At 47.0% G+C, this 57,671-nt stretch carries 58 protein-coding genes and 1 pseudogene (1 of these 59 running past the window's edge); 45 read left to right on the forward strand and 14 right to left on the reverse strand.

From position 1 onward, the window contains the following. Positions 1 to 282: 282 nt before the first annotated feature. The 7 genes from KNO98_RS10195 to dnaA form a co-directional block, all read right to left on the reverse strand. Positions 283 to 1,272, reverse strand: a complete 990-nt coding sequence (locus KNO98_RS10195) for an HD-GYP domain-containing protein (RefSeq protein ID WP_026824747.1) — start codon at positions 1,270 to 1,272, stop codon at positions 283 to 285. Between the two features lie 61 nt (positions 1,273 to 1,333). Beyond that, the gene (gyrA, locus tag KNO98_RS10200) at positions 1,334 to 3,901 is read right to left on the reverse strand and encodes a DNA gyrase subunit A (RefSeq protein ID WP_026824746.1); all 2,568 of its coding nucleotides are present in this window, start codon (positions 3,899 to 3,901) and stop codon (positions 1,334 to 1,336) included. A 22-nt stretch (positions 3,902 to 3,923) separates the two neighbouring features. Continuing rightward, positions 3,924 to 5,852: a DNA topoisomerase (ATP-hydrolyzing) subunit B gene (gene gyrB, locus KNO98_RS10205; RefSeq protein ID WP_214700766.1), complete on the reverse strand. Its 1,929-nt coding sequence runs from the start codon at positions 5,850 to 5,852 to the stop codon at positions 3,924 to 3,926. A 49-nt stretch (positions 5,853 to 5,901) separates the two neighbouring features. Then, positions 5,902 to 7,020: a DNA replication/repair protein RecF gene (gene recF, locus KNO98_RS10210; RefSeq protein ID WP_026824744.1), complete on the reverse strand. Its 1,119-nt coding sequence runs from the start codon at positions 7,018 to 7,020 to the stop codon at positions 5,902 to 5,904. 1 nt (position 7,021) lies between these two features. Continuing rightward, the gene (gene yaaA / locus KNO98_RS10215) at positions 7,022 to 7,237 is read right to left on the reverse strand and encodes a S4 domain-containing protein YaaA (RefSeq protein ID WP_015880213.1); all 216 of its coding nucleotides are present in this window, start codon (positions 7,235 to 7,237) and stop codon (positions 7,022 to 7,024) included. 126 nt (positions 7,238 to 7,363) lie between these two features. After that, complete coding sequence (dnaN, locus tag KNO98_RS10220; RefSeq protein WP_026824743.1) at positions 7,364 to 8,503, reverse strand: DNA polymerase III subunit beta; 1,140 nt, start codon at positions 8,501 to 8,503, stop codon at positions 7,364 to 7,366. 197 nt (positions 8,504 to 8,700) lie between these two features. Continuing rightward, positions 8,701 to 10,077, reverse strand: coding sequence for a chromosomal replication initiator protein DnaA (gene dnaA, locus KNO98_RS10225; protein WP_026824742.1), 1,377 nt, complete (start codon positions 10,075 to 10,077; stop codon positions 8,701 to 8,703). Between the two features lie 763 nt (positions 10,078 to 10,840). Here dnaA and rpmH point away from each other — a divergent pair. From rpmH to KNO98_RS10245, 4 genes are all read left to right on the forward strand, one after another. Next, positions 10,841 to 10,975: a 50S ribosomal protein L34 gene (rpmH, locus tag KNO98_RS10230; protein ID WP_015880216.1), complete on the forward strand. Its 135-nt coding sequence runs from the start codon at positions 10,841 to 10,843 to the stop codon at positions 10,973 to 10,975. A gap of 154 nt (positions 10,976 to 11,129) precedes the next feature. After that, the gene (rnpA, locus tag KNO98_RS10235; RefSeq protein ID WP_214700767.1) at positions 11,130 to 11,474 is read left to right on the forward strand and encodes a ribonuclease P protein component; all 345 of its coding nucleotides are present in this window, start codon (positions 11,130 to 11,132) and stop codon (positions 11,472 to 11,474) included. Positions 11,475 to 11,579: 105 nt separating this feature from the next. Beyond that, the gene (gene yidC / locus KNO98_RS10240; RefSeq protein ID WP_214700768.1) at positions 11,580 to 12,440 is read left to right on the forward strand and encodes a membrane protein insertase YidC; all 861 of its coding nucleotides are present in this window, start codon (positions 11,580 to 11,582) and stop codon (positions 12,438 to 12,440) included. A gap of 106 nt (positions 12,441 to 12,546) precedes the next feature. Next, positions 12,547 to 13,092, forward strand: coding sequence for an HdeD family acid-resistance protein (locus KNO98_RS10245; protein WP_214700769.1), 546 nt, complete (start codon positions 12,547 to 12,549; stop codon positions 13,090 to 13,092). A gap of 13 nt (positions 13,093 to 13,105) precedes the next feature. Here the strand turns inward: KNO98_RS10245 and KNO98_RS10250 are convergent, their stop codons facing one another. Beyond that, positions 13,106 to 13,864, reverse strand: a complete 759-nt coding sequence (locus tag KNO98_RS10250) for a nucleotidyltransferase domain-containing protein (RefSeq protein ID WP_214700770.1) — start codon at positions 13,862 to 13,864, stop codon at positions 13,106 to 13,108. A gap of 170 nt (positions 13,865 to 14,034) precedes the next feature. On the opposite strand from KNO98_RS10250, the gene mnmE reads away from it, so the two are divergent. The 5 genes from mnmE (at position 14,035) to KNO98_RS10275 (ending at position 19,822) form a co-directional block, all read left to right on the forward strand. After that, positions 14,035 to 15,414 (forward strand): tRNA uridine-5-carboxymethylaminomethyl(34) synthesis GTPase MnmE, encoded by a 1,380-nt coding sequence (mnmE, locus tag KNO98_RS10255; RefSeq protein WP_214700771.1) that lies wholly within the window; start codon positions 14,035 to 14,037, stop codon positions 15,412 to 15,414. A gap of 15 nt (positions 15,415 to 15,429) precedes the next feature. Then, entirely contained in the window at positions 15,430 to 17,316 is a 1,887-nt protein-coding gene (gene mnmG / locus KNO98_RS10260; RefSeq protein ID WP_026824736.1) for a tRNA uridine-5-carboxymethylaminomethyl(34) synthesis enzyme MnmG, read from the forward strand. A gap of 4 nt (positions 17,317 to 17,320) precedes the next feature. Further along, entirely contained in the window at positions 17,321 to 18,037 is a 717-nt protein-coding gene (gene rsmG / locus KNO98_RS10265) for a 16S rRNA (guanine(527)-N(7))-methyltransferase RsmG (protein WP_026824735.1), read from the forward strand. 81 nt (positions 18,038 to 18,118) lie between these two features. Next, the gene (gene noc / locus KNO98_RS10270; protein ID WP_015880224.1) at positions 18,119 to 19,003 is read left to right on the forward strand and encodes a nucleoid occlusion protein; all 885 of its coding nucleotides are present in this window, start codon (positions 18,119 to 18,121) and stop codon (positions 19,001 to 19,003) included. A 36-nt stretch (positions 19,004 to 19,039) separates the two neighbouring features. After that, positions 19,040 to 19,822 (forward strand): ParB/RepB/Spo0J family partition protein, encoded by a 783-nt coding sequence (locus KNO98_RS10275; RefSeq protein ID WP_026824734.1) that lies wholly within the window; start codon positions 19,040 to 19,042, stop codon positions 19,820 to 19,822. Here the strand turns inward: KNO98_RS10275 and yyaC are convergent. After that, positions 19,795 to 20,421 (reverse strand): spore protease YyaC, encoded by a 627-nt coding sequence (yyaC, locus tag KNO98_RS10280; RefSeq protein ID WP_026824733.1) that lies wholly within the window; start codon positions 20,419 to 20,421, stop codon positions 19,795 to 19,797. The two genes, KNO98_RS10275 and yyaC, sit on opposite strands and share 28 nt — an antisense overlap. 170 nt (positions 20,422 to 20,591) lie before the next feature. Here yyaC and KNO98_RS10285 point away from each other — a divergent pair, with 170 nt between their 5' ends. From KNO98_RS10285 to KNO98_RS10390, 22 genes are all read left to right on the forward strand, one after another. Then, positions 20,592 to 21,533, forward strand: coding sequence for a mechanosensitive ion channel family protein (locus KNO98_RS10285; protein WP_051545930.1), 942 nt, complete (start codon positions 20,592 to 20,594; stop codon positions 21,531 to 21,533). After that, complete coding sequence (locus KNO98_RS10290; protein ID WP_026824731.1) at positions 21,523 to 21,726, forward strand: DUF951 domain-containing protein; 204 nt, start codon at positions 21,523 to 21,525, stop codon at positions 21,724 to 21,726. The genes KNO98_RS10285 and KNO98_RS10290 overlap by 11 nt, the downstream gene beginning before the upstream one ends. 153 nt (positions 21,727 to 21,879) lie before the next feature. After that, positions 21,880 to 22,980: a redox-regulated ATPase YchF gene (gene ychF, locus KNO98_RS10295; RefSeq protein WP_026824730.1), complete on the forward strand. Its 1,101-nt coding sequence runs from the start codon at positions 21,880 to 21,882 to the stop codon at positions 22,978 to 22,980. 130 nt (positions 22,981 to 23,110) lie between these two features. Next, positions 23,111 to 23,398: a 30S ribosomal protein S6 gene (gene rpsF, locus KNO98_RS10300; protein ID WP_026824729.1), complete on the forward strand. Its 288-nt coding sequence runs from the start codon at positions 23,111 to 23,113 to the stop codon at positions 23,396 to 23,398. Between the two features lie 37 nt (positions 23,399 to 23,435). After that, positions 23,436 to 23,951: a single-stranded DNA-binding protein gene (ssb, locus tag KNO98_RS10305; protein WP_026824728.1), complete on the forward strand. Its 516-nt coding sequence runs from the start codon at positions 23,436 to 23,438 to the stop codon at positions 23,949 to 23,951. 43 nt (positions 23,952 to 23,994) lie between these two features. Continuing rightward, positions 23,995 to 24,225 carry a 30S ribosomal protein S18 gene (gene rpsR, locus KNO98_RS10310; RefSeq protein ID WP_015880232.1) on the forward strand — a complete coding sequence of 77 codons (231 nt, stop codon included), beginning with the start codon at positions 23,995 to 23,997 and terminating at the stop codon, positions 24,223 to 24,225. 151 nt (positions 24,226 to 24,376) lie between these two features. Continuing rightward, entirely contained in the window at positions 24,377 to 26,368 is a 1,992-nt protein-coding gene (locus KNO98_RS10315; protein ID WP_026824727.1) for a DHH family phosphoesterase, read from the forward strand. After that, the gene (gene rplI, locus KNO98_RS10320; RefSeq protein ID WP_214700773.1) at positions 26,365 to 26,808 is read left to right on the forward strand and encodes a 50S ribosomal protein L9; all 444 of its coding nucleotides are present in this window, start codon (positions 26,365 to 26,367) and stop codon (positions 26,806 to 26,808) included. Before KNO98_RS10315 ends, rplI begins: the two co-directional genes overlap by 4 nt. A 17-nt stretch (positions 26,809 to 26,825) precedes the next feature. Then, on the forward strand, positions 26,826 to 28,178 hold the full coding sequence (gene dnaB, locus KNO98_RS10325) for a replicative DNA helicase (protein ID WP_026824725.1): 1,353 nt from the start codon (positions 26,826 to 26,828) through the stop codon (positions 28,176 to 28,178). A gap of 158 nt (positions 28,179 to 28,336) precedes the next feature. Then, positions 28,337 to 29,626: an adenylosuccinate synthase gene (locus tag KNO98_RS10330; RefSeq protein ID WP_026824724.1), complete on the forward strand. Its 1,290-nt coding sequence runs from the start codon at positions 28,337 to 28,339 to the stop codon at positions 29,624 to 29,626. Positions 29,627 to 29,746: 120 nt separating this feature from the next. After that, positions 29,747 to 30,457 (forward strand): response regulator YycF, encoded by a 711-nt coding sequence (gene yycF, locus KNO98_RS10335; RefSeq protein WP_026824723.1) that lies wholly within the window; start codon positions 29,747 to 29,749, stop codon positions 30,455 to 30,457. Positions 30,458 to 30,460: 3 nt separating this feature from the next. Then, positions 30,461 to 32,302, forward strand: a complete 1,842-nt coding sequence (walK, locus tag KNO98_RS10340) for a cell wall metabolism sensor histidine kinase WalK (RefSeq protein WP_026824722.1) — start codon at positions 30,461 to 30,463, stop codon at positions 32,300 to 32,302. Further along, positions 32,302 to 33,684, forward strand: coding sequence for a two-component system activity regulator YycH (gene yycH / locus KNO98_RS10345; protein ID WP_214700774.1), 1,383 nt, complete (start codon positions 32,302 to 32,304; stop codon positions 33,682 to 33,684). The genes walK and yycH overlap by 1 nt, the downstream gene beginning before the upstream one ends. Further along, the gene (locus KNO98_RS10350; protein WP_214700776.1) at positions 33,671 to 34,495 is read left to right on the forward strand and encodes a two-component system regulatory protein YycI; all 825 of its coding nucleotides are present in this window, start codon (positions 33,671 to 33,673) and stop codon (positions 34,493 to 34,495) included. The genes yycH and KNO98_RS10350 overlap by 14 nt, the downstream gene beginning before the upstream one ends. Positions 34,496 to 34,508: 13 nt before the next feature. Then, positions 34,509 to 35,300 carry an MBL fold metallo-hydrolase gene (locus tag KNO98_RS10355; protein ID WP_214700777.1) on the forward strand — a complete coding sequence of 264 codons (792 nt, stop codon included), beginning with the start codon at positions 34,509 to 34,511 and terminating at the stop codon, positions 35,298 to 35,300. 51 nt (positions 35,301 to 35,351) lie between these two features. Continuing rightward, a complete protein-coding gene (locus tag KNO98_RS10360) occupies positions 35,352 to 36,617 on the forward strand; it encodes a S1C family serine protease (RefSeq protein ID WP_214700778.1) in 1,266 nt (421 codons plus the stop codon). Positions 36,618 to 36,654: 37 nt separating this feature from the next. Further along, entirely contained in the window at positions 36,655 to 36,816 is a 162-nt protein-coding gene (locus tag KNO98_RS10365; protein ID WP_015880243.1) for a CxxH/CxxC protein, read from the forward strand. 83 nt (positions 36,817 to 36,899) lie between these two features. Then, positions 36,900 to 37,379, forward strand: a complete 480-nt coding sequence (rlmH, locus tag KNO98_RS10370; RefSeq protein WP_074034007.1) for a 23S rRNA (pseudouridine(1915)-N(3))-methyltransferase RlmH — start codon at positions 36,900 to 36,902, stop codon at positions 37,377 to 37,379. A gap of 76 nt (positions 37,380 to 37,455) precedes the next feature. Beyond that, on the forward strand, positions 37,456 to 38,220 hold the full coding sequence (locus KNO98_RS10375) for a PD-(D/E)XK nuclease family protein (protein ID WP_214700779.1): 765 nt from the start codon (positions 37,456 to 37,458) through the stop codon (positions 38,218 to 38,220). Further along, entirely contained in the window at positions 38,186 to 38,395 is a 210-nt protein-coding gene (locus KNO98_RS10380) for a hypothetical protein (protein WP_214700780.1), read from the forward strand. The genes KNO98_RS10375 and KNO98_RS10380 overlap by 35 nt, the downstream gene beginning before the upstream one ends. A gap of 251 nt (positions 38,396 to 38,646) precedes the next feature. Beyond that, positions 38,647 to 38,844: a helix-turn-helix transcriptional regulator gene (locus tag KNO98_RS10385; protein WP_214700989.1), complete on the forward strand. Its 198-nt coding sequence runs from the start codon at positions 38,647 to 38,649 to the stop codon at positions 38,842 to 38,844. 3 nt (positions 38,845 to 38,847) lie between these two features. After that, a complete protein-coding gene (locus tag KNO98_RS10390; RefSeq protein ID WP_214700781.1) occupies positions 38,848 to 39,252 on the forward strand; it encodes a DUF2178 domain-containing protein in 405 nt (134 codons plus the stop codon). Between the two features lie 43 nt (positions 39,253 to 39,295). Here KNO98_RS10390 and KNO98_RS10395 read toward each other — a convergent pair whose 3' ends face one another. Beyond that, positions 39,296 to 39,937, reverse strand: coding sequence for a hypothetical protein (locus KNO98_RS10395; protein WP_214700783.1), 642 nt, complete (start codon positions 39,935 to 39,937; stop codon positions 39,296 to 39,298). A gap of 431 nt (positions 39,938 to 40,368) precedes the next feature. On the opposite strand from KNO98_RS10395, the gene KNO98_RS10400 reads away from it, so the two are divergent. From KNO98_RS10400 to KNO98_RS10415, 4 genes are read left to right on the forward strand one after another with little or no spacing between them, the layout of a single operon-like run. Beyond that, on the forward strand, positions 40,369 to 40,614 hold the full coding sequence (locus KNO98_RS10400) for an acyl carrier protein (RefSeq protein ID WP_214700785.1): 246 nt from the start codon (positions 40,369 to 40,371) through the stop codon (positions 40,612 to 40,614). Then, a complete protein-coding gene (locus tag KNO98_RS10405) occupies positions 40,611 to 42,017 on the forward strand; it encodes an AMP-binding protein (protein WP_214700786.1) in 1,407 nt (468 codons plus the stop codon). Before KNO98_RS10400 ends, KNO98_RS10405 begins: the two co-directional genes overlap by 4 nt. Before the next feature lie 49 nt (positions 42,018 to 42,066). Next, positions 42,067 to 43,518, forward strand: a complete 1,452-nt coding sequence (locus KNO98_RS10410) for an MBOAT family O-acyltransferase (protein ID WP_214700787.1) — start codon at positions 42,067 to 42,069, stop codon at positions 43,516 to 43,518. Positions 43,519 to 43,539: 21 nt separating this feature from the next. Continuing rightward, a complete protein-coding gene (locus tag KNO98_RS10415) occupies positions 43,540 to 44,454 on the forward strand; it encodes a hypothetical protein (RefSeq protein ID WP_214700788.1) in 915 nt (304 codons plus the stop codon). 8 nt (positions 44,455 to 44,462) lie between these two features. Here the strand turns inward: KNO98_RS10415 and KNO98_RS10420 are convergent, their stop codons facing one another. Next, a complete protein-coding gene (locus KNO98_RS10420) occupies positions 44,463 to 44,720 on the reverse strand; it encodes a hypothetical protein (protein WP_214700789.1) in 258 nt (85 codons plus the stop codon). A 72-nt stretch (positions 44,721 to 44,792) separates the two neighbouring features. On the opposite strand from KNO98_RS10420, the gene KNO98_RS10425 reads away from it, so the two are divergent. The 3 genes from KNO98_RS10425 to KNO98_RS10435 all read left to right on the forward strand — a co-directional run bounded on the left by KNO98_RS10425 (position 44,793) and on the right by KNO98_RS10435 (position 47,127). Next, entirely contained in the window at positions 44,793 to 45,269 is a 477-nt protein-coding gene (locus KNO98_RS10425) for a peptide-methionine (S)-S-oxide reductase (protein WP_214700990.1), read from the forward strand. A gap of 236 nt (positions 45,270 to 45,505) precedes the next feature. Then, the gene (locus KNO98_RS10430; RefSeq protein WP_026824708.1) at positions 45,506 to 46,699 is read left to right on the forward strand and encodes a DUF4317 domain-containing protein; all 1,194 of its coding nucleotides are present in this window, start codon (positions 45,506 to 45,508) and stop codon (positions 46,697 to 46,699) included. A 14-nt stretch (positions 46,700 to 46,713) separates the two neighbouring features. Then, the gene (locus KNO98_RS10435; RefSeq protein WP_214700790.1) at positions 46,714 to 47,127 is read left to right on the forward strand and encodes a hypothetical protein; all 414 of its coding nucleotides are present in this window, start codon (positions 46,714 to 46,716) and stop codon (positions 47,125 to 47,127) included. 201 nt (positions 47,128 to 47,328) lie between these two features. Here the strand turns inward: KNO98_RS10435 and KNO98_RS10440 are convergent, their stop codons facing one another. Further along, positions 47,329 to 48,774 carry a DEAD/DEAH box helicase gene (locus KNO98_RS10440; protein WP_214700792.1) on the reverse strand — a complete coding sequence of 482 codons (1,446 nt, stop codon included), beginning with the start codon at positions 48,772 to 48,774 and terminating at the stop codon, positions 47,329 to 47,331. A 109-nt stretch (positions 48,775 to 48,883) separates the two neighbouring features. Beyond that, positions 48,884 to 49,255: a hypothetical protein gene (locus KNO98_RS10445; RefSeq protein ID WP_214700793.1), complete on the reverse strand. Its 372-nt coding sequence runs from the start codon at positions 49,253 to 49,255 to the stop codon at positions 48,884 to 48,886. A gap of 120 nt (positions 49,256 to 49,375) precedes the next feature. Here KNO98_RS10445 and KNO98_RS10450 point away from each other — a divergent pair, with 120 nt between their 5' ends. The 7 genes and pseudogenes from KNO98_RS10450 to KNO98_RS10475 all read left to right on the forward strand — a co-directional run bounded on the left by KNO98_RS10450 (position 49,376) and on the right by KNO98_RS10475 (position 55,915). Continuing rightward, positions 49,376 to 50,449, forward strand: a complete 1,074-nt coding sequence (locus tag KNO98_RS10450; protein ID WP_214700794.1) for an alpha/beta hydrolase — start codon at positions 49,376 to 49,378, stop codon at positions 50,447 to 50,449. Beyond that, the gene (locus KNO98_RS10455; protein ID WP_214700795.1) at positions 50,446 to 53,217 is read left to right on the forward strand and encodes a glycoside hydrolase family 3 protein; all 2,772 of its coding nucleotides are present in this window, start codon (positions 50,446 to 50,448) and stop codon (positions 53,215 to 53,217) included. Before KNO98_RS10450 ends, KNO98_RS10455 begins: the two co-directional genes overlap by 4 nt. A 245-nt stretch (positions 53,218 to 53,462) precedes the next feature. Beyond that, a complete protein-coding gene (locus KNO98_RS10460; RefSeq protein ID WP_214700796.1) occupies positions 53,463 to 53,729 on the forward strand; it encodes a CD3324 family protein in 267 nt (88 codons plus the stop codon). A gap of 121 nt (positions 53,730 to 53,850) precedes the next feature. After that, the gene (locus KNO98_RS10465) at positions 53,851 to 54,501 is read left to right on the forward strand and encodes a FusB/FusC family EF-G-binding protein (protein WP_214700797.1); all 651 of its coding nucleotides are present in this window, start codon (positions 53,851 to 53,853) and stop codon (positions 54,499 to 54,501) included. A 125-nt stretch (positions 54,502 to 54,626) separates the two neighbouring features. After that, positions 54,627 to 54,767: pseudogene (locus KNO98_RS14715) on the forward strand (nucleosidase); the annotation flags it as partial. 97 nt (positions 54,768 to 54,864) lie between these two features. Continuing rightward, positions 54,865 to 55,359, forward strand: coding sequence for an LURP-one-related/scramblase family protein (locus KNO98_RS10470; RefSeq protein ID WP_214700798.1), 495 nt, complete (start codon positions 54,865 to 54,867; stop codon positions 55,357 to 55,359). Positions 55,360 to 55,372: 13 nt separating this feature from the next. Continuing rightward, entirely contained in the window at positions 55,373 to 55,915 is a 543-nt protein-coding gene (locus tag KNO98_RS10475; RefSeq protein WP_214700800.1) for an NUDIX hydrolase, read from the forward strand. A gap of 124 nt (positions 55,916 to 56,039) precedes the next feature. Here KNO98_RS10475 and mprF read toward each other — a convergent pair whose 3' ends face one another. Next, on the reverse strand, positions 56,040 to 57,671 hold the 3' portion of the coding sequence (gene mprF / locus KNO98_RS10480; RefSeq protein WP_214700802.1) for a bifunctional lysylphosphatidylglycerol flippase/synthetase MprF. 864 nt of this gene lie beyond the right edge of the window; only the last 1,632 of its 2,496 coding nucleotides appear in the window; the start codon falls outside the window, past its right edge; its stop codon occupies positions 56,040 to 56,042.

The following is a 57,671-nucleotide window of genomic DNA, read 5'->3' on the forward strand; positions in this document are numbered from 1 at the left end:
CATGTATTAGGCACGCCGCCAGCGTTCGTCCTGAGCCAGGATCAAACTCTCCAAAGAATTTGATATAGCTCTTAAATTGACGAAGCTTGTGCTTCATTCAAAAATTGTAAAACTTATTTTTGCCTCATCGTTCAGTTTTCAAAGTTCGTCTGCCGCTCTTAGCGACTCATTTATAGTAACACCTGTATTTATATCCGTCAACTATAAAAATAAAGTTTTTTGAAAAAGAATAAATAAAGACAATTCCCATCTATTTTTATGAAAGGAATCGTCAGTTTCTTCTTATTGGAACGCTACAATCCGAACTTCATTCAAACGGGATAAATCATATTCTTTTTGACTCGTATCTTCTATGACGATAGGTTGATCGATACAAGTCGTATATGCATGAATCTTCCCACGCACCCCGCTACTTAATAAAACGGATCGACCAATCTCATAAAATCCTAGTAAGGTAGCAAGAAGCGACAGCGCTTCTTCATCATATGCTTTGTTCTGACACATATAAAAATATGCTTCTTCTGGAGAGAGTGGTTTTCGAAACGTTCTTTGGGCCGTTAACTGACAAAAACGGTCCGCTACAATAAATAGAGGAGAAGCTGGATTTAGTTCGCGCTCTGTTAGACGTTTCGGAAACCCAGATCCATCTAGTCGTTCATGATGTTCTTCGACTAATTGATATACGCGTCCTCGTAACGTTTGAGTGCTTGGCAACATCGCTGCTGAGACAAGCGGATGTTGATACAAAAGTTCCCGCTCCATTTTTGTGAAATAACGCATATGAGACCATTTCCGAATTTTAGCATAACTTGCATCCGCAAAATAAGAAGCGAGTCCATAATCAAATTGAAGTTGATGCTCATCACCTCGATACTTCGATAAGGCATGAGAAACGAGAGCTCGATAAATTGCATGATAAATAACATGGTTCTTTCGTAAGGGCTGATCTGTAAAGAAATGAACAACTGCTGACAACGGTACTTCTTGACGAAAGAGTTGATGAATGAATTCTAGAGCCTCATAAGGATTAGGGGCAATCCGTTCTTCCCATTGATTGTAATGCTTTTCATATTGAAGCACCTGGCCATATAAAATATCCTTTTCTTTTGAAGTGAGGGTCGTTCGTTCTACAGGCGCGACATCGATCTCTTCGATTTTTAAGAAACGGAGTAAACGAAGGTGTTCATTCGTTAAGTGAATTCCGGCCTCTAAGGAAGAAACTGGTGACAATAAAGTCATGCCAACATGTACAGTAGATAAGTTCAAACGCACGCGAATCCCTCCTATATATAGAAAAAAGGTCGAACGGAAAAACACCGCTCGACCTCTCGTCTTACTCATTCACATTCGACGATTCGTCAGGTTCAGGTGCTTCATCCTCAAACCCATTCTCCAAATCGACTGCTAATTCCTCTTCTAATTCATCTTTTTTCAGTTTAGCGATAGTCGCTAAACGATCGCCTTCTTCAATGTTCATCACTTTTACACCACGTGTGCTTCGACCCATCTGAGAAATCGTTTGCGAATCGATACGAATCGCGACTCCATGTTCTGTCATCAACATAATGTCATCATCTTCATCTACGACACGCATACCAACGACTGTCCCACGGTCTGTCTTGATTCCAATGATTCCGGAACCACCACGACCTTGTGTGCGGAATTGCTCCATGGCCGTACGTTTTCCGTATCCTTTTTCCGTGATGATCAAGACATCTTGTGTTGTTCGAACGATTTCCATTGAAACGACCAAATCGTCTTCTTTCTTTAAACGAATCGCACGTACCCCTCGTGCCGTACGTCCCATCGAGCGAACTTCTCCTTCGAGTGGGAAGCGAATCGACATTCCTTGACGTGTGACAATCAACATCTCATCGTCACTCTTCGCAAGACGGACCGTGACGAGTTCGTCTGTCTCATTCAAGCTAATTGCGCGGAGACCGTTTTTGTTGATTCGAGCGTATGCCGAGAGTGGGGAACGTTTGACCAAGCCCTCTTTTGTGATAAACACAAGAGACAACTGCTCATCTGCCACTTCTTCTGATTCATCCTCTGCCTCTTCTACTACCGTTTGGTTAGCCAAGTAACTGTTGAAATCGACCGGAATCATTGTTTCGACTTTTTCACCCTTGTCGATTTGAAGCAAGTTAATGATTGGCATTCCTTTCGCGGTACGGCTCATCTCAGGAATTTCGTATCCTTTGAGACGGAAGACGCGTCCAAAGTTCGTAAAGAACAGGATGGTATCGTGTGTCGATGCTGAAAGCAAGCGAAGGACGAAATCTTCATCGTTCGTTCCCATTCCTTGTTTTCCACGTCCTCCGCGGCGCTGTGTCCGATAAGAATCCGATGGAATCGATTTGATATAGCCTTCACTCGTGAGCGTGATCATCATGTCACGAACCGGAATCAAATCCTCATCCTCAAGCTCGACGATATCTGTACGAATCACTGTACGCCGTGCATCGCCATATCGTTCTTTGATTTCAAGCAGTTCGTTGCGGATGATATCGAGGAGCAACTCCTCATCTCCAAGAATCGCACGAAGTTCTTCAATCAACGCTTTCACTTCACGATATTCGCCTTCAATCTTCTCACGTTCCAATCCAGTCAAGCGTTGGAGGCGCATATCTAAGATTGCTTGCGTCTGTTCAGTCGAAAGTCCAAAACGGGCAATCAACTTTTCACGAGCCTCGTCACCTGTACGCGTACTACGGATGATGGCGATAACTTCATCCAAGTGATCCAAGGCAACACGAAGACCCTCTAAAATGTGAGCACGTGCTTCCGCTTTGTCCAAATCGAATTGCGTACGACGACGTACGACCTCTTTTTGGTGTTCGATGTAGTAATAAATCGCTTGTTTGATGTTCAACGTTTTTGGACGACCGCCTACAAGGGCGAGCATGTTGACCCCGAACGTCGTTTGCATCGGTGTTTGTTTGTATAAATTGTTTAAGATGACACTCGCATTCGCGTCGCGGCGAACCTCAATGACGATTCGCATCCCGTTCCGGTCCGATTCATCTCGTAAGTCTGTGATGCCCTCAATCTTTTTATCGCGGACCAAATCGGCAATCTTTTCAACGAGACGTGCTTTGTTGACTTGGTAAGGAATCTCGTGCACGAGAATACGCTCACGGCCATTTTTCAACGTCTCGATTTCGGCTTTCGCACGCATCGTAATCGACCCACGTCCGGTTTCATACGCACGACGAATTCCGCTACGTCCCAAAATCTCTCCCGCTGTCGGGAAGTCAGGACCTGGGATGTGTTGCATCAATTCAGCAATCGTAATGTCTGGATTGTGAGAAAGGGCCAAGACGCCATCGATGACTTCGTTCAAGTTATGTGGTGGAACGTTTGTCGCCATCCCAACGGCAATCCCGCTCGTTCCGTTCACAAGGAAGTTTGGGAATCGAGCCGGGAGTACGACCGGTTCTTTTTCTTCCCCATCGAAGTTCGGTTGATAATCGATTGTGTTTTTTCCGATGTCTCGTACGAGTTCCATCGCAATTTTAGACATCCGTGCCTCGGTATAACGCATCGCAGCGGCTGAATCACCATCGACTGAACCAAAGTTCCCGTGACCGTCGACTAATTCATAACGATAACTGAAATCTTGAGCCATACGGACCATTGTCTCGTAAACGGCTGAATCACCGTGAGGGTGGTACTTACCGATTACATCCCCGACGACGCGCGCCGACTTTTTATGTGGCTTGTCCGCACGAATCCCAAGTTCGTTCATCGCATATAAAATACGACGGTGAACCGGCTTCAATCCATCTCGCACGTCCGGAAGGGCACGTGATACGATGACACTCATCGCATAGTCCATGAATGACGTCCGCATCTCTTGGCTAATATTTATATCCTTGATATTTTCTTGTTCTGCCATTCGTTATTGCCTACCCTTCTTATTAAATATCGAGGTTCTTCACGTAATGGGCGTGAGATTGAATAAAGTCACGGCGTGGCTCGACGTTGTCCCCCATGAGTGTTTCGAAGATTTCATCCGCTTCAATCGCATCTTGAAGATCGACACGGAGCATCGAACGCGTTTCTGGGTTCATTGTCGTATTCCATAACTGCTCAGGGTCCATTTCTCCAAGACCCTTGTAACGTTGAACGCTATAACGTGCATTTTCAGGAAGTTGTGCAATCGTAGCTTGCAACTCACGCTCGTTTTGAACGTAGGTTGTTTCTTTACCATGCTTCACACCATAGAGCGGTGGTTGTGCGATATAAACATATCCACTTTCAACGAGTGGGCGCATATAACGATAGAAGAACGTCAACAATAGCGTCCGAATGTGTGCACCATCGACATCGGCATCGGTCATGATAATCAATTTGTGATAGCGCGCTTTTGATAAATCGAACTCGTCCGCAATCCCTGTTCCAAGAGCCGTGATGATCGTCCGGACTTCTTGGTTGGCCAAAATCTTATCAAGACGTGCTTTCTCGACGTTGATGATTTTACCTCTAATCGGCAAAATCGCTTGGAAGTGACGGTCACGTCCAGACTTCGCTGAACCACCCGCCGAGTCACCCTCGACGATGTACAATTCAGACTTCGATGCGTCTTTTGAAGAACAGTCGGCCAATTTCCCTGGCAATGAACTGACTTCGAGTATTCCTTTACGACGCGTCATCTCTCGTGCCCGCTTCGCTGCAAGGCGTGCGCGTGCCGCCATCAAACCTTTATCGACAATGAGACGACCGACCGATGGGTTCTCGAGCAGGAATTGTTCGAACGTATCGCTGAACAACGTGTCCGTTGCCGTCCGTGCATCGGCATTCCCGAGTTTAGTTTTCGTTTGCCCTTCAAATTGAGGAGAAGGGTGTTTGACCGAGACGATCGCCGTCAATCCTTCACGGACATCGTCTCCGGAAAGACTACCATCGGCTTCTTTCATCAATCCGAACCGTTTCGCATAATCGTTGATGGAACGTGTGAGGGCTGTTTTAAATCCAGTCTCGTGTGTTCCCCCCTCATGCGTCGGAATATTGTTCGTGAACGAATAGATGTTACTAGCAAAACCTTCGTTGTACTGAAGTGCAATTTCCACTTCGATTCCATCTTTTGTACCGTGTACATACACGGGTTCTTCATGAATCGAAGCTTTCGAACGGTTCAAGTGCTCAACGTAAGATTTGATTCCACCCTCATAGTGATAATTACGCTCGATCGTCTCATCACTACGATCATCTTTTGCAACGATTCGTAGTCCCTTATTCAAAAAGGCAAGCTCACGTAGACGTGTCGCCAACAGATCAAAGTCATACTCGAGAGTTTCTTGGAAGATGTCCCCGTCTGGGAAGAAGCGGACAGTCGTCCCTGTCGTATCTGTCGTCCCGACGATCTCGAGTTCACCCTGTGGAACACCTCGCTTAAACGCTTGGTAATACACATTTCCATCGCGACGAACGAACACTTCAAGCTTTGTCGATAAGGCGTTAACAACCGACGCCCCGACACCGTGAAGACCTCCAGATACTTTATATCCGCCACCGCCGAACTTACCACCCGCATGCAACACTGTGAATATAACTTCAACGGCAGGTCTACCTGTTTTCTTTTGAACGTCGACTGGAATTCCGCGCCCATTATCTTCGACAACAATCGAGTTTCCTGGCTCAATCGTCACTGTGATTGTGTCACAGTAACCTGCAAGCGCCTCATCGATGGAGTTATCGACAATTTCCCATACTAAATGGTGGAGACCGCGAGAGCTTGTGGAACCGATATACATCCCTGGACGTTTACGAACAGCTTCTAAGCCTTCAAGGACTTGAATCTGATCGGCGCCGTACGCTTGCAATTCTTTTTCATTTTCATTACTCATCGGTTATTTTCACCTACTATACATGTTTTGGTGTTCCTTTTTGACACGATCACATTGACTCTATTTCAACTTCACCTTGTTTCACGTGAAACACTTTGGCTTGTTGAATCGTTTCATGTGCAATCCCATCAATGTTTGTTGTTGTCAAAATTGTTTGTACTTTCCGTCCCATCGTATCAAGGAGATGGGTTTGGCGATGATCGTCAAGCTCAGATAACACATCGTCTAATAACAACAGAGGATACTCGCCTACTTCTTCATGAATCAACTCAATTTCAGCTAGCTTCAATGACAAGGCCGCCGTTCGTTGCTGACCTTGTGAACCGAACGTTTGAACATTTCGATTGTTGACGTACAATTCAAAATCGTCGCGATGTGGACCAAACAAGGTCACACCTCTTCGTCGTTCGTTCTCTCTTATTTTATCAAACTTTTGACGATACGTTTCAAACATCTGTTCTTTTGAGAAGCGTTCTTTTTGGAACGTATCCGAAACGTATTGAATTGTCAGTGTTTCCAGTTCTCTCGTAATCCCAGAATGAATCGGATTAGCCCATTTTTCGAGTTGGTCGATGAAATGATAGCGTCTCATCACGATTTTCACAGCGAGTTCAATCAATTGATCCGTTAACACCTCGAGTAACGTCTCATCGCCACCTTTTGCAGATAACTGCTTCAACAAGGCGTTTCGCTGTTTCAGCGTCTTCAAGTATTGATTGAGTTCATGTAAGTACACCGGACTGACCTGACCGATTTCCATATCTAAAAATCGCCGTCTCCCTTGTGGACTGCCTTTCACGATGGCTAAGTCTTCAGGCGCGAACAAGACGACGTTAAATGCGCCGACATAGTCACTGAGACGACGTTGTTCTAAATGATTGAGCTTTGCTTTCTTTCCTTTAGGAGAAAATGAGAGACTTTGTACTGCTTCACCAGTACGTTTATGAATCCGTCCTTCGATACTCGCAGCGTCAGCTTCCCATCCGATTAATTCACGGTCTTGTGTCGTCCGATGCGATTTCGCCAGCGCAAGTACGTAAATCGATTCGAGAAGATTCGTTTTCCCTTGGGCATTCTCACCAATTAGAACATTTGTCTGTTCTGAAAAATCTAGCTCGAGGGTTTCGTAGTTGCGATAGTTTTGCAATCGGATCGACTTTAAGTACACGTCAATTTCCCTCGATTTGATATTCCCCGAAGCCTTCGACTTCGATTGTATCTCCATCTCTTAATTTACGGCCACGGCGTTGATCTTGCTCACCGTTTACTTTAATCATGACATCCTCTAAAAAGAACTTCGCTTGTCCCCCACTCGAGATGATGTCTGCTAATTTTAAAAATTGTCCGAGTGTCACATACTCGGTTGTAATCGACACTTTTTCCATGTCGTCACTCCCTTTCCCATATGCTGATCTGAAAAAATCGCCATACATATTAGTTTATCGAAAATCGTCGAATAAGGCAAAAAGAGGGATGATAAGGTAAGACACCTCATCATCCCTATCCGCAGCTTACGATGTGCGGACTGGCAAAATCAGTTGAAGAACGCTATCTTGTTCAACCGGTCGTAAAATGAACGGTCGCATCGAACCAGTGAACTGGATTTCGATTTCAGATGCATCGAGTGCCCGAAGTGCGTCCATCACGAATTTTGAGTTAAAGGAAATTTTTAGTTCTTCCCCTTCAAGCGATAAAATACTGACACGTTCAGACACTTTCCCGACTTCTGGTGAGTGTGAAGACACTTCAACTGCTGTTGTATCTTCCGCTACAAATTTAATGACGTTGTTGCGGTCTGCACGTGCCAAGAGTGAAGCACGATCAATGGCTTGTAAGAATTCTTTCGCGTTCATGCGTACCGCAGTACGATATTCTTCTGGAATGAGACGTGACGTATCAGGATACGCACCGTCTAACAAGCGAGAGAAGAATGAGATGTTCTTCATTCGGAACAAAATCTGTTGATCTGTGAGGACGATCTCAATCGGTAATTCTTCGCGGTCGAGTAACTTTGCCAATTCGTTAAGTGAACGACCTGGAACGACGACATTTTGGAACGTTAAATCATTATCCGTCTCAAAGCGGGCACGACGAAGTGCCAATCGGTGACTGTCCGTTGCGACACATGTAAGGAATCCTTTCTCAGCTGAGAAGTTGACTCCAGTTAATACTGGGCGTGTCTCTTGTGATGAAACAGCAAAACTCGTTTGACGAATGATCGTCTTCAAAAGATCGGCCGGTAAGTAGAACCGACGGTCACTTGCAAGTTCCGGTAGACGAGGGTATTCGTCCGGGTCGAGTCCATTCAAGTGAAACTCCGCCTGTCCAGACTCAATTCGAGTCATGAAGTTCGGAGATACTTCGAGGGTGACTTCATTTGTCGGTAACTTCTTCACGATTTCTCCTAAGAAGCGAGCGTTTAAAACGACGCTTCCAGCACGTTGAATTTGAATGAGTTCAATTCCACCCTCTTCGATTGGAATCAAGCGTTCAATCGAAATTTCGGTGTCACTTCCTGTCAGTGTCAAACCGTCCGCATGTGCTTCAAGTTTTAATCCTGTCAAAATTGGAATTGTTGTACGTGAAGCCACAGCTTTTGATACATCTTGTACTGCTTGCATAAATACATCTCGTTGAATCGTTAAATGCATGTGGATAATTCCTCCTAAGGTGAAATGAGTCAATTTCCTAATGATAATAATAGTATTAATTAAGTCATAATAGTAGTAAGGGCTGTGGATACTGGGGATAAGTCCCTTTAAACCTACGTATAAAGCCATTCCGCTTGTGAATAACTTGTGGATAACTAAGGTGGTTTATCCACAGGATATCCACAGAGAATTCTTCATTAGTTAGACAGTGCCTTTTTCAACGTTTGAATCGTCTCTTGCATTTCCACATCGTTTTTCAGGAGTGTACTAATCTTTTCATGGGCATGAATCACAGTCGTATGATCGCGTCCTCCGAACTCCTCCCCGATTTTAGGCAATGAACTCTCCGTCATCTCTCGAGACAGATACATCGCAATCTGGCGTGGAAATGCAAGTGTTTTAGTACGCTTTTTCGAATTTAATTCTTCTACTTGAATGTTGAAGTGTTGACTGACAATTTCTTGAATGTCACGAATGACTATCTTCTTCGCTTCCTGAACGGGCATGATATTATGAAGCGCTTCAGCTGCAACGTCCGGATCAATTGGTCGTCCGACTAGTTTTGCGTAAGCGACGACACGTGTCAATGCCCCTTCTAGCTCACGAATGTTCGTATCGATTTGATTAGCGATATAAAGCATGACTTCATTAGAGATATCAAGACCTTCAGCAGTCGCTTTTTTACGAAGAATCGCAATACGTGTCTCGAGGTCTGGCGGCGTGATATCCGTAATCAGCCCCCATTCGAAACGCGAGCGCAGCCGATCTTCTAATGTTGGAATTTCTTTCGGTGGTCGATCACTTGAAATGACAATTTGTTTTTGATCGTTGTGTAACGCGTTGAAAGTGTGGAAAAACTCTTCCTGAGTCTGCTCTTTCCCTGCTAAGAACTGAATATCATCAATGAGCAGCACATCGATATTCCGATAGCGATTGCGGAACTCACCGGTTTTGTTGTCCCGGATCGAGTTGATAAATTCGTTCGTAAATTTTTCAGAGGAAACATAGGCAATTCGAGCTCCCGGTTTTTGAGCTTTTACGTAATGACCGATTGCATGCATCAAATGCGTCTTCCCAAGTCCGACGCCTCCATAAATGAATAGTGGATTATACGCGCGTGCAGGTGCTTCGGCGACAGCGAGAGATGCTGCATGGGCAAATCGGTTCCCTGAGCCGATGACAAATGTCTCGAAAATGTATTTGTCATTCAGTTGTCCAAGATCCCCTTCCTCTTTTGAAGGTAATGGTAAGGGTTGTTCTTTTGTTTCTGTCACAGCAATTGATTCGTGGGATCCATCAGCTGGAGCATACTTGTGTGCTTGAGATTCTTCAATAAAATGAATTTCAAGTTTGTTATTTGTGATCTCTTCGACTGTATCTTGTAAAAGAGATAGATACTGCCGCTCTAACCATGTAACGATAAAACTAGCAGGTGCCGACACGACGAGTGTCGTTCCCATCAAGGATATTCCTTCGGTTGATTTTAACCACATGTCAAAACTAGCTTTTGGTGTTCGTTCTTCTTCTTCGATTACCGATAAGACATTTCTCCAAATCTCGCGAGCATTCTTCAATAAAAGACCTCCTTTACTCACATGTTAGGTAAAACTTATTCACACGATATACACATACACTATTTTATAGTAGAAACTAGGGTTATCCCCAGAGAACAAAAACTGTGGATAAAGTTATCCACATGGTGTTCATTTTGGGGATAACACTTATCCACAGCCTGTGTATATCTTGGAATCACGAATTGTTCATCCACAAGTTTGTGCACATTCAGTTTAGCAAAATAAAATAGACGTGGCAATGCTTTTTGGCATTTATCCACAGATTAAGAAAAGTATCCACACCCACTTATCCACATGCTGTGTAGTTTGTGGATAACATGTGGATATGTTGTGGATAACGATATATTCGTGCATGAAAGAATAAAAAAGTTATACACAAAAGAGGAAGAAGGAAACTGTAGAAATGTTTTTGTAAAAGAAGAAAACGAAAAAATGAAGAATTTAATTATGAAAAAAGAGGAGTTATTCACATATAAATGTGGATAACTTCGAGTTATTGTGGATAAAATGGCTCAACATCAATATTTATAAAGACCGTTTATAAAATGTGTAAAGGTTGTGTATGAATTTTTCCTCTACTAGCATATGAACTAGATCAATTTCACCTTCAAGTAGAGATTCCAGAACGCTTCATTCGTTGAATTCGAAAACTGCTCGAAAATACATTGACAATTGGTGAAACGATTTATATAATCTTAAAGACTGCCTTAAATGAAACTATAACTTGCTAATAGAGCGTTAATCTTGAGGAGGTGCTGTAACCATGAAACCAACTTTCAATCCTAACAACCGTAAGCGTAAGAAAGTCCACGGATTCCGTGCACGCATGGCGACTAAAAACGGTCGTAACATTCTTGCTGCTCGTCGTCGTAAAGGCCGCAAAGCCTTGACTGTATAATTTCGAATAAAAATTGCCCGGGGATCCTGTCCTCGGGCAATTTTTTAGTTCGTCACAGAAACGTAGCATTTCATCGATTCTCCCTCGTTCAAATGATGCGGATATGATATGATGTTAGTTGACGATTTTTGAAGCGAAGGATGGAGTGAGAATTTTGAAAAAAGAATACCGCCTGCAAAAGAATGAAGAGTTCCAAGCGGTGTTTCGCGAAGGACGCTCCGTGGCCAATCGTCAGTTTGTCGTCTACACGCTCAAAGCGGATCAAGCGCATTTCAGAGTGGGCCTTTCCGTCAGTAAAAAGCTTGGCAATGCTGTGGAACGGAACCGTATGAAACGATTGATGCGTGAGTCGCTTCGCTTGCTCGAACCAAACGTTGCACCAAATGATTATGTCATCATCGCCCGGAAGCCTGCGACTGCATTAACGCAGTCGGAAGTGACCGAGAGTTTGAAACACGTATTCAAACGGTCGAAAGTTTGGCAAAAGCAAGGCCGGTGACCATGACAATCTGAATTTGTTCTCTCATATAATCAGAGTCTTATAAGATTGCCCGATCGACGTGTGCGTTAAAAAAGAATTGATAATGAAAGTGTAGGAGGAACTATGAGCAAAAAGCTAAAATTAGGATTACTCGCTGCCATGACTGCGGTCATCATGCTGATGGCAGGCTGTGTGGATCCGTCTACCATCCAAGCCGAACCAGTTACGGCTGACACAGAAGGTTTCTGGGCGAAGTACTTTGTATGGCCGCTCGCATGGCTTTTGAAGGAAGTTGCTTACTTAGTAGGTGGCCCTTGGCAATACGGGATTTCAATCATCATCGCGACAATCATCGTTCGTTTGTTGATTCTCCCACTCATGATCAAGCAGACGAAGAGTATGGGTGCGATGCAGGTCTTGCAACCAGAAATGCTGAAGCTTCGTGAAAAGTACAGCTCGAAAGACCAAGAAACACAACGTAAACTCCAAGAAGAGATGATGAAACTTTATCAAGAGTATCAAATCAACCCGCTCGCAGGGTGTTTGCCAATCTTGATTCAAATGCCAATTCTCTTCGCGTTCTACGATGCGATTCGTCGTACACCTGAGATTTTTGAGGCGAACTTCTTATGGTTTGACCTCGGTGCTCCGGACCCGACGTTCGTCTTGCCGATCTTAGCGGCAATCTTGACGTTTGCACAACAAAAAATCTCAATGGCGGGTCAAGAACAGAACCCACAATTGAAGATGATGCTCTATATCTTCCCGGTCATGATCTTTATCATGTCAATCAACCTTCCAGCTGCCCTCTCATTGTACTGGGTAGTCGGATATATCATCTCGATCATCGTCACGATGGCAATCATGCTCCCGATGCGTGAGAAGATGAAGGTAGCAGCAGAAGCGAAAATCGCTGCAAAAGAAGCAGAGCGTGCAGCTCTTGCTGAAGAAGAAAAGAAAAACAAAAAGAAAAAGCGTAAATAATCATTAAGCTGGGTGTCTCATGACACTCAGCTTTTTTTTTGTGGGGTTGCGTGTCGATGAGACGGGAATACAGAAAGAAAGGAATAAAAAAAGGAGGTGTAGAAAAATGGAAGCATTCATTCACCGCTTGGAGCGATCGACATTATGGCAAGCTGTCATTTATTTTGTGCTCGGTGTTCTTATTCTGCTGTACCCTCGCTTTTTCTTTGATGTTATGGTGTATGTGATTGCCGGATATTTGGCCATTATGGGTATATGGATGGTTTTTCAAGGCATCCGCAGGCGACAGGAAGGTTTACCACCATCTTTCTTTATGGGGGTCATTTATTTGATATTGGGGGCGGTTGTCTTCTTCTTCGCAGAGACGTTAGCGAGCCTTCTTCCGATTTTAATCGGAGCACTGTTTTTATTTGGTGGAATCATTCGCCTGATTCAAGCGCTTGGATACCGTCAATCGATGGCAGGGCGATGGCTCTGGTTTTTGATTGGAAGTATATTGTGGATTGGTGTCGGGATTCTCATGTTGACGAATCCATTTAGCAGTCTGCTCGTCCTGTTTCAACTGTTCGGTGGAATTCTCATCGCTATTGCTGTGCTAGAACTCGTTCTCTATTTCACGATTCGCTCGACGAAACGGCAAACACGTTACTAAAGAACAAGCCGCCCTATACACGGGGGCGGCTTGTTTCTCGTTGAATCAACTGTTCCATGAACGGTCCGAATACGTCGTAACCGGGTAATGTCGCGAAGAACGGTTGCTCCTCTTTGAGTCGCTCGATGTACATGCGGGCGGCCTTTTCGTGCGAAGCGGGGGTCAATTGGTCATAAAACGAATGTAAATCGATTGTTTGTCGCTGTGCCACATCTTTTAAGCCGAGCGATGCCCGTTCAGGTGTGTGGTGGGTGGCTAACACATATGCGAAATGAACCATCCCTTGCCGAAGCATCTCGGTCGCCCAGATGCCGTTACCTCGATTGCGAGATTTCGTATATTGGAAAAAGAACCAAACGGTATCAAACGCATGATCACTCGTCGACGTTTCTTCTAACTGCAGTGATGTCGTGTGCGAAACGAGCTGATGTTGTGGGTCGTAAAGGATATGGATCGAGTCTTGGTGGTTCAATGTCTCTTTTGTGACGGTGAATAAATCAATGTGAAGAAAATCATCGTATACGACAATGAGTTGTGGGGCGACGATGTGAATCTCATCTTTCAACAAGATTGGGCGATACGCAAGGAGGTGCTCGAGACGTCTTGACAGGAAGGATATCTCTTGGTCAGGCTGAACCATTACATAGAGGTCCACATCGGAATGTTCATCTTCTTCTCCTCGACCGAACGAACCTTTCACAAAGACGGCTTGAACCGCTTCGTCCTGCTTAAGTCGCTCGGTGATAACTTGAATCGCTGTCTGTTGTTTCACATTCATACCCTCTCTTCTATGTAAATATATTCCTTTATTGTACGAAAATAATGGGAAGATTCGCAATGACTTTATTGATGGACGAACGCTTTCGTTCAAGTCGAATATCGTGTATAGTAGGTTCGTTATGCATATGATAGAAGAAGATGTTTAGGTTTGGAGGGAGAAAGATGCTAGAGTTTGACACGATTACAGCGATTTCGACACCGATGGGTGAAGGTGCCATCGGGATTGTCCGATTATCGGGCGATTTGGCGGTCGAAACGGTGAACAATGTGTTTTCTGGAAAAGACTTAACAACAGTCGATTCACATACGATTCATTATGGAACGTTGAAATATCCTGATACGGGCGAGGTCGTCGATGAAGTCATGGTCAGTATTCTGCGCGCACCGAAGACGTTCACACGAGAAGATGTCGTCGAGATCAATTGTCATGGGGGCGTCGTGGCGGTCAATCGTGTCCTTGAGCTCATTCTCGACCAACCCGACATCCGCTTAGCAGAACCAGGCGAGTTCACAAAACGCGCCTTTTTGAATGGTCGTATCGATTTATCTCAAGCAGAAGCGGTCATGGACCTGATTCGAGCGAAGACGGACCGGGCAATGAACGTTGCGATGTCTCAAATGGAAGGACGATTATCACGACTCGTTCGTGAGTTACGCCAACAATTACTCGAGACGATTGCGGCAGTCGAGGTCAACATCGACTATCCGGAATATGATGCAGAAGAGATGACACAGGCCATCGTCGAAGAGAAGGCTGGCGAAGTCAAGCACATCCTTGAGCAGTTGCTTGAGACAGCAAAGCAAGGGAAAATCTTACGTGAAGGTTTGGGCACGGCGATCATCGGGCGACCGAACGTCGGAAAGTCCTCACTCATGAATACGCTTGTTCAAGAGACGAAGGCAATTGTCACAGAAATCGCTGGGACGACGCGTGATACGATTGAGGAATACGTCAATGTGAAAGGCGTTCCGCTCAAATTGATCGACACGGCAGGGATTCGGGAAACGGAAGATATCGTGGAACGAATCGGTGTAGAGAAGTCGAGGAAGGCATTGGAAGCTGCGGACTTGGTCCTTCTCGTCTTGAACGGTCATGAAGGATTGACAGTTGAGGATGAGGCGTTGTTTGAAGCGGTCAAAGACATGAATGCCATCATCATCATCAATAAGACGGACTTGCCACAAAACATGGATTCTTCTAAGCTAGAGAAACTAGCGGCAGGACGTCCGATCGTGGCGACGTCGCTCTTACTAGATGAGGGAATCGATGCGCTTGAAGCGGCCATTGCAAACCTCTTCTTCGCAAAAGGCGTCGAGTCGCAGGATATGACATATATCTCGAACGCTCGACACATTCAGTTAATCAAACGAACGATTGGCCAAATTGATGAGGCGCTCGGCAGTGCCGTCATGAATATGCCGATCGATATGGTCCAAATCGATTTACGTCGTGCGTGGGATACGCTCGGTGAAATCAATGGAGATACCGTACAAGAGAGCTTGATTGACCAGCTCTTTTCACAATTTTGTCTTGGGAAATAATAAGGAGGAACGAATATGGCTTATACGGCAGGCGAATTTGACGTCATCGTCATCGGGGCCGGGCACGCAGGGATCGAAGCGGCACTCGCATCGGCTCGAATGGGTGCGAAAACAGCGATGCTGACGATGAACCCGGACATGGTCGGATTCATGTATTGTAACCCGTCAATCGGTGGACCGGCGAAAGGGATCGTCGTACGTGAAATCGATGCGCTCGGTGGTGAGATGGGTCGTGCGATTGACGCGACATACATTCAAATGAAGATGCTCAACACATCGAAAGGTCCGGCGGTACGTGCGTTACGAGCACAGGCGGACAAATTCCAATACCAAAATCATATGAAGAAAGTGCTAGAAGACGAGCCGAATCTACTTCTTCGTCAGGCACTCGTTGAACGCTTGTTGATTGAGGACGGGGTAGTACGCGGCGTGGTAACGAACACGGGTTCAGAATATCGCGCGAAAGCTGTCATCGTCACAACAGGAACGTTCATGCGTGGTCAAATCATCATCGGTGAATTGGCTTATGAAAGCGGTCCGAACAACCAAATGCCATCGGTCGAGCTGTCGAAACATCTAGAAGAGCTCGGTCTCGACTTGGTTCGATTCAAAACGGGGACACCGCCACGAATCGACGGAAAGACAATCGATTACTCGAAGACGGAGATTCAGCCAGGAGACGAGAATCCATCATTCTTCTCGTACACATCGACGGATTTGAACCCGATCGAACAAATTCCATGCTGGCTCACATACACGAGTGAGCGCACGCATCAGTTGATTGATGAGAACCTCCATCGTTCACCGATGTATTCGGGCGCAATCAAAGGGACGGGACCACGTTATTGCCCATCGATTGAAGATAAGGTCGTTCGATTTAACGATAAACCGCGTCACCAAATCTTCTTGGAGCCAGAAGGTCGCGACACAGAAGAAATTTACGTCCAAGGCTTCTCGACGAGTATGCCAGAAGACGTGCAACATCAAATGCTTCGGACAATCCCAGGTCTTGAAAACTCAGAGATGATGCGTCCGGGTTATGCGATCGAGTACGATGCGGTCGTACCGACTCAACTTTGGCCAACTCTCGAAACAAAAGCAGTCCCAGGTCTCTTCACAGCGGGACAGATCAACGGGACGAGTGGTTACGAAGAAGCGGCCGGACAAGGCATCATGGCGGGAATCAACGCCGCATGCAAAGTGCTCGGTAAAGAGTCTGTCATCTTGGACCGTTCGCAAGCGTATATCGGCGTCTTGATCGATGACCTCGTGACGAAAGGGACGAACGAACCGTATCGTCTACTCACTTCGCGTGCCGAATATCGTCTCTTGTTGCGTCATGACAACGCGGACTTGCGACTCAGCGACATCGGGTATGAGATCGGATTACTTTCAGAAGATCGTCATGCCCACCTCAACGAGAAGCGTGTAGCGATTGAAAAAGAAGTGAAGCGACTTGCGTCACTTGTCGTTAAATCGACACCTGAAGTCAATGCGATGCTCGAATCACTCGGTGCACACCCGCTCAAAGAAGCGACGCATGCCAACATCTTGTTGAAACGTCCGGAAGTATCTTATGAAGCGCTCATGACGGTCGTTCCATCAACAGAAGAATTGTCGTTTGAAGTGAAAGAGCAAGTTGAGATTCAAGTGAAGTATGAAGGCTATATTTCCAAACAGCTTGAACAAGTCGAGAAGATGCGTCGTATGGAAGAAAAACGAATCCCAGAAAACTTGGATTACGATGCAATCGGTGGTCTCGCGACAGAAGCAAAACAAAAACTAAAACAAGTTCGTCCCCTTTCGATCGGACAAGCGTCACGCATCTCAGGCGTAAACCCGGCAGACGTGTCAATCTTGCTCGTCTACATCGAACAAGGACAATACGCAACGGTGGAGTGAAACGATGAACGAATCTCAATTTATTGAAGCGTTACGAGCTGAAGGGTTTGAATTGAATGAGACACAACTCACTCAGTTCAAACGCTACTTCGAAATGCTTGTCGAATGGAACGAAAAAATGAATTTAACAGCCATCACAGATCAGGAAGAAGTGTATTTGAAACACTTTTATGATTCGCTCAGCGCAGCGTTTCACTTCGATTTCACGAAAGTCGAAACGGTATGTGATGTCGGGGCGGGGGCGGGATTCCCGAGTCTTCCTCTTAAAATTTTATTTCCGCACTTACACGTCACAATCATCGATTCATTGAATAAGCGCATCACGTTCTTGAACGAGTTGGCCCTTGCCCTCGGACTTGAGGGTGTCGCTTTCCATCATGGGCGGGCCGAAGAGTTCGGGAAAAATAAAAAGTTCCGTGAACAGTTTGATGTCGTCACAGCGCGTGCGGTTGCCCGCATGACCGTGTTGGCGGAATACTGTTTACCACTCGCGAAAGTAGGCGGAAGCTTCGTCGCGCTTAAAGCGGCCAAGGTTTCTGACGAGATGGCAGATGCCAAAAACGCTTTAGCTGTTCTAGGCGGAAAAGAAAAATCGACACACCAGTTCCTATTGCCAGGAGAGATGAGTGAGCGTAATATCGTAGTTGTAGATAAACTACGAAAAACGCCCGGGAAATATCCGCGTAAAGCGGGGACGCCGGCGAAAGAGCCACTTATCTGATGATGTCGTTTCACGTGAAACAAAAGCAGATTCCAGTGGTGGAGTCTGCTTATTTTTTTACATAAAAAGGGGTGCCCGACGTTGAAGAATAGATTTGCGAAATTGTTCGGTGTGAATCGAAAAGACGAAGTTGCCGTGACTCAGATTGCGGAAGTTCGAGCGGATGACACGGTACAGGAACTCTCGTTATCACGATTACGTCCCAACCGTTACCAACCACGAAAAGTGTTTGAACCGGCTAAAATTGAAGAACTGGCAACGACGATTTCGGAACATGGGCTGCTTCAACCAATCGTGGTCCGAAAGGCAGACGGGGACTGCTATGAAATCATTGCCGGAGAGCGTCGCTTCCGAGCGGTGAAATCTCTCGGTTGGTCAGCAATCCCGGCAATCGTTCGCGATATGGACGATGATACGACAGCCGCACTCGCCCTGATTGAAAACTTGCAGCGTGAGCAGTTGAGCCCGATCGAAGAGGCGGAAGCATACGATCGTTTACTTGCCTTGAACGGCTTGACTCAAGATGCGCTCGCGAAGAGTTTAGGGAAGAGTCAGTCGACGATTGCTAATAAGTTGCGTTTGTTGAAATTACCTGAGGATGTAAAACAGTCGCTTCGCGATCGTCGGATCAATGAACGACATGCGCGTGCACTGCTACCGTTAAAAGAAGAAGGATTACAACTCCAAGTTCTCGCTGAAGTATTGGAGCAAGACTTCAACGTCAAGGAGACGGAAGAGCGAGTCGCCTTTTTGACAACGCCGATCGAGGAAGAAAAGCGTAAGCCAAAAAAACAACGTCGTCGGACGAAGAGTTTTGCGCGCGACACGCGAATCGCCATTAACACGATTCGTGACTCAATCGATTTGATTGGGAAAACAGGGATTGATGTCCAAACTGAAGAAGTAGACGAAGAGGAATTTGTTGAAATTCGAATTCGCATCCCGAAAGCGCGGCCTCAAAAATGAGTCCGTGCTTTTTCATACGATGAAGGAGGTTTGTAGATGGAACGATTAGCCTTAAAATTCATTCGCCCAAACCCGAATCAGCCCCGGAAACAATTTGAGGTGGAAAAACTCGAAGAATTGCGTCAATCGATTGAGCGCTACGGGGTATTACAGCCGATTGTCGTTCGAAAAGCGACTGGATACTATGAAATCATCGCCGGAGAAAGGCGATTTCAGGCTGCGAAACTCGCCGGGCAAGAAGACATTCCCGCTTTAATCGTCACGGCCGACTCGGATCGGGTCATGGAACTAGCTTTGATTGAAAACATACAGCGAGCAGACTTGAACGCGATCGAAGAAGCGGTCGCATATGAACAATTGATGAAGACGCTAGGACTGACGCAACAACAGTTGGCAGACCGTGTCGGGAAAAGTAGAAGCCACGTGACGAACAGCTTACGTTTGCTTCGCTTACCGAGTGCGGTTCAGCACGCGGTCATGGTCGGAGATTTAACGATGGGTCATGCGCGGGCCATTACAGGTGTGAAGTCGGAACAATTGATGGAACAGATCGCAAAACGCGTCATCACCGAGCATTGGACGGTCCGACGCCTTGAGCGTTACTTACAAAAAGAGCGCACAGAAAAAAAGACGCTGAAGCAATCGAACGCCGATATCGAAGCGGTCGAAGCCGTGCTTGCGGAGCGTCTTCAAATGGATGTGTCGATTCGTCCACGCAGAAAAGGGGGCGTGTTGGAACTAAAATACTTTTCACAAGACGACCTCGAACAACTTTTGATGTTGCTGTCCCCTCAAGATTTTGACTCGTCCCGTGACTGACGAAGTCGTGTGATGGCGGCCTCTTCATGATGAAGACGTCCGATGCGTGCATCAAAGTCGACGAACCCGTCTGTAATGAAGCGTGCGAGTTCATAAACGAGATGAAGGCGGGTATTCTGCAAAATCATCATTTCCATGAACCCGCTCACGTTTACGACGGCTTTTATATTATAAGCGCCTACTGCCGGAAGTTCTTTTTGAACACCCGCACCCGGGGCAAGTGGCCCTTCTGAGAAAAAGACATACCCGACACTCGACAAACGACCGAGGCAAGCATCAATGGCAATAATGAGCGGCTGATGAAAGCGTGTTTGAATCTCATGCAACGTTTCCACCAAGTTAAGCGCATGTACGGGCTTGGTTAACGTGCCGTAAACGTGTAAATTCCGGATGTGACGTTCTTCCAAGAACGTCCCGACGAGGGGACCGAGAGAATCACCGGTCGAACGGTCCGAACCGATGCAAACAAGGACGATGGGGCGATGGGCTTCATTGGCCAACTGTTCATGAAGCTGGTCCGCAAGCAGTCTGGATCCACTCCGCTCAGTGTGTTCAATGAAGAAGGAGTATGGTTTATGAGGTTTTAAGCGAAACGGCATGAATCTCATCCTCTCTTCTAAGCTGCCTATTCCTAGTTGCGATGGGGGATTGATCTCGTATTAAACCATTCCCAAAAGTGGAAAACTTCTAAACTTCCGAATGCAGTGTTTGAGAAAAGTCACGAAATGTGTTTTGATGATTTAGAATCTACGACTTTTGAGGTGAAAAGATGGCTTCGCAAAATACAGAAAAAGATTTAAACACGGTTGCGGATGAAACGATTGATAGCGTGAACCGATTCGTGGAATATTTCAAAGATACGGACATGTGGATTGGGCTTGGGATTAAACTCGCCGGTGTGGCGCTCATTATCCTTGGTTTATACATCGCGACAAGAATCTTGACCACGATGGTGGAACGCGTGTTTACGCTCCGAAAAATAAAAGAAAATGACATTGTCGCACAACGACAGAACGAAACGTTATTGAAACTGGCACAAAATACGATTCGTTATGTCATCGGATTGATCATGGTCCTGACGGTGCTTGGGCAATTCGGCGTAAATATTGCCGGGTTGATCGCTTCGGCCGGTGTGGCAGGTCTCGCTATTTCATTTGGTGCCCAAAGTTTGGTGAAAGACGTCATCACCGGTGCGTTCATCATTTTCGAAAACCAGTATAAAAATGGGGATTACGTCAGCTTGAACCAAGAAGTTGAAGGGATCGTCATCGAAGTCGGCATCCGGACGACAAAGTTAAAAGGATTGAACGGACAAGTATCCATTATTCCGAACGGACAGATCATGCAAGTGACGAACTACTCACTTGAAAACAGTGTAGCGGTCGTCGATGTTGGTGTTGCTTATGAAGAAGACATGGAACGCGTTGAATCGGCGATTAAAGAAATCGCAAAAGAAGTTGAGGCAAAATATCATGACCTCTTCATCGAACCGATTACCCTCGCTGGCGTGCAATCGCTCGGGGCTTCAGAGGTCGTCTATCGCTTGATGGCAGAAGTACCACCGACCCAACATTTCACAGCCGGCCGGATTCTTCATAAAGAATTGAAAGCCGGATTCGACAAACGCAATATTGAAATTCCGTACCCACGTACGGTTATGTTACCCCCTAACCCGACTCCTAAAGGAGGAGAAGTAGAAAATGCACAGTAAAACTTATGCGTTGAACGATATTGTGGAAATGAAAAAACCACATGCCTGCAAGACGAATCGCTGGCAAATCACACGTGTAGGGATGGACATTCGCATCAAATGTCAAGGTTGTGGAGCAAGTGTGCTCATGCAACGCCGGGACTTTGATAAGCGATTCAAGAAAGTGCTTGAGCAAGGCAACGCCGCGGAATAAGCGGCGTTTTTCTTTAGGTTATGAACGTGAGTTGCGGTTTAATCGTGGACTATCTATAATTGTGAAGGATGTGACGGTGTGGTGTACTGAATGTACCCACTCCACAGACGGTTTAACATTTCCCGGGAAACACCGGATGAGGAGGAACTATTAGTGGGATTAACAGCAGGAATTGTCGGATTGCCAAACGTCGGGAAATCGACATTGTTTAATGCGATTACACAAGCAGGAGTCGAAGCGGCTAACTATCCGTTCGCGACGATTGACCCGAATGTCGGCGTCGTAGAAGTACCAGATGCACGCCTTGATCGATTGACAGAACTCGTCAAACCAAAAAAGACGGTTCCAACAGCGTTTGAATTTACAGATATCGCCGGAATCGTTAAAGGGGCTTCAAAAGGTGAAGGACTCGGAAACAAGTTCTTAGCGAATATTCGCGAAGTCGATGCAATCTGCCAAGTCGTTCGTTGTTTTGAAGATGAGAACATCACGCACGTCGCGGGTCGTGTCTCACCAATAGACGACATTACGACAATTAACCTTGAATTGATTTTAGCCGACCTCGAGTTAGTTGAAAAACGGATCACACGTGTTCAAAAAATGGTCAAATCAAAAGATAAAGGTGCCGCACAAGAACTTGAGGCACTTGAAATCGTGCAAGCCGTCTTAGAAGAAGAACGTCCTGCCCGTGTCGCAGAGCTCACGGATGACCAATTGGCAATCGTGAAGCACTTCCAACTATTGACGATGAAACCGATGTTGTACGTGGCAAACGTCAGTGAAGAAGAAGTAGCGGATGCGGATGCAAACGAACATGTTCAAGCCGTCCGTGATCACGCGACAACAGAAGGGGCGCAAGTGATTGTCATCTGTGCACGCATCGAAGAAGAAATTTCAGAACTAGAACCTGAAGAACGTCTTGAGTTCTTACAAGATCTCGGCATCGAAGAGTCTGGACTCGATCAATTGATTCGTGCGGCTTATTCGACACTCGGTCTTGCAACGTACTTCACTGCAGGTGAAAAAGAAGTTCGTGCTTGGACGTTCAAACAAGGGATGAAAGCACCACAGTGTGCTGGTGTCATCCACTCAGACTTCGAACGGGGCTTTATTCGTGCCGAAGTCGTCTCATATGACGATCTTTCAACGGCTGGCAATATGACGATGGTAAAAGAACAAGGGAAACTTCGTTCTGAAGGAAAAGAATACGTCTTCCAAGACGGCGATGTTGTCACATTCCGTTTCAACGTATAAGTTGATTTTCGGAAACGTATTGTAAAAGTTAAGTAAGTTTGATAGTATATTATGACGTGAGTAAAACAATTGTTTGCTCCTTGCTCCTGCAATTGGTAGGGGCCGCTAGTCCAAGAGGAGGTGAAAGATAATGCGTAAATACGAACTTCTTTACATTATCCGTCCATCAGTTGATGAGGAAGCGAAGAAAGCTTTAATCGAACGCTTCAACAACGTCATCACTGAAAACGGTGGTACTGTTGAAAAAACAACAGACATGGGTAAACGTCGTCTCGCTTATGAAATCAACAAGATGCGTGAAGGACACTACGTTCTTCTTAACATCGTTGCTGAACCTAAAGCGATCCAAGAAACAGAGCGTCTCATGAAGATCTCTGACGACGTTGTCCGTCAAATGACAACAAAAGACGAGCGTTAATCCTTAACGTTTCGTATCGTGAAAGGGGATCTTGGAGATGATTAACCGAGTTGTGTTAGTTGGTCGATTGACTCGCGATCCGGAAATGCGTTATACGCAGAGCGGAATCGCCGTAACACGCTTTACTCTCGCTTGCGATCGTCCATTTGCTGGGCAGGATGGGAAGCGCGAGACGGACTTTATTGATTGTGTCGTTTGGCGCAAACAAGCAGAGAACGTAGCACAATACTTGAAAAAGGGCAGCATGGCCGGCGTTGACGGTCGCCTTCAAATCAGTAGTTACGAAGGACAAGATGGCCAACGTCGTTACCGGGCAGAAGTAGTCGCCGACAGCGTACGCTTCCTTGAACCACGCGGAGCTTCAGGGCAACGTGAGCAAGCACCATCTGGAGATGTCTTCAGTGGTGGTGAGTCAAGTGGATCAGGATGGGGCGCAGGAGCTGCTTCGACTTCATCTCAGTCCTCAAACCAGTCTTCAAATAAAGGTTTTGATGCAGATCCGTTCTCGGGTGGCAACAAAATTGACTTGTCAGACGATGATTTGCCATTCTAATCATCGTTGACATGAAAAACTAACTTATAAAGGAGGTCTTCACATGGCACGTCGTCCAGGAGGTCGTCGTCGTCGTAAAGTATGTTTCTTTACGTCGAACAACATCACTCATATCGATTATAAAGACGTAGAATTACTCAAACGCTTCGTTTCAGAGCGTGGTAAAATTCTTCCACGTCGTGTGACTGGTACTTCAGCGAAATACCAACGTCCACTTACTGTCGCTATCAAGCGTTCACGTCAAATGGCTTTGCTTCCATACGTTGCAGAGTAATGTTTGACGAACGACTTATCCTTTTGGATAAGTCGTTTTTTTGTATTTCATCTCGTCTGTAAGTGTGTAAGTGAAACCGACGAATATGGTATGATAGAGCAGAAACCTTTACGATTCCATGGGTGAACATTACTCATTTTAGGAGGCATACATGCACAGTGGTGAAGCATTAACATCCGTGAAGAACCAATACGCGCGTCACATGGTTCCATATGTGATTGGAGTCCTTGTCTCGTTAGGATTGGCGTTCTACAATATTGTGGCGGCAATCACCCTGTTTATGGGCACGCTGATTTTCTTCATCTATCAGCAAGTAACAATGCGACGGGAGCGTAAAAATTGGGAACAGTATGTCCTCTCACTCTCTCATCAAATCGAAGAGGTCGGGAAAGAAGCGTTGACGACGATGCCGATTGGAATTTTAGTCTTTGATCAAGACCGGCGCATCAGTTGGTTTAACGAACAATCGCGATTGATCTTCGAACTCGATATGGCGATTGGAGTCCCGCTCGACGCGCTCCATTCTGCATTCGCTGAATTGATTGAAGAGGAAGAGGATGAAGCCACGATTGAAGTAGGCGATCGTGTCTACCGCGTCTACTACAATCAAATACATCAAACCCTTTATTTATTTGACATGACCGAGGAAGCAGAAATTGAGCAAAAGTATGTGCAATCGCAAACAGTCATTGGTATTTTGTACTTGGATAACTATGATGAGATGTCGACTGCGGTGGATGAACAAGTGCGTAGTGAGATCAATCGTCGTGTGACGGTACTTCTCAATCAATGGGCACAGCAGCATCACATCTACATGCGCCGTACAGCGGCGGATCGCTTTTTCCTCGTCATGAACGAGCGAACGTTATCTGAACTTGAAAACAACAGATTCTCAATTTTAGATGAAGTACGTGAAGCGACGAAAGAGCAGAGGATCCCGTTGACGTTATCAATCGGGATTGGATGTGGAGAGACAACGCTAACGGAGCTCGGCAACTTATCTCAGTCAAGTCTAGACCTCGGACTTGGTCGTGGTGGTGACCAGGCTGTTGTCAAACGTCACAACGGAAAAGTACGTTTCTTCGGAGGGAAGACAAACCCGACCGAAAAGCGGACGCGCGTCCGGGCACGTGTCATCTCGAACTCGATGCGTGACTTGATTCGAGAATCGAGTCGTGTTCTCATAATGGGACATAAAAATCCAGATATGGACTCACTCGGGGCGTCCATCGGGATTATGAAATTGGCTGAGTTTGTCGGACGTGAGGCGTATGTCGTGATTCCGTCTGGCGAAACGAGTATCGGAATTCAACGCCTCGTCCAAGAAGTGGAGAACGATGACGCGTTGTATAGCCAGTTCCTAACCGAATATGAAGCACAACCCCTCATTGATGAGCAGACGCTTCTCGTCGTCGTCGATACACACCGTCCATCGCTCGTCATTTCAAAAGATATTCTCTACCGAGCGGAACGAGTCGTCGTCATCGACCATCACCGTCGCGGGGAAGAGTTTATCGAAGATCCGGTCCTCGTTTATATGGAGCCATACGCGTCATCAACATGTGAACTTGTCACGGAGCTGATTGAGTATCAGGCGGGAAGCCGCAAGCTTTCCATTTTGGAAGCGACATCGCTTCTTGCAGGAATCATGGTCGACACGAAAGGATTTACGCTCCGAACAGGCTCGCGTACGTTTGACGCGGCATCTTTCTTACGAATTCAAGGGGCGGATACGGTTCTCGTACAGCATTTTATGCGACAGGACCTCGATGCTTATATCGAGCAGTCTCAGATTTTGAGAAACACCGAAATTTATGCAGGCGGCATGGCGATTGCGGTCGCTTCTGACGATGAGGCGCATCATCAAGTGTTGATTGCCCAATCGGCAGACCAACTGTTAAATATGGAAGGCGTGAAAGCATCATTCGTCATCGCGATTTTACCGGATGGACGAACAGGGATTAGCGCAAGATCCCTCGGTGACGTCAATGTTCAAGTCATCATGGAAATGCTTGATGGTGGTGGACATTTGACGAATGCGGCGACGCAGCTCGAAGTGAGTCGCGAACAAGCGAATGCCATGTTGAAAGAGGCAATTGATCATTATGTAACAGATGAAACTGAAGGAGAGGAATTAGAATGAAAGTCATTTTGAAAGTAGATGTAAAAGGGCAAGGAAAAGCTGGAGAAGTGAAAAATGTGGCAGACGCTTACGCGAAAAATGTCTTGTTCAAGAAAAATTTGGCGGTAGAAGCGACACCTGGGAACCTAAAAGCGTTCGCAGCGAAAGAACGTCGTGCCGAAGAGGCCGCAGAAGAAGAGTTGAACGAAGCGAAACAACTAAAAGAGAAGCTTGAAAAAGAGACGATCGCCGTCACGACGAAAGCAGGGGAAGGCGGTCGCGTGTTCGGGTCAGTCACAAGCAAACAAATCGCGGATGCCCTTAAAACAATGGGCTACAAGATTGATAAGCGTAAAATTGAACTCGAGCACCCAATCAAGGCGCTCGGCTTCACGAAAGTGCCTGTGAAGTTGCACCATGACGTCGTCGCGACGTTGAATGTACATGTACAAGAAGCTTGAAGGTGAGGTAGAGACGGATGAGTGATGCGATTCAAGTCAATACACCACCACATAGCGTGGAAGCGGAGCAAGCCGTCTTAGGGGCAATCATCCTCGATTCGGATCGGTTGATCACGGCCTCAGAACGTGTCGACCCGGACGACTTTTATCGTGTCAGCCACCAACGCATCTTTGAAGCGATGTTAAAGATCAATGACCGGGGCGAACTCGTCGACTTAGTCACACTCAGTTCAGAGTTACAGGCTCAAGGCATTCTAGACGAAATCGGCGGTCTCAACTATTTGGCAGAAGTCGCTGAATCTGTACCGGCCATTGGAAACATCGGCTATTACTTGAACGTCGTCGACCAAAAAGCGGCGCTCCGTCGTTTAATCCGAACGGCGACCAATATCGTGTCAGACGGTTATGAACGCCAAGATGAGGTCGATTCCGTGCTGTCAGATGCCGAACGGAATATTTTAAAAGTATCGCAGCGAAAAGGACAATCGAGTTTCCATCCAATCGGGTCGGTTCTCTCGGATGCATATTCAACGATTGAAAAACTACATCAGTCGAGTGGTGAAATCACTGGAATTGCAACGGGCTTCACCGATTTGGATAAGATGACGGCCGGTTTCCAGCGAAACGATTTGATTATCGTGGCCGCTCGTCCATCTGTCGGGAAAACCGCGTTCGCTTTGAACATCTCGCAAAACGTTGCCGTCCGTACGGGCGAGAACGTCGCCATCTTCAGTTTGGAGATGGGTGCCGAGCAACTCGTTATGCGTATGTTGTGTGCGGAAGGGAACATCGATGCCCAGCGTCTCCGGACCGGTCGTCTCGAAGCAGAAGACTGGGGCCGTCTGTCACTCGCAATGTCGTCGCTTTCGCAAGCAGGCATCTACATCGACGATACGCCGGGTCTCCGTGTCAACGAGATTCGAGCGAAGTGTCGTCGTTTGAAACAGGAGTACGGCCTTGGGATGATTATGATTGACTACTTGCAGCTCATCGTCGGGAACGGGAAACCGGGCGAGAACCGCCAACAAGAAGTATCGGAGATCTCGCGTACGCTCAAAGCGATTGCGCGGGAACTGCAAGTACCGGTTATCGCCTTGTCACAGCTCTCGCGTGGCGTAGAGAGTCGTCAAGACAAGCGACCGATGATGTCGGATATCCGGGAATCGGGAGCGATCGAGCAGGATGCCGATATCGTCGCCTTCCTCTATCGTGATGACTATTACGATAAAGAGAGTGAAGACGCCAATACGATTGAGATCATCATTGCGAAACAACGTAACGGTCCGACCGGTACGGTCAAGCTCTCCTTCCGGAAAGAGTATAACAAGTTCGTCAATATGGAGACACAAGCCTTCGCACCACCGATGTAACGTCGGTGGTGTCTTTTTTTTAATAGGTGATTTAAAAAATAACGAACGAATAGTTACATCTTATATAAAACGTTCGGTATTAGATTGACTTTCTCACTTTTCAAGTGTACACTTACGGATGGTTTGAACAGAACGTTGATTAATAAGGAGGATTCATTATGTCATCAGTAGTCGTAGTGGGAACGCAGTGGGGCGATGAAGGAAAAGGAAAGATCACCGATTTCTTATCGAAACAAGCCGAAGTCGTCGCGCGTTATCAAGGGGGAGACAACGCTGGTCACACGATCGTCTTCAATGATACGAAATATAAACTTCACCTCATTCCGTCTGGGATCTTCTATTCGGACAAAACGTGTGTCATCGGAAACGGAATGGTCGTCAACCCGAAATCACTCGTGACCGAACTCGCTTACTTACATGAGCGCGGTGTGAGCACGGATAACCTTCGAATCTCGAACCGGGCGCACATCATCTTGCCGTATCACCAGCTTCAAGACCGTCTAGAGGAAGACGCAAAAGGTGACGCAAAAGTCGGTACGACGCTCAAAGGAATCGGTCCGGCATACATGGATAAGGCGGCACGTATCGGGCTTCGCATCGCTGACCTTCTTGATAAAGAAGTGTTTGCGGAGAAACTAAAGACCGTGCTTGAGTTGAAAAACCGCATGTTCGTGAAAATGTATGAGGTCGACCCAATCGAGTTTGATGATATCTTTGAAGAGTACTATGCGTATGGCCAACAGTTCGCTAAATACGTGTGTGATACATCGGTCGTCTTAAACGATGCACTCGACGAAGAAAAGAAAGTTCTCTTTGAAGGGGCACAAGGGGTCCTTCTCGATATCGACCACGGAACGTACCCGTTCGTCACATCGTCGAACGCCGCGTCAGGTGGCGTATCGAGCGGTGCCGGAATCGGACCATCGAAGATTCATCACGTGGTCGGTGTCTGTAAAGCATACACGTCACGTGTCGGTGACGGTCCGTTCCCGACAGAACTTGACGATGAGATCGGCCATACGATCCGTGAAGTCGGTAAAGAGTACGGGACGACAACAGGTCGTCCCCGTCGTGTCGGCTGGTTCGACTCGGTTGTCGTACGTCACTCACGTCGTGTCAGTGGAATCACAGATCTTTGCCTCAACTCCATCGATGTATTGACAGGTCTTGAGACGCTCAAGATTTGCACATCGTATGAGTACGAAGGGAAGCATCTTGATGAGTACCCGCCGAACTTCCGCGTCCTCGAGAAGTGTGTACCAGTATACGAAGAACTTCCGGGTTGGACAGAAGACATCACGGGTGTCCGCAACTTCGATGACCTTCCGAAGAATGCACAGCGCTACGTTCGTCGTATCGAAGAATTGACAGGGATTGAGTTGCTGACGTTCTCGGTCGGACCGGCTCGTGAACAGACGGTCATCTTGCGTGATATTTACGAAGCATAAGAAAGGGAGCCATCGGGCTCTCTTTTTCATTTCCACGGAAATGGACCATGCTTTCTAAGCTGTATAAAAAGAGTTACAATGTAGGCATGTACGTTTAATGATAAGAGGAGGACTCACTGAATGGATCGTACGATTTTAGTGGTAGATGACGAACAACCAATCGCAGATATATTGAAGTTTAAACTTGAAAAAGAAGGTTATCAGGTGCATGTCGCTTATGACGGCGAAGAAGCCCTCGTAAAAGTAGAGGAGATTCAACCGGACCTCATCTTACTCGACATCATGCTTCCGCTCAAAGACGGCATGGAAGTATGTCGTGAGGTACGGAAGAAGTATGATATGCCGATCATCATGTTGACGGCGAAAGACTCCGAAATCGATAAAGTACTCGGGTTAGAGCTCGGAGCGGATGACTACGTCACGAAACCGTTCAGCTCACGTGAACTGTTGGCTCGTGTCAAAGCGAATATGCGACGTCACGCGACGGCGCCGGCGCCAGAAGCGAAAGGGGCGAATGCGAACGATATCGCGATCGGCGACTTGACGATTCATCCGGATTCGTACATGGTGACGAAACGGGAAGAGAAAATCGAATTGACGCATCGCGAGTTCGAATTAATTCATTACCTCGCGCAAAACATTGGACAAGTGATGACGCGTGAACACTTGCTCCAAACGGTATGGGGCTATGATTACTTCGGTGACGTACGTACCGTGGATGTTACAGTACGTCGTCTTCGCGAAAAAGTAGAGGATAACCCATCGACGCCGACGTACATCATTACGCGTCGTGGCGTCGGATATTATTTGAAGGCAGGAGAAGAAGACTAAACGATGAAACGGACGAACTTCTTTAAATCAATCCAGTGGAAGCTCGTCGTCATCTATGCGCTGCTCATTCTCGTTGCGATGCAAGTCATCGGCGTGTACTTTGTACGTTCTTTGGAACGACAATACATCAACAACTTCTCGCAGTCACTCGTCGACCGGGCGAACCTACTGAGCTATAACGTCAGTGAGGGAATCGCAGCGAACGAGAGTGACTCGACTACGGACCAGCAGTTGAACCAGTTACTGGATCAGCTGCTGTCTGAATTTACAGAGAGCACGACGCTAGCTGACGACATTCGGGAAGTCCAAATCATCGACACGAACAGTGTCGTGCGGGCGACCTCGAATCAAAATAATCAAAGTCTCGTCGGACAACGGACGGCGAGTACGTTTATCCAGAAGTCATTCGCGACAGGCGGGGCGCAGGAGACGCTCGTCTATGAGGATTCGAATGACCGAATGCGCGTCGTCGCCGTTCCGATTAAATCAGAAGTGGATGGGACGACGACCGGGATGATTTATATCGAGGCATCGATGAAGTCCATCTACAACCAGATGGAACAAGTGACACGTATCCTCGCAACGGGGACGTTGATTGCACTCATCATCACCTCGTTCCTTGGTATTCTCTTATCGCGCACCATCACGCGACCGATTGCCGACATGCGCAGGCAGGCCGTAGAGATGCGGAAAGGGAACTTCTCGCGGAAAGTTAAAGTGTACTCGGATGACGAGGTCGGTCAACTCGCGTATGCGTTCAACGAATTGACAGACGAATTGATGGAAGCAAATGCGACGACGGAAGCGGAACGACGTCGCTTGACGAGTGTCCTTGAGAACATGTCGGACGGGGTGGTCGCGACCGACCGCTCGTTACGCGTCATCTTGATGAACGACCAAGCGCGCGACATGATCGGGGTTGCGGAGGAAGAGGCGATGGGGACGAATTTACAAAGTCTCCTCGCGTTCGAAGAGGAAATCGTTATTCCAGAAGACGGGACGATGCCGACGAAGCTGATTGACCTCAGTACGGATGAAGAATTGTTCCTCGTCCGCGCCTACTTCTCACCGATTCAAAAGCACAGCGGACCGATCACAGGTCTCATCGTCGTCTTGCATGATGTCACGGAACAAGAACAAGTCGAACAAGACCGCCGTGAATTCGTGGCGAACGTCAGTCACGAGTTGCGTACACCGCTCACGACAATGCGCAGCTATTTGGAAGTCCTCGCGGAAGGCGCTTATCAAGACGATGAGTTGGCGCCACGCTTCTTAGAGACGACGCAAAACGAGACGGAGCGGATGATTCGCCTCGTCAACGACTTGTTGCAACTCTCGAAGATGGACAGTAAAGAATACAAGATGCAGAAAGTGAAGTTCGACTTCGTGCAATTCTTTAACGACATCATCGACCGTCACGAGATGACGAAAGGAGAGGCGATTCAATTCCGTCGCAAACTGATGAAGCGTCGTGTCTACGTGCATGCCGACCAAGATAAGATGACCCAAGTCATCGACAATATCATCACGAACGCCATCAAGTTCTCACCAGAAGGCGGGACAATCACGTTCCGGACGATGCTTCGGGCGAAGCGCCTCGTCATCGGGATCAAGGATGAAGGGGTCGGTATTCCGAAGTCGAACTTGAAGAAAATTTTTGAGCGCTTCTACCGTGTCGATAAGGCGCGGGCGCGTAACATCGGTGGAACCGGACTCGGTCTATCGATTGCCAAAGAAGTCGTATCCGCTCACGGGGGCGACATCTGGGCAGAGAGTGAGTTTGGCCGCGGTACGACGATTTACTTCACCATCCCGTTCGATACGATTGTGGAGGTGAATGATTGATGAAACGGTTTACGATTGCAAAGCCGGAACTGTGGAAGTCATTCATTTTGCTCACGTTAATCGTCACGTCGATTGTTCAAACCATCATCTTGTGGGATTACCATCCCACGTATCAGGCCGTCCAATCGGAGACGCAGCTCACGACGGTGGACGAGTCCCTGCAGCGCCGGGCGAATCAGGTCATCATCCCGACTCAAGCGGTCGTACATGACAACAATGCCGTCTTCGCTTCGAAGAATACGTCGAAGCAACTGATGCGCGTCATTCGGGATTCGTTTGAAGCGAGTGAGTTCAAACCACTCGCCGTGAAAAATGTCCCGAGCTTCTATACGGATATCAACGAGGGACTCGAGTTGATCTTACCGGAGGCCTACTATGCGGATACGCTCAGCTATATGTTGCCGGGAACGTATAGTCTGTCTGGGAAAATTCCACAACGGATCCTCATCTATATGGACGAAAATGCGTTCAACATTCGCACCATCATGAGCGACCAATCGATTTGGGAAGGAAAGTTGACGAAAGTCGGAAACGGCGATGTGAACAGTCTCTTCTTGAAAAATTCGAGTCGAACGATGAAGCGGGTGACGTACACCGATGAGCGGGTGAATTACATTCCGGTCATTGGACCTGAGATGAATGAGTTGTTTGCTTACGACGTATCATCGATTCAAATCGATACCCGTCTTGACTGGATGCGGGACACGTTCTTCCCGGGCGACCCGAATGTTCAGGAGGTCGACCCGGCAAGTTCGATTGGAGCCTTGACGAATGGTGTCAGCGTTGGGGAATATGATGCGACCCTGAACGCCAGTCGTTACCGAAACTTGTCTCGGAACAGTACAGAACGTGACACGGCACTCGGATTAGATTCGATTGTAGAATTCGTGAACTTCCACGGTGGATGGGTCGATGAAGCTTCTGAGAATCAAGGGCTCTCACTTCGCTTTGATGCCATCACACCTGCAAATAAAGGTTTTGAAACGACTGTGTTCCGTTTTCATGTGAAAGGGTATCCGGTCTTTAGTCAGCGCGAGGCATTTATCAACAACGATGCCATCGACTTATCCACATTACGTGTGGAAAACGACGGGGCACAGGTCCGGTCGATCACACGTCACCACTTGGAAATCGATCGGCTGATCACGGTCGGTACGACACAGTTGGCTAATGCGAACGAGGTGCTCAGTACCCTCATCAACTCCGGACGGTTTGAGAACGTAACGGAGATTCGAATCGGTTATGAAATCGAATATAACGAAGATACGAGCCGCTACGTGACGTTCTCACCGAACTGGTTCGTGCGTGAGGCGGGGCGTTGGGTCCCATATAATCAAGCAGACGGTTGGACAGAAAGGATGATGTATCGTGGATTGGAGTAAAGCGAAAACAATTTTAATCTTCGCCTTCCTCGCCTTGAACATCTATCTATTGTTCCAATTGTTGACGGAAACGTGGGTGACCGAAGTCGTGACGAATGACAACACGTCGATTGCACAAATTTTAGATCAGCGGAATGTCGATCCGGCAAAATTGCCACGAATGGGTCGCGATGTCGGATATTTGACGGGATCGTCTGAAGAGATGTCCGCCGCGATGATTACAAAGAATCGGGAAGCGCAGCTAGCGACGACGCTCGATAACATGCAACTTGAAGTCGAATTGAAGCAACCTGTGCCACTCGATGCGAAAGATTTACGAACGACCGCTTCGACGTTTGTGGCGGAATATGTTCCATTCGGAGATGAATATGCCTACTGGCGATACGATGAGTCGACGAAACAAATCGCCTTCGTGCAAACGTTCGAGGAGAACAAGATTTTTTCAACACCTGAAGTCGAAGGGGACACGGAAATGTATATCGGTCCGTCCCTCATCCTCATTCAGTTGAACGAGGCATTTGAAGTGACAGATTATAAGCAGCGTCATTTAAAAAACCTGTCGTCGAAAACGCAAGACGACCTCGTGTTGACAGCGAGCGAAGCGATTTCTCAGCTAGCATCCCGGAAGTATTTTCAGCCGAACCAAGAGATGCGAGCCATCAACACCGGGTTTTATAGCTTACCGCTCGATAGCTCGGGCAGTTTGATTATTATGCCTCCGCTCTGGTCGATTGGGATAGATGATCAAGTCTATTTCGTCAATGCGATCGATGGAACGGTAGAGCACGTCGAGTTTGAAAAGAAAGAATGAAAGGAGTGATCGCGTGACTTTACAGTATAGTGTGTTAGCGAGTGGATCGACCGGAAACGCCCTCTATATCGAGACGGAACGGACGAAGCTGCTCGTCGATGCCGGATTGACCGGAAAAGCGATGCAACAACGTATCGAAGCCATCGGTCGGTCGTTTGATGGAATCGATGCACTGCTCGTCACTCATGAGCACTCCGACCACATTAAAGGTGTCGGTATATTAGCACGAAAGTACAACTTACCGATTTATGCGAATGCGAAGACATGGACGGCGATGGAAGCGAACATCGGCAAGATTGATCCCGCCTTGAAGTTTCAAATAGAAGTCGGAGATGTGAAACAGTTCGGAGATATCGAAATCGAGACGTTCAACGTGAGTCATGATGCGGCGGACCCGATGTTTTATCAGTTTGCCCATGACGGGAAACGTCTGGCCCATATTACCGATACGGGTTATGTCTCGGACCGGATGAAAGGGGTCATCCGTGGAGCGGACGACTTCATCTTTGAATCGAATCATGACGTCTCGATGCTGCAGATGGGGCGTTATCCATGGAGCGTCAAACGACGGATTCTTGGCGATTATGGGCACGTCTCGAACGAAGATGCGGCCATCGCGATGAGTGAGGTCATCGGTGACCAGACGAAACGGATCTATTTGGCCCACTTGAGCAAGGACAACAACATGAAGGAGCTCGCGCAAATGAGCGTCTCGCAAACACTCGGTATGCGAGATATCGATTTAAATCGAATCAAATTGTGCGACACGGACCCGACAATCCCCACTTCACTCGTTTCTTTATAAGGAAACTTGGGAAAAGACAGATATCACACTGTCTTGAAGGGGGGACGCGTCGTGAACGAAGAGAGACACCATGAGTATGAACCTCAAGACGTCGAACCTGAAGTACACGAAATAGAAATGAATGAAGAGAAATCGACGTACCCGTCTCGGAGCGAATGGCGACCGAAGCAAGAGGAGCACGTACGCCATAAGCCGAGACCCAATATAAAACCGTTGTTACTCGGAGGGGTTGGCGGATTCTTAGGAGCGGCTTTGTTTTTTGTCATCGTGATGCTCTGGGATTCGCCGACCTCTCGTTTTGTGACGAATGAACTGACGCGGACCGAACAGGCCGTCACCGTCACCGAATCGGACGTCACAACGGCCGTACTCGGCGCGAAGACGTCCGTCGTCAGCATCACCAATATCCAGCGAGCGTTCACCTCGGACTCGCAATGGGAGGCGGGTGCGGGCTCTGGCGTCATCTATAAAGTAGAAGGAAACACGGCCTATATCGTCACGAACTTCCATGTCATCGAAGAAGCGGACGAGGTCAACATTGCCTTCTCCGATGGCCAAATCGCCTCGGCAACCATTTTAGGCGAAGACCCACTCAATGACTTGGCGGTCGCCGAAGTCGAGTTACCGAAAAATATCGAAGCGAAGCCGATCGTACTTGGTGACTCTACCGTCCTACAGGCCGGGGAGACCGTTATGGCGATCGGAAATCCGCTCGGTGTCTTCTCAAACTCGGTCACCCGTGGTATCGTCAGTGGTGTCGAGCGGACGGTGCCGGTCGATACGAACAGCGACGGCTTGATGGATTATAACGCGGAAGTCATCCAGACGGATGCGGCCATCAACCCGGGAAATTCGGGTGGTGCCTTGATCAACATTCGAGGAGAGCTTGTCGGAATCAACTCGATGAAAATCGCCGAGGCGAGCGTAGAAGGGGTCGGATTCTCCATTCCCGTCAACGTGGCGCTACCGGTCATTGACATGTTAGAACGCGACGGTAAGGTGACACGGGCTCAGCTCGGGGTCACGATTCAGGAAGTCATCGCCGTACCTGGTAACATCCGGGAAGAGTATGGAATCTCATTCGACCAGGAAGACGGTGTCTTCGTCGAAGAGGTGACACCGGGTAGTCCGGCCGAGGAAGCAGGACTTCGGGTCGGCGATGTCATCACAAAAATCGGAGACCGGGAGATCAAACGATACGTCGATTTACGCGATGCGCTCTATCGTGATGCGACGGTCGGTGATACGATTACCATTGAGTATTTACGTCGCGGGGAAGCGAGCGAAACCGAGGCGACATTAACTGAAGCAACATAAAGAAGCGGCGACGCTTCTTTTTTAAGGAGGAAAAACTGTGGAAAAAAAAGTATGCAAGGAACATGTTGAAATCGCTTTAGACATCATTGTGGATGAAACAGGGGAGTACCCACTGTTGGAGGAATTATCCACAAGTGAACACGTGACATGTGAGTTCTGTGAAGCCGACGCAACATATATTGTGTCAAGCAAAAACTAATTATCAACATGTGGATTTGTGGATAACTCTGTGGATAACCCTATGGATAACTCCAAAAAAACTGTGGAAAAAGGAAGAATTGGATGAATATTTCAATTATCACGGTCGGCAAACTGAAAGAAAAATATTTAAAGCAAGGAATTGCCGAGTATACAAAACGGCTGTCTGCCTACGCAAAAGTGCAGGAAATCGAGGTCTCAGACGAAAAAGCACCCGAGCATTTGAGTGAAGCAGATATGTTACTAGTAAAACAAAAGGAAGGCGAGCGGATTTTGGCGAAGATATCCCCAGATACGCACGTCATCGCCTTGGCGATTCAAGGAAAGCAGCGGACGAGCGAAGAGTTCGCCCGTGAACTCGATCAACTCGCGACGTACGGAAAGAGTAAAATCGCCTTCGTCATCGGAGGATCGCTTGGTCTGTCGGACGATGTGATGAAACGAGCGGATGATACAATTTCGTTCTCGAAGATGACATTTCCCCATCAACTCATGAAGCTCGTGTTGTGTGAGCAGATTTATCGGGCGTATCGAATCAATCGGAATGAACCGTACCACAAGTGATGAAATGTAAAATGAGTGCTTGAATCAAACCTCAAGCACTCATTATTTTTATACTGTGACGAAGGGGGTAAAGAAAATGGTGTCATCGTATTCGAAAATCTATAACCTGTTACGTCAATCAAACTCTAATCCTTACGAAGATTACTTAACCGAAATCATCGCTCCAATTTTTGAACAACCGGATTTATTGACTCATTTTTTTAAACGGTTTGCGAATGTGGATCTTTCTGAAATAAGTCGTGTGAGGGCATATACACAAAAAACGTACAGTAAACTACATACACACGATACCGACAGTCGACCCGATCTCGTTATCACGTTTAATGAAGGGAACACCTCACACATCGTCTTCATTGAGAACAAGTTAGGTAGCAGTGAAGGGCATCATCAATTGAAACGTTATCGAGAACATCTTGAGCAAAGTGAAGCAGAAGGATTTTCGACATACCTGTTTTATATCATCCAATACTTTGACCCAAAACATGTCGCTTCATCCTCAACCAAGTTCTTTCAATTGCAGTGGTTTCAACTCTACATATGGCTTCAGGAATATAACGAACAAGATTTGTACTACAAACAAGTACTCAAGTATATGGAGGATATTGAATTGAATAAATCAAGAACATTCCTACCTCAAGACGTGTATGCAATTCAAAACTTAGGAAGAACCATTTCGATGTTGGATCAATGTCTGAATAAAAAGACGACGCATACGTTTACGAATTTATTTGGAAAGCAGAAACCATGGGGGAATCGTGCGATTGAACTCCGTGATTACAATCGATACGTCATTCAGAATGATCAAAGTGATTGGAAATATAGGCTGTGGATTCAGTTTTGAACAAGCTGATTACCCAGAAGTATCTGTTTACATAGAGGTTCACCCAAACAGTAAACATAAATCGATTCTGATGGACGCGTTCAAACAATTCGCAGAAATGAATGAAGGATGGATCTATGAAGCGCTAGAAGATCAAAACGACTGGTTTATGTTGTACGCTGGACGGATTTCTTAAGTGCACCAGACCATATAGATGTGATTGAGACATTTTTCATTCAAAAGTTAGGAAAATTGAATGAGAGGAACACCATTCGACGGAATGGTGTTTTTGATTATGTACCACATACAAAAGCGTTGAATCCAAAAGCAGGTTTGACCGACAAAGTTTGTATTAGTAATTGACTTTGGGTTATGAAATCTGGTTGACATCAACCCGAAAGTAAAGTAGACTTTACGTAAAGTTAGCTTTACAAAAGGGGGGGTTACATAGAAAATAACATTAGAAAACTTAGAGAAAAGTATAGCTTGACCCAAGATGAATTAGCAGAAAAATTAAAAGTATCTCGTCAAACAATTATTTCATTGGAAAAAAGTAAGTACAACCCTTCAATTCTATTAGCTTTTAAGATATCAAAAGTGTTCAACTGTAAAATTGAAGATGTTTTTATCTTTGAGGAGGAATAACGAATGTTCAATTATATACTTTCAAATGACACTAAAACAGCTAAAGTGATGGCACTTTTTTCTGGAATGTTTGCCTTAGCCATTGGGTTATATACAAGCTTTGAAGATATCCTAAACTCTACGATTCCCGTTGGAACATTATTAATCGCGATAGGTATTATGCAAATTTGTAATTATTTATTGATTCCGCATATATCTGTTAAGGATGAACGCTCGAAACTAATCAAAGAAAAAGCAATGACAGCAAATTACTATGTTTTTCTTACACTTCTCTTTTCGATTTTGCTAGTTGTCACTTTACCTTCGAGTGATCCAATTTTTACTTTGAAAGAAATCATGATTATGTTAGTCTCCATTTATTTAGTTTCTACGCATATCTTAATGCTTTATTACTCAAAAAAAATATAAGAAGCGAAAGATTTCTTTTCGCTTCTTATATTTTCGGTAAATATTACAGTGGAGTAATATCAAAAGTTCGTGCCCAATAAATTTCTACTAGAATTCCATTTTTTCCTCTATTGTTAACTTCGATGCGTTTGCCTAAAAGTGTGTACCATCCTGCTGTAAGAGCGAATCCCCCACCTACTACAAGCCAAGGTGAGGTAACTACTGCACCTGCACCTAAACCTATAACAGCTGTATCGATTTGATCTTTGTACGCCACTGCTTGCTTTTTAGTAAACTTTCTGTCATATCCCCACCAATGGTTGGTCCATTTTCCATATACAGCAAGTGTTTGAAATCCGATTTCAGAGATTGATAAATCTTCATTTATAACTATTTGCTGTGCATCAACTTGACTATTTAATTCATCAAAATGTTTCTGAAGCTTAGCAAGCTCATAGTTTTCGTAGAATTGTGTCGGTACGTTTTTAAAACCGATATGACCGTTAGAATCTACAAAAACATGTTTTTTAACAGTATCGAGTTGTGTTGATTCACGGTTCTCATTTTCTTTTAATTTTGATGTAGGGATTTCTTGAGTGCTTTGAATTGAAGATGAGTATTTAGTTTGTTCTGCACCAGCATTCAAAGGTAATAATGTCGACACTGCTAAAGTACTTGCTAAAGCTAAAGATGTGTATTTTTTCATACTTGCCCTCCAGGTTATTAAAATTTGAATTCAACCTATTCTAACATTACTATTACTTAAATATTACAAATATGTAAAAAAGAGGAAAAAGCATTATATGAAAAAATATATACAGCCTTTCTTACTATTTTTAGGCTAATCATCAAAGGCGTGATTGACCCCGTCAGCGACCAATCTCGAGAGGCAGTCGGAATACGAGGCAGAACCACTCGACTTACAACTTGAATATGTTTTATCATCTCCTGAGACCGCATCGTAACGATGGGGTCTTTTTCATGCACAAAATCGCTCAACTCCAAGCTTTTCCTCATATGAAGAATTGACCGATTTCGAAAAATTGTGATAGAATCACAAGGCAAATGATTATCATTATCAGTCAATAATAATAGATGAATTCAAACAGTTGGAGTGAACGTGAAAGGATGAATACAATGAGCACGCTTGAAGCATATAACATGGCATTTAAAAACGGATTGGAATTAGAGGACGATGTAGTTCTCGAAGAGATGAAGCTTGGGGAATCGACGGAGTGGGATTCGATTGGACATATGACCCTCATCGCCGAAATCGAGGATGCGTTTGACGTCTATATCGACTCGGATGAAATGACAGAGTTCCATTCGTACAAGTCTGGTATCGCGTTGTTGCAGCGTCTCGGTGTGGACATCCAATCATGACGCTTTTTCAAATACTCGAGCGGTACACCGATCGTGAGGCGGTCTATGCGGACCGCTCTTATTCATACATAGAGATGCTCGAAGTCGGGGATTCGATTTGTGAGGAAGTCGGCGAACGGTCGCTCGTCTTCTGTTTATGTGCGAACAGGGTCGAGTCGCTCTTCGGATATATCGGCTTTCTCCGTGGACGGGTCGTCCCGGTCTTGCTCGATGCAGATATTCCAGTAGACCAATTACAGAAGTTGATGGAACGTTATGAGCCGACCCACGTCTGGGCTCCTGAATCGAGAGAGGACCTGGCACATTCGTTAGAGTCTTTCTATCGATACGGTGACTATGTTCTGTTCGAAACAGGGACAGCCGTTCACCATCAACTCCACGAAGAATTGGCCCTTCTGTTGACGACCTCGGGTAGTACCGGGAGTCCGAAACTTGTACGCCTCACGTATAACAATCTATCAGCTAACGCCACATCGATCATCGACTATCTCGACATCGATCAAACGGATAAACCAATCACGACGCTGCCGATGAACTATTCGTATGGACTCTCCATCATCAACAGTCATCTGTTGAAAGGGGCGACCCTCATCCTGACAGACCGCTCCATCGTTCAAAAGGAGTTTTGGGAGTTGTGTCGTGCCGAGCAGGCGACGACGTTTGGTGGGGTACCGTTTCATTATGAGATGTTGGAACGATTGAAGTTTGAGACGTACGACCTCCCAAGTCTGAAGAAGTTGACGCAAGCGGGTGGCAAGTTGGACCCGAAGCTTGCGCAGCACTTCGCAACGGTATGTGAAGAGAAAGGGATTCAATTTTTCATCATGTACGGTCAGACGGAGGCGACGGCCCGGATGTCGTATTTACCGGATCGGATGCATGCGGAAAAAGCCGGTAGCATCGGAATTGCCATCCCTGGTGGAACGCTCACGCTGCGAGATGAGGCCGGAAATGACATCAATGAGGCGAACGTGACGGGCGAACTAGTATATCAAGGTGACAACGTATCGTTCGGCTACGCGACCTCGTTAGCGGATCTTGCGAAAGGTGACGACAATCAAGGTGTGTTGCGTACAGGTGATATGGCGTATCAGGATGAGGAGGGTTACTTCTTCATCGTCGGTCGTATCAAACGCATGATTAAACTACATGGGAGTCGAATCAGCCTAGACGAAGTCGAGGCGCTTCTTCGAGAGCATGGACATGATTGCGTCTGTGCCGGGGAAGACGACCAGCTATACGTGTATACGTTACAAGATGACGTCGCACGCATTCAAAAAATCATCAAAGAACAAATCAAGGTGAAAGGTGTTCGGGTGATGCAGATTGACGAGATTCCGCGTAATGCGTTCGGAAAGGTTCGTTATGCCGCGTTACCGAAGCGAGAACTTGTGACCACCTGATTGTCAGGAATCGGTACATCATCAAGTTTCATAGCATCAGGTGGTAAATATGACTTTTATTTCGATTGAATTCCTCTTATTTTTAACACTCATCGTTGGAACGTACTATATGGTTCCACATCGATACCGTTGGGTGCTCCTTTTGTTGGCGAGCTATGTCTTTTACGCCACGTTGAGCGTTCAATTCATCCCGCTACTGTTGATCAGTACGGCCTTCACGTACGTCATCGGGATTTTGATTGAGAAGCAGGAAAAGAAAGGGCAGAAGAAACGACTCATGTGGGTCGGTGTCTCGGTTCTCGTATTCTTCCTCGGCTGGTTCAAATATTTTAATTTCGTCAATGACTCGCTCCGTTCGTTCGCCGCATGGAGCGGATTCGATTATGACGTCCCGTATAAAGAGGTCGTCTTACCATTGGCGATTTCCTTTTATACGTTCCAGGCCATCAGTTACGTCGTGGACGTCTCGCGAGGGAAGCAAAAAGCAGAGCGTCATTACGGCTATTTCTCGGTCTATTTTGCCTTCTTCCCGCAACTCGTGGCGGGTCCGATTGAGAGGGCGAAAAAGCTGCTTCCGCAACTGAAGACGGAGCAACATCTCGACTACGACAATATCAGCTATGGGATTCAGCGCATCATTTGGGGATTCTTCAAGAAGACGTTGATCGCTGACCGATTGGCCCCGATTGTCGCAAGTGTGTTCAATAGCCCGGACCCGACTGGTTCGGAGATTGTGCTCGCGACGATGTTGTTCTCGATTCAACTGTTCGCCGACTTCTCGGCATGCAGTGACATCGCCATCGGCTGTGCACGCTTACTCGGGATTCGCTTATCGGAAAACTTCAAGCAGCCACACTTCGCCGTATCGATCGCCGACTTCTGGAACCGCTGGCATATCACGCTTTCGATGTGGCTACGGGATTATATCTTCATGCCACTCGCGAAAGGAAAGAAGAAACGCGAACAGATTTATGGTGCCATCCTTGCGACGTTTTTAGTTAGTGGGATTTGGCACGGAGCCGCATGGAACTTTTTAATCTGGGGACTCATTCATGGAATCTATCGCGTCTTCGGAGACCATACGAAACAGCAACGTGAAAAAATGGCGTCATGGGTCGGATTTGACCGCGTGCCGGCACTGCATCGGTGGTGGAAAATCGCCATCACGTTCCAGCTCGTCTGTTTCTCACGTGTCTTCTTTCAGTCGCACTCGATGGCAGAAGCGTTCTCGCATGCCAAACTGTACGTGACGCCTTCTTCATGGGCACCGTCAGGCATGATTCAGGCGATTCAAATGTTCTCGTTACTCGATTTGATCATCTTCCTCGTCGTCTTTGTCGTCGTTCACCTGTTCCAACATATCGAACGGACGAAAGGTTCGACTTGGGATTGGATGGCACGTCAGTCTGCCGTGACGAGCGTGGCCATCAACTTGTTCTTGATTGTCTCAGCCTTCTTGTTTGGTGTGTCGAGTCAAGGATTTGTATACGGTGGGTTTTAAGATGCACGGAAAGGAATTAGCATGAAGCGTTTAGGAATTAAAATCGTCGTTGTGTTACTCGTCATGATCGCCATCTTCATTCCCGTTAACGAGTTTGTGAAAGATTCGTGGGAATATAATAACAATCGGGCAGTCCTTGCCTTCAAGGAAGACCCTCATCCTGTCGACATCATCAATTTGGGGACGTCCCATGCGATGTACGGGTATTATTTTAAGCCGACCGGATTGTCGCATCTGGATTTGGCGTTACCGAGTCAGCCGATCGAATATGACTTGAAGATGTTGAAAGAATACGATGAACATTTAAAACCAGGTGGGGTCGTGATCGTGTCGTTATCACAAATCACGTTCAGCAATTCGAACGTCGGGCGAAAGGCCAATTACTATCACGTCTTGGACCGTAAAGACATCGAGCCGGTCAGCCTGTTTCAATATTATACGCACGAACGCTTCCCTGCATTGAACAGTGGGAGCGCCTACGCCGCCATTTCCCGGGAAATCCGAGATTTTCGTTTCGATGCGCATAAGCCATGGGAGAATGGGGGACTGAACTATTCCGAGCGTAAGTATGAAGAAGTCGCTGCTCAATACGAGAATGCTGTGAACAATCACGAGATTGAAGAGAATATGGCACATTTACGAGACATCATCGATTACTGCAAGAAGCAAGGCTATCGCGTTGTCTTGGCGATGGAGCCGGTCCATGCCTCATATCATACGTATTTTGATGAAGACGTCATGGAACGCCTCGTGTTTCAGCATTTAGAGAAGCTGGATTTAGATGTTCCGTTCCTCAATTATATGGGGGACGAACGATTCATTCACAAACAATCCTTCTTCCATAACCCGGACCATTTGAACGGTGATGGGCGGACGCTGTTGTCTTCACTCGTTTATGAAGATTTGAAGCGGTTGGGGTATGTTCAAGGAAAATGATGTGATATTCAATCAAAAAGAATGCCTGCGAACGTCCATAATATCACCAGCATCGACAGGAACGAGACGAATACCGTCTGATTCGATACCCGTTGCTCCGCAAAGCGTCGAAATAATGGGATGGATATCGCTTGACCGATAACGACAGATAAAAAGATGATCACCATTTCGGTGAATAGAGAAAAGTCGTTAAGGGCAGTAAATGTAACTGCTGAAAAGATGATAATAGAACTGACTAGTGTGATGAAGAAACGTTGTTTATTCAATCAAATCTCTCCCTTCTCTCATCATTACGTGTATGCTGAAGAAAAGATTCAAAGAGATGGGGAGTGATTCGAATCGAAACAATCTATTTAGCGGGTGGATGCCTATGGGGCGTTCAAGAATTTGTGAGGACATTACCTGGCGTCCTTTCAACTGAAGCGGGACGTGCGAACGGAACGACGGACACGTTGGACGGGGAATATGACGGATACGCGGAGTGCGTCAAAACGACGTTCGATCCGGACGTGGTGACGGTCAATGATTTGATGGGCTATTTATTTGAAATCATCGACCCATACAGCATCAATCAACAAGGGATTGATGTCGGAGAGAAGTATCGAACGGGCGTCTACAGTGAGGAGTCACGACATGTGATGGAGGCGCAAGCGTTTATTGAGCAACGATCGGATGCGGAACGGATTGCTGTTGAAGTGAAGCCGCTCACGAACTATGTGCGAAGTGCGGACGAACATCAGGACCGTCTGACACGTTGCCCGGACGATTATTGTCACATCCCGAAAGACGTGTTAATAAAATATCAGACCATATAGCCATTGAAAGCGTCTCTTCTGAGATGCTTTTTTAGATGAAAAAGTAAAAGAAGGAGTCTTTCACTCGAATTGAACTGAACCCAGAAAGGGGCACATTTATAAAAATTGCCCCATTCGTGAATATTCATGAGCATCTGAGTGACTGTTCAGCCTCCTATTATTTCTTTGGAACTAGTAACCAATCAGGACTGGTATAATGGGTGACATGGATGGAGAGAAAAGAAGAGGTGGATGGAATGAACAAGAAAGAGATTGCGGCGATTCGCCGACAGTTTAAAGTAAATGCGACCAAACTCAAGATTGCTGATCTATATACGATTTACATCCGACAGGAAACGAATGAGATTTACTACGAAGAGTTGCGTCCGTTCCCGTTCTTAGAAGAAGAACAGCAGGAACTGTTTTTGACGAACTTTAAAAAAGTGCTCGGCGGGAAGCTAGATGAAAAGTTGTTCGAAGTGAAGTTCCAATATCCGGAGGAAGGTCAAGTCGACCATACGCAAGGGTTGCTCTATGAAGGACTTCGTACGGAAGAGACCGACGTCTGGACGGACTATATGCAGCGCGTCGCGTTGAAGATGGTGAAAGACACGCCGTTTGAGAAAGATATGGTCGTGACGTTCATTCGGGGGAATTACAATAAGCCGACGAACCGATATTCTGAAGAGTCTGAGATTCACGCGAACGATGAAGTGTATACGACGAAGTTCATCCTCGGTAGCATCAGTCCGACAGAACTTCCGAAAAAATCACTCGTCTTCGACTTCGTCGAGCGGGAATTCAAAGCCAGTCTGATTGTGAATCCGATCATCAAACTCGAGGCGCCAATCGGTGGATTCTTATTCCCGTGTTTCACGGATAACGCGGCCGATGTGAACCATGTGCTTTACTCGGCGCATAAAGCGCATCAACCGGATATGACGTTCATCGAGAACGTGTTGAACGGTTCGGAAATCGTCACGGCAGTGGAAGAGAAGGCGGTCTTCGAAGAAGTGGTTAAAGCTGTCATCGGGGAAGAAGTCAATTCTCGGACACTCGCGACCGTTTACGATGAGATCAATCAAATCATTGTCGCCGAAGAAGAGAACGAACAGGAAGAAGAGAGGGTAGCGATGCTCGACTCCCGTGCGGTCGAGGTCGTCTTACGGGCGAGCGGTGTGGAAGATGTGACGACGGAGAAGGTCGAGCAGGCGTTCAAGCAAGTCGTCGACGACACGAAATATGAGATGAAAGCGACGAGTGTCGTTCCGAAGTATACGTCAAAATCAATCAAGATCAATACAAAGGTCGCCAATATCTCGGTCAGTCCTCAAGATTTGAAATACGTGAAGCAAGTGAATTATAAAGGAAAACCATGTCTCTTAATCGAAGTAGAAGAGGAGACAGAAATCGAAGGATTCAAGCTCATCTCTGAAGAGTCACTAGACTGATTGGGGGAAAATCGATGCATCCGATCGAGTTGATTGAATATGTTGCATTTTTCATCCTGGTTGCCATCCCACTATTACTTGCGCTAGCATTGCGTGGAAAATGGAGACTCGGTATGGTTGGCGTTGCATTGCTGATTGTTATGACGTACGGTACGTTCTATTTTTCACGCCCTGTTCTTATAGCGGAGCGGGTCGCAGAAGACAAGCACCTCGTTGACATGTATCTCGCTGAGCAGTATCCGGACGAAACATACAGCATAAGAACAATCCCGTTTCGCGCGGATGGTTTCGAACACACGAATCCGTATACGATCTACGTCACATTTACAAATGAACCGAACGCAGAATACTACTATCGCGTCGATGAAAAGAATGACGTGTCGATCTCGGGATTCACAGGGAACGTTCAAGATTTTCGATTCAAGTGAAGGGTCCAAGGCTTAAACCTTGGGCTCTTTTTTGACAATCAAGTGAGGAAGGTTGAATTCAATCTTTGATACAGGTATGATGCAGATGAAAACGTTTTCTAAAAACTATATTTTTTTACCGTTTATCGAAAGCGCTTTCGATGTTTGTCGAATAACGAAAAAGCCTCAAAGACGAACATCATCTTTGAGGCTGGGTATGCATTATTTATGAGCTTTGCTTACTTTAAGTTTCTTCCCTTTGATCGGCGTCGTTTCCATCGCCTGAAGGACGATCGAACCTTTTCCGTTGAGGATATCGACGTACGTCATCTGGTCGTTGATCGTGATGATTCCGATGTCGTCAGCGGATACTCCAGGGATTTTTGCAATCGTTCCAACGAAGTCGACGGCACGAAGTTTTTTCTTCTTCCCGCCACTGAAATGGAGCTTCATGATGTCTTGATTGATGCGAGCCGTCTTGTTGTTGCGAACGACGCGTCGTCCGCTCAACTTTTGCTCAAAGGCATCTTGGTTAGCCGCTACTTCCGCTTCTGTCGGAGCATCGATCATCGGAATTTCGAATTGAACGTAAGATTCGATGGCTCCGATGAGGCGCTCTTCCTGACGGGTCATGAGTGTGATGGCCGTCCCTTGTTTGCCGGCACGTCCGGTACGACCCGTACGGTGCACGTAACTTTCTTTTTCGACAGGAACATCATAGTTGATGACGAGTTCGACGTTGTCGACATCGATTCCACGTGCTGCGACGTCTGTCGCCACGAGGTAGCGGAAGTTACCCATCTTGAATCCGTTCATGACGGCGAAACGGTCTTCTTGTTCGAGTCCACCGTGGAGTCGTTCAGCCGAATAGCCGGCTTTGTCGAGCTCGGCGTACACCGTGTCGACGTTCTCTTTCGTCCGGCAGAAAATCATACAGCTGTCCGGGTTCTCGACGACCGTGATGTCTTGCAGCACAGCCAACTTCTCGTTCCGGTGAACCGGGAGGAGACGGTGCTCGATTGTCGAGGCGGTCATGCCTGTAGACTCAATCGAGACACGTGCTGGAGCATTCATGTGCTTCTGGCAGAGACGTTCGATGTCTTGTGGGAATGTTGCTGAGAAGACCATCGTGACGCGGTCTTTCGGCAACTGTTGAAGAATCTTCTCAACGTCGGCGAGGAAGCCGCGATTGAGCATCTCATCCGCTTCATCGATGATCAAGTATTCGATGCGGTCGAGTGAGAGGGTCTCGCGCTCGATGTGGTCCATGACGCGACCTGGCGTACCGACGACGATATGTGTCTTTTGTTTCAACTCTTCACGCTGTTTCGAGAACGGTTCTTTCCCGTAGACGGCAGTCGCTTTGATTCGTTTGAAACGTCCGATGTTCGTCATATCTTCTCGGACTTGAACGGCGAGTTCGCGTGTCGGTGTCAAGACGAGCACTTGGGGTTTATTTTCGGCCCAGTCGATGAGCTCGATGACCGGAATCCCGAAAGCAGCTGTCTTTCCGCTTCCCGTCTGTGCTTTGACGATTAAGTCTTCGCGCTCGAGCGCACGGGGGATGACCTGCTGTTGTACTTCGGTAGGTGATTCGTATTTCATAATGCCTAACGCACGAGTGATCTCGTCGCTCAGGCGATAATCAGTAAATTGCTGTTTGTTCATGGGTAACCTCATTCTTTCGTGAAAACTTCTGCTTCAGAAAATTTCAATGTCTATTTGCAATACAGTCCATTATAGACCGAAAGTTGGTAGGAAAGCGAATGACAATCCATTATCCGAAGTCAGGCAGCGTCGGATCGGGTTGAATTGCATAAAAAATAAATTGATCATGAACATCTTCTAACTGGTCAATCAACTCTTCATTTTGTTGTCGATATGCGTCTAATAATTGAGGGCATATGTAGTGGATGGTTCCATCTTCTCGAGCCAGACTAGCGGTCTCTTCGGCATCATACTGTAAAACGAACGGTTGTTGGCATGCTGTGCAACAACCAATCTCCATCTTGTTAAAACCGATTTTCGCTCCTTCGATGAAACAAGAATCACAATAATGTTTGATTGGATCACCAAAGTGACCGAGTTCATCTGTATGGATGACGTCATGTTCGTTCAATGATTTGTTGCAGCTAACGCAGTTGTACATCAATAACACTCCTTTAGTGATCTGTTCCAACAACGTATCATGCGATGAGTCGATGTACAACTTTACCCATGAACAATATTTTTACAGGCTAAAGAATATCGAAAGAAAGGGGCTTACATAATGGAATCCGATTATGAACATCTCGTCCAACACCTTCAACAAGACCAATATCGAACATACGCGAACCACCTCGAAACCGTCATCAAACCTATTCCAGATTCAGACCGTACTGGAGACCTCGACCCACGCGTGTTCGCGACACTGGCCATGGATCATTCAGATGATGAACCGGACGTGGCGTTCAATCTCGAGGCAGCACGCGCCGGCATGGGCTGGCCAAATCAGGATCAGACAACGATTGAGATCGCAACGGAATCTCTACTCATTCCAAGTGAGGACGGCGACATCCGGGCCCGTCTGTATCGTCCGCATCATACCGAAGCAATCCCGGCCATTCTCTTCTTCCACGGCGGTGGATTCTTCGGGGGGACGCTTGAGACGATCGAGAATCCATGTAAGCTACTCGCGGAACGGGCGAATGCGGTTGTCATCGCTGTTGATTATCGTCTCGCCCCGGAGCATGCGTTCCCGGCCGGATTGAATGACTGTTACCGCGCCTTTGAATGGGTGTATGAAAATACGACTGAGTTGAACATCCATCGCGACCGAATCGGCGTCGCCGGTGACAGTGCCGGTGGCAACTTGGCGACCGCTTGCTGTCTGATGGACCAAGAACGAGGGGAACATCGAATCAGTTATCAAGCACTCGTCTATCCCGTCGTCAATCTAGGATCGATTCCGACAGATGATTTTGAATGGACACTCGATGCGTACGCCATCTCATACCATCACGATTTGATTCGTGGTGTCGTGCTTGCGCTTGCGGATCCAGATTCGCTACTAAATGACCTCTATCTTCAAGGGAAGACGGATCTCAAACATCCCCTCGTATCGCCGTTGTTCGCAGACGATGTCTCGGGTCTACCACCTACCCTGATTGTGACAGCCGAGTACGATTATTTACGACTTGAAGGAGAGGCCTATGCACGGAAACTGTCAGGAGCAGGTATTCCGACACGGCTCATTCAATATCGAGGGATGGACCATGCTTTCATCGATAAGTTGGGAGACTATCCACAAGCAGAAGATTGTATGTATGAAATCGCAAAAGGACTAAAGGAGCTGACGAAATGAAACAGTATACATTAGATTGGACACGTTATGAGGAATTGGCCCGTCAAGCGGTCGCGGAAGGCGTCGTGTTAGTCAAAAACGAACAGAAGACCCTCCCGTTACAACCTGAAACAAAGCTCGCCGTATTTGGTCGTAGCCAGTTCCATTACTATAAGAGCGGTACCGGATCAGGCGGGATGGTGAACGTCGGACACGTCACGACACCGCTCGAGGCAATACGTGAGCGTACGGACATTCACATCAATGAATCGCTTTATGCGACGTATGAAGAGTGGGTGGCGGAGAATCCGTTTGACCAAGGTGTCGGTTGGGCGGGTGAGCCGTGGTCGCAACAGGAAATGGACGTAACGGACGAACTCGTCGATCAAGCCGCGCAAGAGTCAGATGTCGCGCTCATCATGATTGGACGCACGGCAGGGGAAGACCGTGACAACACGGCCGACCCGGGTAGCTACTTGTTGACGGATATCGAACACGCGATGATCGAGTGCGTCACGAAACGCTTCCAAAAGACAGTCGTCGTCCTAAACGTCGGAAACATCATCGACATGAAATGGGCGGAGCAACCGAGTGCCATCCTCTATGCTTGGCAAGGCGGGATGGAAGGTGGAAAAGGACTTGTCGACGTTCTCGTCGGAGACGTGACTCCTTCCGGGAAACTGACAGATACGATCGCTCGTTCGATCGAGGATTATCCGTCGACAAAGAACTTTGGTCACGCGGACAAAGGAATTTATCAAGAAGACATCTATGTCGGCTATCGCTATTTCGAGACGTTCGCGAAGGATGATGTCTTGTACCCATTCGGGTTCGGACTGTCTTACACGACGTTCAAAACGGAGGTCACGCAGACGGCAGAAGTCGATGGCGTCCTAACGGTTGACGTGGAAGTGACGAACACGGGTGACTGTGACGGGAAAGAGGTCGTTCAGCTCTATGTCGAGAAGCCACAGGCGAAGCTCGGGAACCCACTCCGGTCAATGGTCGCGTTCGAGAAGACGTTGCTTCTTGAGCCAGGTGAGCGACAGACACTTTCTTTCACCGTCCACATGATTGACTTTGCGAGTTATGACGACTCTGGCGTGACGGGTCATGAATCGAGCTTCGTTTTAGAGGCGGGGACGTATCGGTTATATGTCGGAACAGACGTGCGTTCGGCTGCACTCGCTTTTGAGGTCGAGCAGCGTGAGCAACGTGTCCTTGAGACGTTGAGCGAGAATATGGCACCTGTCCTCCCGTTCGAACGGATGAAACCGATTCAAGGCGAACGAGGGTTTGAAGTGAGCTATGAGTCGACACCGCTTCGCGCCGTTGACGTCGAGACACGTTATTTGGAAGAACGCCCTGAGACGCGAGCGTTCACGGGTGACCAAGGCATCAAATTGAGTGATGTGCACGGGAAGGCGTCGCTCGACGCATTTCTAGATCAATTGACGGATGAGGACTTGGCTTGTATCGTCCGCGGACAAGGGATGAACTCACCACGCGTCACACCGGGAACGGCCGCTGCGTTTGGTGGGGTGTCCGACCGATTGAACGAGCTTGAGATTCCAGCGGCCTGTTGTGCCGATGGTCCATCAGGGATTCGCATGGATATCGGGATGAAGGCGTTCGCGCTTCCGAACGGCACACTCTTGGCGTCCACGTTCAACGTCGATCTCGTCGAAGACTTGTTTGAGATGACAGGACTCGAGATGCGGAAAAATCGCGTCGATACGTTGCTTGGACCAGGGATGAACATTCACCGAAATCCGTTGAACGGACGTAACTTCGAGTACTTCTCGGAAGACCCACATGTGACTGGGAAGATGGCAATCGCCCAACTAAATGGGATGCATCGTGTCGGCGTGACGGGCACCCTCAAACACTTCAGCGCCAACAACCAAGAGGCACATCGTCACGATATCGATTCGGTCGTCTCGGAGCGGGCATTACGCGAGATTTATTTGAAAGGCTTCGAGATGGCGGTGAAAGAAGGACGTGCAACGTCAATCATGACGACTTATGGCGCGGTCAACGGAATCTGGACGGCTGGACTGTATGACCAAAACACGCGTATCTTACGTGACGAGTGGGGCTTTGAAGGGATTGTCATGACGGACTGGTGGGCAAAAGTGAACTTCCGTGAGGATGAGTCGGCCAACCGTAAAAACACGGCAGCGATGGTTCGCTCACAAAACGACTTGTACATGGTCGTCGACCGTCCAGACCTCAACTCATTCGAGGACAACACGATGGTATCGCTCGAAGAAGGCGCGGTGACACGAGGCGAGTTGTTGCGGAGTGCGCACAACATTTGTTCATTCATCTTGAAATCACCGGCGATGGAGCGTCTGCTTGGGATTCATGATGGTTCGGTCGAGGTGCTCGGCTTTGAAGACGAAACGAATCAACAGGATGCATTTGAGTTGGACTATCAACATCTCGAAAACGGGGAACACGTCGATTTGTCAGGAATCGATACCTCGACAGGGAACACGCACGTCTTCGCTATCTCGGTCGACCAGACCGGAACGTATGACATCACGTTGACTGCCCGTTCGAATGCGGGAGAATTGGCACAGATGCCAGTGACGTTGTTCGCGAACAATATCCCGGGTGCGACGTTTACGTTTAACGGGACGGACGGAGAATGGGTGACGCAGACGAAGCAGGTCTTCTTCTTGAACCAGCATAACTACCTCCAACTCTATTTCGCGTTAAGCGGTCTAGAAGTGAAAGACGTGTCCTTCACGCTCGCGGATGAATTCAGTATGAAGAACGGCTGAGCCGCCCTTTTGCCGATTCATTGAATTCGGTATAATCGAAAGAACGACACATCGCAAAGGAGGCGCATACCCGTGGAAAATCGGCTTCGATTTTCTAGGTCTTCACGCACTCATGCAAAGCCATTTGGACGAAAGGCGATCACTTGCATGGGGCGAAACGAATACCTTGATCGCTTGATTTAACGTAACCCACTTGGCTTTGCTCCCTTATCGAATTGGATTCATTCAATAAGGAGCGAGGTATGATGAAGTACGTCAATGCGCAACACATTCTGCCAGAACGATTGTTGCAAGAGGTGCAACAATACGTACAAGGTGAAACGTTATATGTGCCGACCCCGACCGACACGAAACGGAAGTGGGGAACGGTCAACGGAGGGAAACAATTACTTGAGAAACGAAACGAAGCCATACGCGCAGCGTTTCGGAACGGAGAGCGAATCGAAAGTCTGGCCATATCCTATCATTTGGCGACGCACACGATTCGAAAGATTATATACTGCTCGACATGAAGGAGGTACGACTAGTTCGCTAGTCGTACCTTTTTAGGTCGACTATGTTTCTTAATCAAAGTGTACACAGTAAGGAAGCGTCGTCTCCTGTAAACTGAGGATTGAGGAAGGGGGCGACAAGATGTCAGATCCATTTATTCAAAACGAACAATATAATCTCATCAAAGAACAAGTGAGGCTCGTCAAAGAGAGTCGAATGCAAAGCTTGCCGCCTTCTGTTTTGCGGGCAGTCATCGACTTGGCACAGTCGAAAGTGATTTATGCATTCCCTGAGGCAACGACTGAACAATTGAAGCTTTTACAGTTCTCGACGTTACAGACGAACGAAGCGTTCGAAGAGTACATGCAACAATTACAAGAATGGGTTCAACCATTTCCCGTCGTATCTGCCGAGCAGCTGAAGGGTTTGTTCCCGAAACAGAAGAAGCTTCGCTTACCGGAGCTAGCCGATGTTGATTTTGGACGACTCACTTATTTGAGTTGGAACGATGGACGTTCCAAGCAAAAGTTGATGATTTGTCAACATGAAGGTCGATTGATTGGCATCGTATGTAAACCGAGCACGAATACGAAGAAAAACATATGTGCCTTCTGTAATCAGTTCACGGACGTGACGTACTGCGTTACGATCACGAAAGCGAAACAAGCGAAAAATCCGGACTATTACAAAGCCATCGGCACATACATATGTGTAGACAGTAAGACGTGCAACGAACATATCACGAGCCGAGAGGCTTTGCATACTTTTGTTCATAAAGCGTTACAGGCCTGACGAGGGAGTCAGGCTTTTTATTTTTCATAAAATACTGTACAACCTTTCCGATATCCCTTTAGATAGAATCCAAGAAGTTTCAATCTAGAAAGAAGGGAATGAATGAAACACGCAGTCATTTATGATATGGATTGGATTGTTGGATCACAGAAACATATAGCATTCAACAAATCGAAACGTTGGATAAGGGCGATTTAGTATCAGAAATCGTGAAGAAGTATGAACTGCCGGATGGCTTCGTGGTAGGTGACCGATTATCGGAAGTTCTCGAAACTGTATCAAAAGAAACTGTTTCGTGATAAGTGAATCGATTTCAAGGTTGGACTCGTACGTAAAGGACTACATAAAATCGGAGGGATCATCATGCACACGCTTTACATGAAACAAAAAGTGTTCAGTTTACGCGGACGCTTCACCATCAAGGATGCTGACGGACATGATCAATACTTTATCGAAGGTAGCTTTATGAAGTTTCCGAAATCGTTTGAGATTAAAGACGTGAATGGCCATACGGTCACGACGATTACGAAAAAGACGTTCAGTTTTTTGCCAAAGTTTTTCGTAGAAGTGGACGACACAGATATGATGACTATCTCGAAAGAATTTTCATTCTTCAAACCGAAATATTCAATCGATGCGGCCGGGATCGATGTCCAAGGAGATTGGTGGGACATGGATTTTGATGTGACGAAGAACGGACATTCTATCGGAAGTGTTCAAAAGAAATGGTTCACGTGGGGAGACAGTTACGAGATTCGTGTCGAAGAACCAGAGATGGAGCACCTTCTCATCTCCATCGTCGTAGCCATCGATTGTGCGAAAGCCGATCAAGCAGCAGCATCTAGCGCCGCAACATAAAGGGGAGGATCTAATGGAATTTTGGGACGTCTATACGGTGAACCGAGAAAAAACCGGTCGCACGTGGCAACGGGGAAGTCGATTGCCAGAAGGTGAGTATCATCTTGTCATTCACGTGTGTATCTTTAACCAGAAGGGCGAGATGTTGATTCAACAGCGCCAACCGTTCAAGGAAGGTTGGGCAAACATGTGGGATATCACGGTCGGAGGAAGTGCCACGGTAGGGGATACGAGTCAGCAAGCCGCCATGCGGGAACTCGAAGAGGAGATTGGGCTCAAGCTTGATCTATCTCAGACACGACCGCATCTGACCGTCAATTTTGATGAAGGGTTTGACGACATTTATCTGGTCGAAATGGAAGTGGATTTGAATGAGCTGACGCTACAGGAATCTGAAGTGCAAGCCGTGAAATGGGCGGATGAAGCGGCGATTCTGCAGATGATTCAACAGCAAGAATTCATACCGTATCACACACCGATGATACCGTTACTTTTTGCCATGCGAGGGCAATGGGGAGGAATCAATCATAAAGCTGCGGTGAAAGTAGATTCGTGAATAACATGAGATCTGATTCGTATTGAAGAATCAGATCTCTTTTCTTTGAGTTGATTTTGAATCAAATAGACCTCTAGTTTTACATGTACTTTTTTGAAAATGAGTCGATGAGCGGTATCTCTCGTTATGATTTTTTCCGACTAATCAATCGCGCCGTTCGTAAAATCGAGGGCAACAACTTCCGACGTTGACGAAATGCGAGATAGCGACCTTCCCACGACGGTTTGAACTTCTGTTTGAACTGTCGCAAGCCACTGAACGGATAGATGTAGCTGATATTTTCAAAAATATCGGCGGCGACGCGCTCTGGCCAGTGCGAGAACGTCTGCCCCCCGACGGCCGCAAGTGGTGCCACGCCGAGTCCGACATGATTATATCCTTCTTCGCGAGCCCATTCGATGATGTGAAGAATCAATACTTCGATTGCTCCAGATGGCGCATCATTTTTCGAACGCATCAAATCGATTGAGATGGCTCCGTCTCCTCGGAGTAACGAAATGAAAGCTACGACGACACCGTCCGCATCTCGTAATAAGGCAATCGGATAACGGGTCAACGTTTCATAGTCGAAGAATCCGAGGGAGAAGCCTTTCTCATTTCGATTTCCAATCCATTCGTCTGAGATGTCTTTTAACTCTTGTAAGAGAAGGAGGCTCGGTTCACAGACGATGTCAAACGTGATGCCCTTCTTCTCAAACTGATTGTAGAGAGAGCGCATATTTGCACGCTTCTTCCCGGATAAGGAGAAGGTCGAGACGTCAATCGTCGCCTCTTCCCCTAGTTTGAAGAACGTGAAGCCGGCATCATGAAGGCGCGGCATCCAATTTGGTGTAATTTGATAAAATAAAGGGATATACCCGATCCGATCTGCATCTTCAATGAATTGCGTCAAAAGAGAAGTTGCAGCCTGCTTCTCGCCTTGAATGTCACCAAGAACAATCGCATGGTTCCGCGCTGTCGCAAACAACAGACACGCATCTCCGGCCTCGTTCATGTAAAAGCGCTTATCTGCCATATGGGCCAAGTCGAAGCCACTTGATGTTTGTTGCGCCGCTTGAAACTGTCTGATTCGATGTTCATCGTATGCCTCTCCAAGCGCCGGGCGTTTCCAACGGTCGAATAAGAGCAGAAGCGCACTTGCTACGATCGAAGTCAATAACAAGACGAACGTCGTCAACCAACCGGCTTGATGAGATGTGAAGAATAAGTCATCCGTACCCGCGAACGACTGTAACAAGAGGGCGTGGGTGCCGACATAGAGCAGGACGTAGATCAAGCTTCGAATGAGACGTCCTGTCGTTAAAATCGAGCGGTATCGGACGTGTCGTTTACGTGTCAACCAGACGAACATCGCAAACCCGATGACGACGAAGGTCTCAAACAGGTTTAAACCACGAGCGATGACCCCGATGGTCGCCAAGATGAAGGCAGTGTTGAGTAACCAGAGCGTTCGTTTTGTCCGCACATACATGCCATAGACGGACAAAAACATGAGAAGTCCGGCACTCAACAAGAAAAAAGTTCCGATCCATTCAAACCAGCCATTCACTTCATAGAGCGGCGTCACGCTCGGGAGAAGCGTCTGGAACCAAATCAACAGACTGCTCATGAGTGCGATGAGACTTCCGGTCAATCGTCCAATCTTCGCAAGCGTCCGCGAAATGACGCGCCACACGACGGTCCCAATCTCATACGAGGACCCGATGATTGGCCGATACTCGATTTGTTTGACGACCTGGTCCCCAAACGCGATAGC

The sequence above is a fragment of the Exiguobacterium sp. s57 genome (assembly GCF_018617685.1).
In the GTDB taxonomy this organism is placed as follows: Bacteria; Bacillota; Bacilli; order Exiguobacteriales; family Exiguobacteriaceae; genus Exiguobacterium; species Exiguobacterium marinum.

Bases quoted from the DNA above. Each gene is read 5' to 3' on its own strand.
- rplI (WP_214700773.1), top strand. From the start codon at position 26,365: ATGAAAGTCATTTTGAAAGTAGATGTAAAAGGGCAAGGAAAAGCTGGA.
- KNO98_RS10475 (WP_214700800.1), top strand. From the start codon at position 55,373: ATGGAATTTTGGGACGTCTATACGGTGAACCGAGAAAAAACCGGTCGC.
- gyrA (WP_026824746.1), bottom strand. From the start codon at position 3,901: ATGGCAGAACAAGAAAATATCAAGGATATAAATATTAGCCAAGAGATG.
- mnmE (WP_214700771.1), top strand. From the start codon at position 14,035: ATGCTAGAGTTTGACACGATTACAGCGATTTCGACACCGATGGGTGAA.
- KNO98_RS10460 (WP_214700796.1), top strand. From the start codon at position 53,463: ATGAAGTACGTCAATGCGCAACACATTCTGCCAGAACGATTGTTGCAA.
- KNO98_RS10405 (WP_214700786.1), top strand. From the start codon at position 40,611: ATGACGCTTTTTCAAATACTCGAGCGGTACACCGATCGTGAGGCGGTC.
- KNO98_RS10440 (WP_214700792.1), bottom strand. From the start codon at position 48,774: ATGAACAAACAGCAATTTACTGATTATCGCCTGAGCGACGAGATCACT.
- rlmH (WP_074034007.1), top strand. From the start codon at position 36,900: ATGAATATTTCAATTATCACGGTCGGCAAACTGAAAGAAAAATATTTA.
- rpsF (WP_026824729.1), top strand. From the start codon at position 23,111: ATGCGTAAATACGAACTTCTTTACATTATCCGTCCATCAGTTGATGAG.
- KNO98_RS10390 (WP_214700781.1), top strand. From the start codon at position 38,848: ATGTTCAATTATATACTTTCAAATGACACTAAAACAGCTAAAGTGATG.
- KNO98_RS10445 (WP_214700793.1), bottom strand. From the start codon at position 49,255: ATGTACAACTGCGTTAGCTGCAACAAATCATTGAACGAACATGACGTC.
- KNO98_RS10315 (WP_026824727.1), top strand. From the start codon at position 24,377: ATGCACAGTGGTGAAGCATTAACATCCGTGAAGAACCAATACGCGCGT.
- dnaB (WP_026824725.1), top strand. From the start codon at position 26,826: ATGAGTGATGCGATTCAAGTCAATACACCACCACATAGCGTGGAAGCG.
- yycF (WP_026824723.1), top strand. From the start codon at position 29,747: ATGGATCGTACGATTTTAGTGGTAGATGACGAACAACCAATCGCAGAT.
- KNO98_RS10415 (WP_214700788.1), top strand. From the start codon at position 43,540: ATGAAGCGTTTAGGAATTAAAATCGTCGTTGTGTTACTCGTCATGATC.
- KNO98_RS10435 (WP_214700790.1), top strand. From the start codon at position 46,714: ATGCATCCGATCGAGTTGATTGAATATGTTGCATTTTTCATCCTGGTT.
- rpmH (WP_015880216.1), top strand. From the start codon at position 10,841: ATGAAACCAACTTTCAATCCTAACAACCGTAAGCGTAAGAAAGTCCAC.
- rsmG (WP_026824735.1), top strand. From the start codon at position 17,321: ATGAACGAATCTCAATTTATTGAAGCGTTACGAGCTGAAGGGTTTGAA.
- yycH (WP_214700774.1), top strand. From the start codon at position 32,302: ATGAAACGGTTTACGATTGCAAAGCCGGAACTGTGGAAGTCATTCATT.
- KNO98_RS10410 (WP_214700787.1), top strand. From the start codon at position 42,067: ATGACTTTTATTTCGATTGAATTCCTCTTATTTTTAACACTCATCGTT.
- KNO98_RS10330 (WP_026824724.1), top strand. From the start codon at position 28,337: ATGTCATCAGTAGTCGTAGTGGGAACGCAGTGGGGCGATGAAGGAAAA.
- KNO98_RS10450 (WP_214700794.1), top strand. From the start codon at position 49,376: ATGGAATCCGATTATGAACATCTCGTCCAACACCTTCAACAAGACCAA.
- dnaN (WP_026824743.1), bottom strand. From the start codon at position 8,503: ATGCATTTAACGATTCAACGAGATGTATTTATGCAAGCAGTACAAGAT.
- KNO98_RS10290 (WP_026824731.1), top strand. From the start codon at position 21,523: ATGCACAGTAAAACTTATGCGTTGAACGATATTGTGGAAATGAAAAAA.
- gyrB (WP_214700766.1), bottom strand. From the start codon at position 5,852: ATGAGTAATGAAAATGAAAAAGAATTGCAAGCGTACGGCGCCGATCAG.
- yidC (WP_214700768.1), top strand. From the start codon at position 11,580: ATGAGCAAAAAGCTAAAATTAGGATTACTCGCTGCCATGACTGCGGTC.
- mnmG (WP_026824736.1), top strand. From the start codon at position 15,430: ATGGCTTATACGGCAGGCGAATTTGACGTCATCGTCATCGGGGCCGGG.
- KNO98_RS10400 (WP_214700785.1), top strand. From the start codon at position 40,369: ATGAGCACGCTTGAAGCATATAACATGGCATTTAAAAACGGATTGGAA.
- KNO98_RS10455 (WP_214700795.1), top strand. From the start codon at position 50,446: ATGAAACAGTATACATTAGATTGGACACGTTATGAGGAATTGGCCCGT.
- walK (WP_026824722.1), top strand. From the start codon at position 30,461: ATGAAACGGACGAACTTCTTTAAATCAATCCAGTGGAAGCTCGTCGTC.
- KNO98_RS10275 (WP_026824734.1), top strand. From the start codon at position 19,040: ATGGAACGATTAGCCTTAAAATTCATTCGCCCAAACCCGAATCAGCCC.
- KNO98_RS10465 (WP_214700797.1), top strand. From the start codon at position 53,851: ATGTCAGATCCATTTATTCAAAACGAACAATATAATCTCATCAAAGAA.
- KNO98_RS10470 (WP_214700798.1), top strand. From the start codon at position 54,865: ATGCACACGCTTTACATGAAACAAAAAGTGTTCAGTTTACGCGGACGC.
- KNO98_RS10395 (WP_214700783.1), bottom strand. From the start codon at position 39,937: ATGAAAAAATACACATCTTTAGCTTTAGCAAGTACTTTAGCAGTGTCG.
- KNO98_RS10285 (WP_051545930.1), top strand. From the start codon at position 20,592: ATGGCTTCGCAAAATACAGAAAAAGATTTAAACACGGTTGCGGATGAA.
- rpsR (WP_015880232.1), top strand. From the start codon at position 23,995: ATGGCACGTCGTCCAGGAGGTCGTCGTCGTCGTAAAGTATGTTTCTTT.
- yaaA (WP_015880213.1), bottom strand. From the start codon at position 7,237: ATGGAAAAAGTGTCGATTACAACCGAGTATGTGACACTCGGACAATTT.
- yyaC (WP_026824733.1), bottom strand. From the start codon at position 20,421: ATGCCGTTTCGCTTAAAACCTCATAAACCATACTCCTTCTTCATTGAA.
- KNO98_RS10430 (WP_026824708.1), top strand. From the start codon at position 45,506: ATGAACAAGAAAGAGATTGCGGCGATTCGCCGACAGTTTAAAGTAAAT.
- KNO98_RS10245 (WP_214700769.1), top strand. From the start codon at position 12,547: ATGGAAGCATTCATTCACCGCTTGGAGCGATCGACATTATGGCAAGCT.
- ssb (WP_026824728.1), top strand. From the start codon at position 23,436: ATGATTAACCGAGTTGTGTTAGTTGGTCGATTGACTCGCGATCCGGAA.
- KNO98_RS10375 (WP_214700779.1), top strand. From the start codon at position 37,456: ATGGTGTCATCGTATTCGAAAATCTATAACCTGTTACGTCAATCAAAC.